The organism is Pseudonocardia humida (genome assembly GCF_023898865.1).
Taxonomy (GTDB): Bacteria; Actinomycetota; Actinomycetes; order Mycobacteriales; family Pseudonocardiaceae; genus Pseudonocardia; species Pseudonocardia humida.
In genome coordinates this window covers 1-56,483 of sequence record NZ_JAGSOV010000011.1, presented here as the reverse complement: position 1 = coordinate 56,483, position 56,483 = coordinate 1, and the positions used below count along the sequence as shown (strand labels likewise).

The 56,483-nt window shown below is 75.9% G+C and carries 54 protein-coding genes (1 of these 54 running past the window's edge); 18 read left to right on the top strand and 36 right to left on the bottom strand.

Annotated features, from left to right (window positions below; all coding sequences use genetic code 11):
* On the top strand, positions 1-322 hold the 3' portion of the coding sequence (locus tag KDL28_RS05380) for a toxin-antitoxin system HicB family antitoxin (RefSeq protein WP_252436087.1). The gene continues 236 nt to the left of window position 1, outside the view; the window shows 322 of its 558 coding nt (coding positions 237-558); the start codon falls outside the window, past its left edge; the stop codon is at positions 320-322.
* Positions 319-1,395: a DUF4097 family beta strand repeat-containing protein gene (locus tag KDL28_RS05375; RefSeq protein ID WP_252436086.1), complete on the top strand. Its 1,077-nt coding sequence runs from the start codon at positions 319-321 to the stop codon at positions 1,393-1,395. The genes KDL28_RS05380 and KDL28_RS05375 overlap by 4 nt, the downstream gene beginning before the upstream one ends.
* 175 nt (positions 1,396-1,570) lie before the next feature.
* Here the strand turns inward: KDL28_RS05375 and KDL28_RS05370 are convergent, their stop codons facing one another.
* The 3 genes from KDL28_RS05370 to KDL28_RS05360 all read right to left on the bottom strand — a co-directional run bounded on the left by KDL28_RS05370 (position 1,571) and on the right by KDL28_RS05360 (position 4,344).
* Positions 1,571-2,791 carry a winged helix-turn-helix domain-containing protein gene (locus KDL28_RS05370; RefSeq protein ID WP_252436277.1) on the bottom strand — a complete coding sequence of 407 codons (1,221 nt, stop codon included), beginning with the start codon at positions 2,789-2,791 and terminating at the stop codon, positions 1,571-1,573.
* A gap of 32 nt (positions 2,792-2,823) precedes the next feature.
* Positions 2,824-3,780, bottom strand: coding sequence for an EamA family transporter (locus KDL28_RS05365; protein ID WP_252436085.1), 957 nt, complete (start codon positions 3,778-3,780; stop codon positions 2,824-2,826).
* Positions 3,781-3,843: 63 nt separating this feature from the next.
* The gene (locus KDL28_RS05360; protein ID WP_252436084.1) at positions 3,844-4,344 is read right to left on the bottom strand and encodes a VOC family protein; all 501 of its coding nucleotides are present in this window, start codon (positions 4,342-4,344) and stop codon (positions 3,844-3,846) included.
* Between the two features lie 92 nt (positions 4,345-4,436).
* Between KDL28_RS05360 and KDL28_RS05355 the strand changes: the two genes are divergently transcribed.
* Entirely contained in the window at positions 4,437-5,018 is a 582-nt protein-coding gene (locus KDL28_RS05355; RefSeq protein WP_252436083.1) for a GNAT family N-acetyltransferase, read from the top strand.
* Between the two features lie 3 nt (positions 5,019-5,021).
* Here the strand turns inward: KDL28_RS05355 and dapB are convergent, their stop codons facing one another.
* The 9 genes from dapB to truB all read right to left on the bottom strand — a co-directional run bounded on the left by dapB (position 5,022) and on the right by truB (position 14,010).
* Positions 5,022-5,762 carry a 4-hydroxy-tetrahydrodipicolinate reductase gene (gene dapB, locus KDL28_RS05350; RefSeq protein ID WP_308215926.1) on the bottom strand — a complete coding sequence of 247 codons (741 nt, stop codon included), beginning with the start codon at positions 5,760-5,762 and terminating at the stop codon, positions 5,022-5,024.
* Positions 5,763-6,247: 485 nt separating this feature from the next.
* Positions 6,248-6,721, bottom strand: a complete 474-nt coding sequence (locus tag KDL28_RS05345) for a DUF456 domain-containing protein (protein WP_252436081.1) — start codon at positions 6,719-6,721, stop codon at positions 6,248-6,250.
* Complete coding sequence (locus KDL28_RS05340; protein WP_252436080.1) at positions 6,718-8,046, bottom strand: M16 family metallopeptidase; 1,329 nt, start codon at positions 8,044-8,046, stop codon at positions 6,718-6,720. Before KDL28_RS05340 ends, KDL28_RS05345 begins: the two co-directional genes overlap by 4 nt.
* Entirely contained in the window at positions 8,043-10,307 is a 2,265-nt protein-coding gene (locus KDL28_RS05335) for a polyribonucleotide nucleotidyltransferase (protein ID WP_252436079.1), read from the bottom strand. The genes KDL28_RS05340 and KDL28_RS05335 overlap by 4 nt, the downstream gene beginning before the upstream one ends.
* Positions 10,308-10,598: 291 nt before the next feature.
* Entirely contained in the window at positions 10,599-10,868 is a 270-nt protein-coding gene (gene rpsO / locus KDL28_RS05330) for a 30S ribosomal protein S15 (RefSeq protein WP_252436078.1), read from the bottom strand.
* Between the two features lie 138 nt (positions 10,869-11,006).
* Positions 11,007-11,393 (bottom strand): 2'-5' RNA ligase family protein, encoded by a 387-nt coding sequence (locus KDL28_RS05325; RefSeq protein ID WP_252436077.1) that lies wholly within the window; start codon positions 11,391-11,393, stop codon positions 11,007-11,009.
* A complete protein-coding gene (locus tag KDL28_RS05320) occupies positions 11,393-12,031 on the bottom strand; it encodes a helix-turn-helix domain-containing protein (RefSeq protein ID WP_252436076.1) in 639 nt (212 codons plus the stop codon). Before KDL28_RS05320 ends, KDL28_RS05325 begins: the two co-directional genes overlap by 1 nt.
* Positions 12,032-12,092: 61 nt before the next feature.
* The gene (locus tag KDL28_RS05315) at positions 12,093-13,058 is read right to left on the bottom strand and encodes a bifunctional riboflavin kinase/FAD synthetase (protein WP_252436075.1); all 966 of its coding nucleotides are present in this window, start codon (positions 13,056-13,058) and stop codon (positions 12,093-12,095) included.
* Positions 13,059-13,122: 64 nt separating this feature from the next.
* On the bottom strand, positions 13,123-14,010 hold the full coding sequence (gene truB, locus KDL28_RS05310) for a tRNA pseudouridine(55) synthase TruB (protein ID WP_252436074.1): 888 nt from the start codon (positions 14,008-14,010) through the stop codon (positions 13,123-13,125).
* A gap of 166 nt (positions 14,011-14,176) precedes the next feature.
* Between truB and KDL28_RS05305 the strand changes: the two genes are divergently transcribed.
* Positions 14,177-14,746: an RNA polymerase sigma factor gene (locus KDL28_RS05305; RefSeq protein WP_252436073.1), complete on the top strand. Its 570-nt coding sequence runs from the start codon at positions 14,177-14,179 to the stop codon at positions 14,744-14,746.
* Positions 14,747-14,764: 18 nt separating this feature from the next.
* On the opposite strand, the gene KDL28_RS41350 is transcribed toward KDL28_RS05305, so the two are convergent.
* Positions 14,765-17,680: a helix-turn-helix transcriptional regulator gene (locus KDL28_RS41350; protein ID WP_252436072.1), complete on the bottom strand. Its 2,916-nt coding sequence runs from the start codon at positions 17,678-17,680 to the stop codon at positions 14,765-14,767.
* A gap of 171 nt (positions 17,681-17,851) precedes the next feature.
* On the opposite strand from KDL28_RS41350, the gene KDL28_RS05295 reads away from it, so the two are divergent.
* Positions 17,852-18,535 (top strand): DUF5995 family protein, encoded by a 684-nt coding sequence (locus KDL28_RS05295; RefSeq protein ID WP_252436071.1) that lies wholly within the window; start codon positions 17,852-17,854, stop codon positions 18,533-18,535.
* 9 nt (positions 18,536-18,544) lie between these two features.
* On the opposite strand, the gene KDL28_RS05290 is transcribed toward KDL28_RS05295, so the two are convergent.
* The 9 genes from KDL28_RS05290 to rimP all read right to left on the bottom strand — a co-directional run bounded on the left by KDL28_RS05290 (position 18,545) and on the right by rimP (position 27,790).
* Positions 18,545-19,882 (bottom strand): MATE family efflux transporter, encoded by a 1,338-nt coding sequence (locus tag KDL28_RS05290; RefSeq protein ID WP_252436070.1) that lies wholly within the window; start codon positions 19,880-19,882, stop codon positions 18,545-18,547.
* Complete coding sequence (locus tag KDL28_RS05285; protein WP_252436069.1) at positions 19,879-20,523, bottom strand: class I SAM-dependent methyltransferase; 645 nt, start codon at positions 20,521-20,523, stop codon at positions 19,879-19,881. The genes KDL28_RS05290 and KDL28_RS05285 overlap by 4 nt, the downstream gene beginning before the upstream one ends.
* 76 nt (positions 20,524-20,599) lie before the next feature.
* Positions 20,600-21,601: a DHH family phosphoesterase gene (locus KDL28_RS05280; protein ID WP_252436068.1), complete on the bottom strand. Its 1,002-nt coding sequence runs from the start codon at positions 21,599-21,601 to the stop codon at positions 20,600-20,602.
* A 56-nt stretch (positions 21,602-21,657) separates the two neighbouring features.
* On the bottom strand, positions 21,658-22,107 hold the full coding sequence (rbfA, locus tag KDL28_RS05275) for a 30S ribosome-binding factor RbfA (RefSeq protein WP_252436067.1): 450 nt from the start codon (positions 22,105-22,107) through the stop codon (positions 21,658-21,660).
* Between the two features lie 68 nt (positions 22,108-22,175).
* On the bottom strand, positions 22,176-22,472 hold the full coding sequence (locus tag KDL28_RS05270) for a DUF503 domain-containing protein (RefSeq protein WP_252436066.1): 297 nt from the start codon (positions 22,470-22,472) through the stop codon (positions 22,176-22,178).
* Positions 22,473-22,536: 64 nt separating this feature from the next.
* Positions 22,537-25,677 carry a translation initiation factor IF-2 gene (gene infB, locus KDL28_RS05265; RefSeq protein WP_252436065.1) on the bottom strand — a complete coding sequence of 1,047 codons (3,141 nt, stop codon included), beginning with the start codon at positions 25,675-25,677 and terminating at the stop codon, positions 22,537-22,539.
* Between the two features lie 93 nt (positions 25,678-25,770).
* Positions 25,771-26,004, bottom strand: a complete 234-nt coding sequence (locus tag KDL28_RS05260) for a YlxR family protein (protein ID WP_372496891.1) — start codon at positions 26,002-26,004, stop codon at positions 25,771-25,773.
* Positions 26,005-26,207: 203 nt separating this feature from the next.
* On the bottom strand, positions 26,208-27,227 hold the full coding sequence (gene nusA, locus KDL28_RS05255) for a transcription termination factor NusA (protein WP_252436063.1): 1,020 nt from the start codon (positions 27,225-27,227) through the stop codon (positions 26,208-26,210).
* The gene (gene rimP / locus KDL28_RS05250; RefSeq protein ID WP_252436062.1) at positions 27,224-27,790 is read right to left on the bottom strand and encodes a ribosome maturation factor RimP; all 567 of its coding nucleotides are present in this window, start codon (positions 27,788-27,790) and stop codon (positions 27,224-27,226) included. Before rimP ends, nusA begins: the two co-directional genes overlap by 4 nt.
* Before the next feature lie 312 nt (positions 27,791-28,102).
* Here rimP and KDL28_RS05245 point away from each other — a divergent pair, with 312 nt between their 5' ends.
* Both KDL28_RS05245 and KDL28_RS05240 read left to right on the top strand, forming a co-directional pair.
* Positions 28,103-28,573 carry a hypothetical protein gene (locus KDL28_RS05245; RefSeq protein WP_252436061.1) on the top strand — a complete coding sequence of 157 codons (471 nt, stop codon included), beginning with the start codon at positions 28,103-28,105 and terminating at the stop codon, positions 28,571-28,573.
* Positions 28,570-29,028, top strand: a complete 459-nt coding sequence (locus KDL28_RS05240) for a ferritin-like domain-containing protein (protein WP_252436060.1) — start codon at positions 28,570-28,572, stop codon at positions 29,026-29,028. The genes KDL28_RS05245 and KDL28_RS05240 overlap by 4 nt, the downstream gene beginning before the upstream one ends.
* Before the next feature lie 74 nt (positions 29,029-29,102).
* On the opposite strand, the gene KDL28_RS05235 is transcribed toward KDL28_RS05240, so the two are convergent.
* Positions 29,103-30,146, bottom strand: a complete 1,044-nt coding sequence (locus tag KDL28_RS05235) for an aminotransferase class V-fold PLP-dependent enzyme (protein WP_252436059.1) — start codon at positions 30,144-30,146, stop codon at positions 29,103-29,105.
* 34 nt (positions 30,147-30,180) lie between these two features.
* On the opposite strand from KDL28_RS05235, the gene KDL28_RS05230 reads away from it, so the two are divergent.
* Positions 30,181-30,591: a secondary thiamine-phosphate synthase enzyme YjbQ gene (locus KDL28_RS05230; protein ID WP_252436058.1), complete on the top strand. Its 411-nt coding sequence runs from the start codon at positions 30,181-30,183 to the stop codon at positions 30,589-30,591.
* Positions 30,592-30,604: 13 nt separating this feature from the next.
* Here the strand turns inward: KDL28_RS05230 and KDL28_RS05225 are convergent, their stop codons facing one another.
* Positions 30,605-31,429, bottom strand: coding sequence for a protein kinase domain-containing protein (locus KDL28_RS05225; RefSeq protein WP_252436057.1), 825 nt, complete (start codon positions 31,427-31,429; stop codon positions 30,605-30,607).
* A gap of 131 nt (positions 31,430-31,560) precedes the next feature.
* Here KDL28_RS05225 and KDL28_RS05220 point away from each other — a divergent pair, with 131 nt between their 5' ends.
* Positions 31,561-33,684, top strand: coding sequence for a cation:proton antiporter (locus KDL28_RS05220; protein ID WP_252436056.1), 2,124 nt, complete (start codon positions 31,561-31,563; stop codon positions 33,682-33,684).
* A 19-nt stretch (positions 33,685-33,703) separates the two neighbouring features.
* Here KDL28_RS05220 and KDL28_RS41345 read toward each other — a convergent pair whose 3' ends face one another.
* From KDL28_RS41345 to KDL28_RS05180, 8 genes are all read right to left on the bottom strand, one after another.
* Positions 33,704-35,545, bottom strand: a complete 1,842-nt coding sequence (locus KDL28_RS41345) for an FHA domain-containing protein (RefSeq protein ID WP_252436055.1) — start codon at positions 35,543-35,545, stop codon at positions 33,704-33,706.
* The gene (locus KDL28_RS05210) at positions 35,546-35,986 is read right to left on the bottom strand and encodes a hypothetical protein (RefSeq protein WP_252436054.1); all 441 of its coding nucleotides are present in this window, start codon (positions 35,984-35,986) and stop codon (positions 35,546-35,548) included.
* A gap of 2 nt (positions 35,987-35,988) precedes the next feature.
* Positions 35,989-37,566 (bottom strand): FAD/NAD(P)-binding protein, encoded by a 1,578-nt coding sequence (locus KDL28_RS05205; RefSeq protein ID WP_252436053.1) that lies wholly within the window; start codon positions 37,564-37,566, stop codon positions 35,989-35,991.
* 59 nt (positions 37,567-37,625) lie between these two features.
* Positions 37,626-39,374, bottom strand: a complete 1,749-nt coding sequence (locus KDL28_RS05200; RefSeq protein WP_252436052.1) for a proline--tRNA ligase — start codon at positions 39,372-39,374, stop codon at positions 37,626-37,628.
* Positions 39,375-39,416: 42 nt separating this feature from the next.
* Positions 39,417-39,923 (bottom strand): cytidine/deoxycytidylate deaminase family protein, encoded by a 507-nt coding sequence (locus tag KDL28_RS05195; RefSeq protein WP_252436051.1) that lies wholly within the window; start codon positions 39,921-39,923, stop codon positions 39,417-39,419.
* Positions 39,920-40,594 (bottom strand): RibD family protein, encoded by a 675-nt coding sequence (locus KDL28_RS05190; RefSeq protein WP_252436050.1) that lies wholly within the window; start codon positions 40,592-40,594, stop codon positions 39,920-39,922. The genes KDL28_RS05195 and KDL28_RS05190 overlap by 4 nt, the downstream gene beginning before the upstream one ends.
* 69 nt (positions 40,595-40,663) lie before the next feature.
* Positions 40,664-42,085: an FAD-dependent monooxygenase gene (locus KDL28_RS05185; RefSeq protein WP_252436049.1), complete on the bottom strand. Its 1,422-nt coding sequence runs from the start codon at positions 42,083-42,085 to the stop codon at positions 40,664-40,666.
* Positions 42,086-42,143: 58 nt separating this feature from the next.
* A complete protein-coding gene (locus KDL28_RS05180) occupies positions 42,144-42,884 on the bottom strand; it encodes a CDP-alcohol phosphatidyltransferase family protein (protein ID WP_252436048.1) in 741 nt (246 codons plus the stop codon).
* Positions 42,885-42,990: 106 nt separating this feature from the next.
* On the opposite strand from KDL28_RS05180, the gene KDL28_RS05175 reads away from it, so the two are divergent.
* From KDL28_RS05175 to KDL28_RS05155, 5 genes are read left to right on the top strand one after another with little or no spacing between them, the layout of a single operon-like run.
* A complete protein-coding gene (locus tag KDL28_RS05175) occupies positions 42,991-43,965 on the top strand; it encodes a zinc-dependent alcohol dehydrogenase (RefSeq protein ID WP_252436047.1) in 975 nt (324 codons plus the stop codon).
* A 49-nt stretch (positions 43,966-44,014) separates the two neighbouring features.
* Complete coding sequence (locus KDL28_RS05170; RefSeq protein ID WP_252436046.1) at positions 44,015-44,413, top strand: 6-pyruvoyl trahydropterin synthase family protein; 399 nt, start codon at positions 44,015-44,017, stop codon at positions 44,411-44,413.
* Entirely contained in the window at positions 44,410-45,495 is a 1,086-nt protein-coding gene (locus tag KDL28_RS05165) for a glycosyltransferase family 4 protein (protein ID WP_252436045.1), read from the top strand. Before KDL28_RS05170 ends, KDL28_RS05165 begins: the two co-directional genes overlap by 4 nt.
* A complete protein-coding gene (locus KDL28_RS05160; protein ID WP_252436044.1) occupies positions 45,492-46,370 on the top strand; it encodes a class I SAM-dependent methyltransferase in 879 nt (292 codons plus the stop codon). The genes KDL28_RS05165 and KDL28_RS05160 overlap by 4 nt, the downstream gene beginning before the upstream one ends.
* A complete protein-coding gene (locus tag KDL28_RS05155) occupies positions 46,367-47,482 on the top strand; it encodes a lysylphosphatidylglycerol synthase transmembrane domain-containing protein (protein ID WP_252436043.1) in 1,116 nt (371 codons plus the stop codon). Before KDL28_RS05160 ends, KDL28_RS05155 begins: the two co-directional genes overlap by 4 nt.
* A gap of 331 nt (positions 47,483-47,813) precedes the next feature.
* On the opposite strand, the gene ribA is transcribed toward KDL28_RS05155, so the two are convergent.
* Positions 47,814-48,551, bottom strand: a complete 738-nt coding sequence (gene ribA / locus KDL28_RS05150) for a GTP cyclohydrolase II (RefSeq protein WP_252436042.1) — start codon at positions 48,549-48,551, stop codon at positions 47,814-47,816.
* Between the two features lie 42 nt (positions 48,552-48,593).
* On the opposite strand from ribA, the gene KDL28_RS05145 reads away from it, so the two are divergent.
* Entirely contained in the window at positions 48,594-49,097 is a 504-nt protein-coding gene (locus tag KDL28_RS05145; protein WP_252436041.1) for a DUF2231 domain-containing protein, read from the top strand.
* On the opposite strand, the gene metX is transcribed toward KDL28_RS05145, so the two are convergent.
* Together metX and KDL28_RS05135 are read right to left on the bottom strand one after the other, a co-directional pair.
* Positions 49,098-50,264: a homoserine O-acetyltransferase MetX gene (metX, locus tag KDL28_RS05140; protein ID WP_252436040.1), complete on the bottom strand. Its 1,167-nt coding sequence runs from the start codon at positions 50,262-50,264 to the stop codon at positions 49,098-49,100.
* A gap of 19 nt (positions 50,265-50,283) precedes the next feature.
* On the bottom strand, positions 50,284-51,579 hold the full coding sequence (locus KDL28_RS05135) for a bifunctional o-acetylhomoserine/o-acetylserine sulfhydrylase (RefSeq protein WP_252436039.1): 1,296 nt from the start codon (positions 51,577-51,579) through the stop codon (positions 50,284-50,286).
* Between the two features lie 217 nt (positions 51,580-51,796).
* Here KDL28_RS05135 and yaaA point away from each other — a divergent pair, with 217 nt between their 5' ends.
* Positions 51,797-52,549, top strand: coding sequence for a peroxide stress protein YaaA (gene yaaA / locus KDL28_RS05130; protein ID WP_252436038.1), 753 nt, complete (start codon positions 51,797-51,799; stop codon positions 52,547-52,549).
* 295 nt (positions 52,550-52,844) lie between these two features.
* On the opposite strand, the gene KDL28_RS05125 is transcribed toward yaaA, so the two are convergent.
* Positions 52,845-53,282, bottom strand: coding sequence for a hypothetical protein (locus tag KDL28_RS05125; RefSeq protein ID WP_252436037.1), 438 nt, complete (start codon positions 53,280-53,282; stop codon positions 52,845-52,847).
* Between the two features lie 385 nt (positions 53,283-53,667).
* Between KDL28_RS05125 and KDL28_RS05120 the strand changes: the two genes are divergently transcribed.
* Together KDL28_RS05120 and KDL28_RS05115 are read left to right on the top strand one after the other, a co-directional pair.
* Entirely contained in the window at positions 53,668-54,633 is a 966-nt protein-coding gene (locus tag KDL28_RS05120; RefSeq protein ID WP_252436036.1) for a serine protein kinase RIO, read from the top strand.
* Positions 54,634-55,017: 384 nt separating this feature from the next.
* Positions 55,018-56,397 (top strand): DEAD/DEAH box helicase, encoded by a 1,380-nt coding sequence (locus tag KDL28_RS05115; RefSeq protein ID WP_252436276.1) that lies wholly within the window; start codon positions 55,018-55,020, stop codon positions 56,395-56,397.
* The last annotated feature ends 86 nt before the right edge of the window (positions 56,398-56,483 follow it).

Here is a 56,483-nt window from a genome sequence, read left to right as displayed (position 1 = left end):
CGACCGCGGCGCCGAGCCGCCCGCGGACGAGGAGCCCCCGTTCCGCGGGGGCGGGTTCCCCGGCTTCGGGCCGACCGCCGACGCCGGGGACATCAGCCGCATCACGCTGCGGCTGGTCGAGCAGATCAAGAGCCAGGCCGAGCAGGCCGCCGCGTCGCGCGGGCAGTCACTGAACTCGTGGGTCGCCCAGGCCGTCCAGGACGCGCTGTCCGGGCACGACCCGCGCCGGCGCGGCCGCAACCGCGATCGCGACCGCAACCGCCAGGACCAGTGGCCCGACGACCGCGACGGCCGCCGCCTGCGCGGCTGGGTGGAGGGATGAGCCCGATGGCGGACTTCGAGAAGCGCGACCCGATCGACCCGATCGACCCGATCGACCCCGTGGACCGGATCGACCCCGTCGACCCTGTCGACCCGGTGGACCCGGTGGACCCGGTGGACCCGGTGGACCCGCCCGACTCCGCCGCCTGGGCCTCCGGGCCCGCGGACGACGAGTCCGGCCCCACGCCGGTGCGCCAGCAGTCCTGGACCGTCGACGGGCCGGCCGAGCTGGAGCTGTCGATCGACGTCGGGCGCATCACCGTGCACCTCGACGAGCAGGAGACCGGCGAGGTGCGGGTCGAGGTGCGCCACGACCCCGCCGCCGGCAACAGCTGGACCCAGGGGCTGAGCGGCATCCTCGGCTGGCTGGGCACCCAGACCGGGCGCGGCGGGTTCGGCGACCTGGCCACCGACGCCGTGCGGGCCACCGAGATCAGCTGGTCGGAGACCGGCCGCCGGCTGGTGGTCAAGTCGCCGACCGACATCCCGCTGCGGGTCGTGCCGCTCGCCGTCACAGTGTTCGCGCCGCCGCGCTCGCGGCTCTCCGCGCGCACCGGCGCAGGCGACGTCCGGGTCACCGGTGAGGCCGGTTGGGCCGCCGTGCGCAGCGGCAGCGGCGACGCCACCGTGCAGTCCGTGCAGGGCGACGCCGACGTGAGCACCGGCAGCGGCGCCATCGACGTCGGCCCGATCAGCGGGCGGGCGCGGGTGCGCAGCGGCTCGGGGGCCGTGCGGCTCGGCGGCATCGGCGGCCACACCGAGGTCAAGTCGGGCAGTGGGGAGATCGGCGTCGGCGACGTCGCCGCCGACCTGCGCGTGCGCACCGGCTCCGGCGACATCTCCATCGCCGACGCCCGCGCCGGGCGCATCGAGCTGACCAGCGGCTCGGGCCGGCTGCAGGTGGGCGTGCACCCGGGGGTCGCCGCCGAGCTCGACCTGACCTCCGGCTCCGGGCACGTCCGCAGCGACCTGCAGGTCGGCGACACCGCCCCGGCCGCGTCCACCGCGCTGAAGGTGCGCGGGCGCACCGGCAGCGGCAACGTCCTGGTGACCCGCGCCGCGGTCACCGTCTAGACCGACCGGCCGACGGGTCGGGGGACCCGTCGACCGCCGGGCCGGCTGCCCGTGGGGGCGAGGCGGCCGGTCCGGTGGTCAACCGCACGCCACCGCACCGGCGGATTCGGGGGGATCCGCCATTCCCCGGCCCGGCCGCCACTCCCGTGGGCGGCCGGGCCGGCGGCATGCGCGCTCAGGCGTGGGCGGCGACGGCGGCGGCCAGGGCGGCGGCGAGGTCGCCGCGGTCCCCGACGACGACGTCGCCCAGCCCGAGCCAGTGCGCCATCGTGACCAGCTCGGCCGCCAGCTCCGCCGCGACGCGGGGCACGTCGGCGCCCGGCTCGGCGAAGGCACCGGGCACCCGCAGGACTCCCGCGGCGCGGTCGGACTTGAGGTCGACGCGGGCCACCAGGTCGCCGTCGAGCAGGAACGGGAAGACGTAGTACCCGTAGCGGCGCTTGGGCTCGGGCACGTAGATCTCGATGCGGTAGTGGAAGCCGAACAGCCGCTCCGTGCGGTCGCGCTCCCAGATCAGCGGGTCGAACGGGCACAGCAGCGCCCGGCCGGTGATCCGGCGGGGGACCTTCGCGTCGACCGCGCGGTAGGCCGGGTGGCGCCAGCCGCGGACGGTGACCGGCAGCAGGGCGCCCGCGTCGACCAGCGCGGCGACCGCGGCCTGGCTGCGGACCGGGTTGAGCCGGTAGTAGTCGCGCAGGTCGGGCTCGGTGGCCACGCCCAGCGCGGACGCCGAGCGCAGCACCAGCGCGCGGGCGGCCTCGTCGTCGTCGACCGGGGGCTGGGCGAGCACCTCCGGCGGCAGCACCCGCTCGGGCAGGTCGTAGAGGCGCTGGAAGTGCCGTCGGGCGCCGGTGGTGAGCTGACCGAGGCCGAACAGGTACTCGCAGATGCGCTTGACCTCCGAGCGCTCCCACCAGGTGGCGCCGGGCGGACGCGGCTTGGAGACCCCGCCCAGGGCCTTCTCCAGCTCGCCTGCGCCGATCGGGCCGAGCTCCTTGACCGCGGCCAGCACGTCGTCGACCAGTGCGGGCTGCCGGTCGGCCAGCACGCCGTAGTGGCGCCACCAGCCGCGGCTGCGGGCCGCGGTCTGCAGGAGGGGCCAGTCGGCCGGGGGCAGCAGGCTGGCCTCGTGCGCCCAGTACTCGACGAGCAGCCGGGGGCGGCGCGACGAGTGGGTCCACGCGGCGTCGTCGACGAGGTCGCGGTCGTAGGGGCCGAGCCGGCTGAACAGCGGCATGTAGTGGGCGCGGACGGCCACGTTGACCGAGTCGAGCTGGAGCAGCCGGATGCGCTCGAGGGTGCGCAGCAGGTGGCGCCGGGTGATCGGGCCCCCCGGCGCGGGCGCGGCGAAGCCCTGGGCCGCCAGTGCGGCGCGCCGGGCCACCGCCGGGCTCATGGTCTCGGTGCTCACGGACGGCCTCGCAGCGCTCACGGGGGTGATGGTGCCAGTGGCCCCCGACGTTTCCGGGCCGGCCGCTCGGCCAGCACGACCAGGACCACGGCCACCAGCACCACCGCGCCGCCGAGCAGCTGCACCGGGGAGAACCGCTCCCCCACCACCGAGACCCCGAGCAGCACCGCGATCACCGGGTTGACGTAGGCGTAGGTGGCCACCGTGGACACCGGCAGCGAGGCCAGCGCGTAGGCGTAGGCGCTGAACGAGCCCAGCGAGACCACCACGGCCATGTAGACCCACGCCCACCAGGTCCGCGCCGAGAGGTCCGCCAGGTCGACGCCGTCGCCCGCGACGAGCGCCGCGCCGGACAGCACCAGGCCGCCGGTCAGCATCTGCACGGCGGCCAGCGCGAACGGGTTGGCCGGCACCGGCAGCCGGGTGGTGGCGAACGTGCCGCCCGCCCACCCGACCGCGGCCAGCACCACCAGCCACGGCCCCCACCACGCCGTCCCGACGGTGCCGCCCGATCCCGCCGACGGTCCGGCGAGCAGCAGCACCCCCAGGCCGGCCACCCCGACGACGACGCCGCCGACGGTGGCCGGGCGGGGGCGGTCGCCGGTGAGGGCGCGCAGCACGACGATGTGCAGCGGCACCGAGGCGATCAGCAGCGCCGCCATCCCGGACGCCACGTGCTGCTGGCCCAGCACCACCAGCCCGTTGCCCCAGGCCGGCAGCAGCACGCCGGACAGCGCGGTGGTGCCCAGCTGCGCCCACGACATCGCGAACGCCCGCCTGCCGGCGACCAGCAGCACGAGCAGCGCCAGCAGGCCGCCGCCGACCAGGAACCGGGTCGCGCTGCCCAGCAGCGGCGGGACCTCGGTGATGATGAGCCGGTTGGCCAGGTACGTCGACCCCCACATCAGGTAGACCACGCCCAGCGCGAACCACGCCACCACCCCGCCCGTCCGGGCGTCCGCCTCCACGCGCACGCCCAGGACGTTGCCATGGCGAACGACCGCTGTCGCCGTCAGTTCGGTGGGCGTCGCCCGACCTCAGTCGCGCGCGGCGACGCTGCTGCGCACCACCGCCTCGAAGTCGGCGTCGCGGCGCTCCGCCGGCCGCCGCGCCGTGTAGGTGATCCGTAGGCCGTCGGGGTCGGTCACGGTGACGTCGGTGGTGTTCCACGGCGTGTCGACCGGGCCCTCCACCGGCGCGCCGAACGCCGTCGCCCGCTCGGCCAGCCCGGCCAGGGCGTCGTGCTCGGCGGCCAGCGACAGCCCGAGGCCGACCGCGGCGCTGACCGGACCGCGCGCCGGCACCAGCAGCAGGTCCTGGTAGCGCCAGCGGCGCAGGTGCACCAGGAACGGCGGGCCGCTCGGGGGCAGCACGGCCAGCTCGACCATGTCCAGGGCCCCGGTGTAGAAGGCGCGGCTGCGCGCGAGGTCGGAGACCTCCAGGCGGAGGAACATCGGCATGGGGTAGATCGACGTGTCCACGACCGGGTCGATCGTGGGCACGCCTGCGTCCGGGTCGTGCACGGGCGTCTCGCTCATGGGGCCACCCTGGCGGTTGACCCGACGTCAACCGCAACCCCGATCCCGCGCCCGGCCGCGTCGGGCGCCCGGCGATGGGGAATCCTTCGGTCATGGCAATCGCCGCGGTCCGACCGGCCGCTGCCGCAGACGTCGACGAGATCGTCCGGATCCAGGCGACCACCTGGGAGACCGCCTACGCCGAACTCGTCCCGCCCGCCGCGCTCGCCCAGCTGCGCTCCCCCGAGGCCCGGCGGGCCTGGGCCGGGGCGATCGGCGCCGGCGGCGGCAGCCACGTCCTGGTGGCCACCGAGGGCGAGTGGACCGTCGGGTTCTGCGCCGCCGCACCGGCCCAGCCGCCCGCCCGGGACGCCGCCGTCGAGCCCCCGGACACCACTGAGGCCCCCGGCATCGGGGTCGAGCACTGGGCCGAGATCGGGGCGCTGCTCGTCGAGCCCCGGTGGGGGCGGCGCGGGCACGGCGGGCGGCTGCTCGCCACCGCCGCGCACGCCCTGCACAACGCGGGCGCGCTCTACGGGCTGGCCTGGGTGCCGGAGGCCGACGCGGCGTCGCGCTCGTTCTACCAGCGGGTCGGCTGGGAACCCGACGGCACCGTGCGGGTGCTCGACACCGGCGAGGGGACCCTGCGCGAGGTCCGCCTGGTCGGCTCCCTCGACCTCAAGCTCGAACCCTGAGGCTCACCCCAGGCCGAGCAGGGGCTCCAGGCCGACGGTGAGGCCGGGACGCTCCTGGACGCCGCGCACGGCCAGCAGCACCCCCGGCATGAACGACGCCCGGTCGAACGAGTCGTGCCGGATGGTCAGCGCCTCCCCCGGCCCGCCCAGCAGCACCTCCTGGTGCGCCACCAGGCCGGGCAGGCGCACGGAGTGCACGTGGACGCCCTCGACGTCCGCGCCGCGGGCGCCGGCCAGCTCCGACGTGGTGGCGTCGGGCACCGGGCCCAGACCGGCCTCGGCGCGCGCGGCGGCGATCATCGACGCCGTGCGGGTGGCCGTGCCCGAGGGGGCGTCGACCTTGCCCGCGTGGTGCAGCTCGATCACCTCGACCGACTCGAAGAACCGGGCCGCCTGCCGGGCGAACTGCATCATCAGCACCGCGCCGACCCCGAAGTTCGGGACCACGAGCACGTGGCCCGGGGTGTCGGCGAGCCAGCCGCGCACCTCCTCGAGGCGCTCGTCGGAGAACCCGCTGGTGCCGACCACGGCGGCGATGCCGTGGTCGAGGGCGTAGCGCAGGTTGGCCATGACCGCGCCGGGGTGGGTGAAGTCGACGACGACCCCGGCCCCGCCGGCCACCAGGTCGGCCAGCGAGTCGCCCTCGTCGATCCGCGCCACCAGCTCCAGGTCGTCGGCCTCCTCGACGACCCGGCACACCTGCGAACCCATCCGCCCCTGCGCGCCCCCCACGCCCCCCCCCACCCCGGCGCCCCCCGGCCGTGGTTCAGGAAAGCCACGATGCCGCCCTCTGCGGGCGGCATCGTGGCTTTCCTGAACCGGGCCGCGGCGCAGGGCGGCGACGGCGACGACCGCGGGTTCCGCGACGTGCTGGAGCCGCCCGGCCCTGGTCGTCGGCTGCGGGATCGCGATCTTCACCACCAACCTGTTCATCACGCTGACCCCTGCTCAGCCTCATCCAGGCGATCGGCGTCGGCCCCTCGATGTGGCTCTACGCGGCGTTCGACGTCGCGGCCTGGATCTTCAGTGTGGCTGAGGATGCCCGACCTCACCGGGCGCAGCCTGGAGGAGATCGAGGGCAAGCTCGCCGACGGGAGGTTCCGCCCCGCCGACTTCGCCCGCGACTGAGCCGCTCGGATGTCAGGAAAGCCACCATCAGGACGCAGGACGTCCTGATGGTGGCTTTCCTGACACGGGGCGGGGCGGGGCGGGGCGGGGCGGGGCGGAGCTCAGGCGAAGAAGATCAGGGCGACGATCCAGACGCCGGCGGCCAGCAGGCCGGTGGCCAGCTCCAGCAGGATGCTGAAGGCCACCGCGCCGAGGGCCTTGCGGGTGGAGGGCCAGGCCTTCGCGCTGTCGCCGAGGCGGGCCAGCTCGGACAGGTACACCCCGAGCGGGAAGCCGAGGAACAGCCCGACCACCGGGATCACGAAGAACCCGACGATCCCCAGCGCGGCGCCGACGACGACCGACCGGGTCGGGACGCCGGACTCCTTCATGCGCCGCCCGGGCAGCAGGTACTTGGCCACGCTGCCGATCACGATGACCGCCGCCGCGATCCCGAGCACGGTCCAGCCGAGCTGGTCGCCGCGGGGTACCGCCCACACCGCGATCCCGGCGAGCACCAGGATGAGGCCGGGCAGCACCGGGAGCAGGATCCCGACGATGCCGACGGCGACCAGCAGGCCGGCGAGCAGGGTCATGGGTCCCGGACCGTACCCGGCAGGTCTTCCTCGTCGTCGTAGGGGCCGACGACGGCCACCGTGAGCGGGGCCGAGAGCAGCTCGCGCGCCACCTCGTGGACCTCGTCGACGGTGACCGCGGAGATCCGGTCGAGGCTCTCGGCGATCGTGCGCTGGCGGCCGTGGTCGAGCTCCGAGCGGCCCAGGCGGTTCATCCGCGATGGGGTGTCCTCCAGGCCCAGCACCAGCCCGCCGCGCAGGTTGCCCTGCGCGCGGGTGATCTCGGCGGGGGTCAGCCCGCCGCCCGCGACCTCGGCCAGCACCGAACGGACCACCTTGGTGACCTCGTCGAGGCGCTCGGGGGCGCAGCCGGCGTACACGCTGAGCACGCCGGCGTCGGCGTAGCCGACGTGCTGCGAGTACACCGAGTAGGCCAGCCCGCGGCGCTCGCGGATCTCCTGGAACAGCCGGGAGCTCGGGCCCCCGCCGAGCGCGGTGTTGAGCACCGACAGCGCGGTGCGGCGCGGGTCGTGGCGGCCCACGCCGGGCACGCCGAGCATCAGGTGGGCCTGCTCGGTGTCCTCGGGGCGCAGCACCAGGCCCGGCGCGGGGGCCAGGACGACGTCGCCGCCGCCCCGGCGCGGGGTCGACGGGGAGGCCGAGCCCGCCCGGGCCGCCGCGGCGGCCAGTGCGGTGCCGACCAGCTCGACGACCTCGGCGTGCACGAGGTTGCCCGCCGCGGCCACCACCATGCGCGGGGTCGTGTACTCGCCGCGCCAGAAGTCGTGCAGGACCTCCCGGCGCATCCCGCGGATCGACTCCTCCGAGCCGATCACCGGGCGGCCCAGCGGGTGCTCGCCGAAGAGCGCCTCGTCGAACAGCTCGCCGAGCAGGTCCTCGGGGTCGTCGTCGCGCATGGCGATCTCCTCGAGGACCACCCCGCGCTCCAGCTCGACGTCGGCCGGCGTCAGCAGTGCGTCGGTCACGACGTCGGCCAGCACCTGCACGGCCAGCGGCAGGTCGGTGTCGAGGACCTGCGCGTAGTAGCAGGTGTGCTCCTTGGCCGTGAACGCGTTGAGGTCGCCGCCGACGGCGTCGAAGTCCTCGGCGATCGACGACGCCGTGCGCGTGGACGTGCCCTTGAACAGGAGGTGCTCGAGGTAGTGCGCGGCCCCGGCCTGGGTCGGGGTCTCGTCGCGCGAGCCGACCCCGATCCAGATGCCCAGCGACACCGAGCGCACGCCCGGCACCGCCTCGGTGAGCACCCGCAGCCCGCCCGGCAGTTCGGAGCGGGAGACGCCACCGGGGGCGGGAACCCCCACCCCCGGCGTCACGACGTCGGTCAACTCGCGGGGACCTCGCTCGGCGCGGCGGCCGGCGACTCGGTCGACTCGTCGACCGGGGTGCCGTCGCCGGCGGCGGCCGCTGCGGCCTCCTCCTGCACCGGGACCAGGCTGATCTTGCCCCGGTTGTCGATGTCGGTGACCTCGACGCGGAGCTTGTCGCCGACCTTGACGACGTCCTCGACCTTGCCGATGCGCTTGCCGTTGCCCAGCTTGGAGATGTGCACCAGGCCGTCCTTGCCCGGCACCAGCGAGACGAACGCGCCGAACGCGGCGGTCTTGACCACCGTGCCCAGGAAGCGCTCCCCCACCTTCGGCAGCTGCGGGTTGGCGATGGCGTTGATCATGCCGATCGCGGCCTCGGCCGAGTCGCCGTCGGAGGCGCCGACGTAGATCGTGCCGTCGTCCTCGATGGAGATGTCGGCACCGGTCTGCTCGGTGATCGAGTTGATCATCTTGCCCTTCGGGCCGATGACCTCGCCGATCTTGTCCACCGGGACCTTGATGGCCACGACGCGCGGGGCGAAGCGGCTCATCTCGTCGGGCCGGTCGATGGCCTCGCCGATGACCTCGAGGATCGTCAGCCGGGCGTCCTTGGCCTGGGCCAGCGCGGCGGCAAGCACGCTGGACGGGATGCCGTCGAGCTTGGTGTCCAGCTGCAGCGCGGTGACGAACTCGGGCGTGCCGGCGACCTTGAAGTCCATGTCGCCGAACGCGTCCTCGGCACCGAGGATGTCGGTCAGCGCGACGTAGGTGGTCTCGCCGTCGACCTCGTCGGTGACCAGGCCCATGGCGATGCCCGCGACCGGTGCCTTCAGCGGCACACCGGCGTTGAGCAGCGACATCGTCGACGCGCAGACCGAGCCCATCGAGGTGGAGCCGTTCGAGCCCAGCGCCTCGGAGACCTGGCGGATCGCGTACGGGAACTCCTCGCGCGTAGGCAGCACGGGCAGCAGCGCCCGCTCGGCCAGCGCGCCGTGCCCGATCTCGCGCCGCTTCGGCGAGCCGACGCGGCCCGTCTCACCGGTGGAGTAGGGCGGGAAGTTGTAGTGGTGCAGGTAGCGCTTGTGCGACTCCGGGCCGAGCGAGTCGATCTGCTGCTCCATGCGCAGCATGTTCAGCGTGGTGACACCCATGATCTGGGTCTCGCCGCGCTCGAACAGCGCCGAGCCGTGCGCCCGCGGGACGACCTCGACCTCGGCCGACAGCGGCCGGATGTCGGTGATGCCGCGGCCGTCGATGCGGACCTTGTCGCGCAGGATCCGCTGGCGGACCAGCTTCTTGTTCAGCGAGCGGAACGCCGCGCCGATCTCCTTCTCGCGGCCCTCGAACTGCGGGCCGACCTTGTCCAGCACGGCGGCCTTGACCTCGTCGAGGCGGGACTCGCGCTCCTGCTTGCCGCCGATGGTCAGCGCCTGGGCCAGGTCGTCCGACGCGGTCTCGGCGACGGCCTCGAACACGTCGGCCTGGTAGGCCGGGTAGGTCCTGAACTCGCCGGTGGGCTTGGCGGCCTGGTCGGCGAGCTGCTGCTGGGCCACGCACAGGCTGCGGATGAACGGCTTGGCCGCCTCCAGGCCCTGCGCGACGATCTCCTCGGTCGGCGCCTGCGCGCCGCCCGCGACCAGCTCGTTGGTCTCGGTGGTGGCCTCGGCCTCCACCATCATGATCGCCACGTCGTCCCCGACGACCCGGCCAGCGACGACCATGTCGAACACGGCGCGCTGCAGGTCCTCGTGCTGGGGGAAGGCGATCCACTGGCCGTCGATCAGGGCGACGCGCACGCCGCCGATCGGGCCGCTGAACGGCAGGCCGGCCAGCTGGGTGGACGCCGACGCGGCGTTGATCGCCAGCGCGTCGTAGGGGTCCTGCGGGTCGAGCGACATGACGGTGACGACGATCTGGATCTCGTTGCGCAGGCCGTCGACGAAGGACGGGCGCAGCGGGCGGTCGATCAGCCGGCAGGTCAGGATGGCGTCGGTGCCCGGGCGGCCCTCGCGGCGGAAGAACGAGCCGGGGATCTTGCCGATCGCGTACATCCGCTCCTCGACGTCCACCGTGAGGGGGAAGAAGTCGAAGTGCTCCTTGGGGTGCTTGGACGCCGTGGTGGCGGACAGCAGCATGGTGTCGTCGTCGAGGTAGGCGACGACGGATCCGGCGGCCTGGCGCGCGAGGCGCCCGGTCTCGAACCGGACGGTACGGGTCCCGAAGCTGCCGTTGTCGATGACGGCAGTGGTCTCGTACACGTTGTCGGTGGGTTCGGTCATGAAGGTGGACATCTCCTCGTCAGAGCGGGAGACCCCACGCCACACCGGGAGGATCCTCGGCCGAGCCGGTCTTCGATCGAAGCCCCCGGGGCGCTGCGTGTCGCGTGCCCGGGAGCCACTACCGAGGACCGGCGGATCGTCTGCCGGAGGCGTGGCGTCGTCGCTGCGGGTAGTGCTCGTCTTGTCGTGCAGTCTCGTCGTGCTTGTCGTGCTCGTCGTGCTGGTCTTGTCGCGTGCAGTAAATCGGACCGCGGCCCGGCCCGCCAGCAGGCGGACCGGGCCACGGGTGGTTCAGCGGCGGATGCCGAGGCGCTCGATCAGGGAGCGGTAGCGCGCCACATCCACCTGGCGCAGGTACTTCAGCAGCCGGCGGCGGCGGCCGACCAGCAGCAGCAGACCGCGCCGGGAGTGGTGGTCGTGCTTGTGCATCTTGAGGTGCTCGGTGAGGTCGCTGATGCGCTTGGTGAGCAGGGCGACCTGGGCCTCGGGGGACCCGGTGTCGGTCTCGTGCACCCCGTAGGACGTCAGGATGGTCTTCTTCTGTGCGGCGTCGAGTGCCACGTGGTCCTCTTTCGTTGCTGTGCCGTGAGGCCGGGCTCCGCACGAGGGGAGCCGGAGACGGTGCGCGGCCGCCACGGACTGCAGCCGGACCCGCGTCCAACGGTACCAGCAACGATCGAACGCCCCACGGGGCGGCGGCTACCCGCCCTGCAGCGGCACCCGGTGGACCACCCGGTAGCGCGACCCGCCGCGCGCCGGTTCGCTGCTGACCAGCAGCAGGTCCGCGGGCCGCCACCACGGTCCGCCGTGCCCGGCCCACGGGGTGGGCGGGTCGGCCACGGCCGCCGGACCCGGCCGGGCCCGGCGGCGCAGCAGCGTCACGTGCGGCACGAACCGCTCCCCCTGCCCGCCGACCACCTCCACCAACCCGCGCAGCTCCGCGGCGGGCTCGGCCTGCACGCCGGCCCACCGCACCCCGTCGAACGCACCCGCGCCCGCGGTGCGCAGCCGCGGAGCGGGCAGCCCGAGCGCGGCCCGGTCGAGCCGGCGGGCGAGCACCCCGGGGTCGGCCTCGCCGTAGAACATCAGCGTGATGTGCCAGGTGGCGGGGTCGACGACACGCCACCCCGGCGGCGGCTCCCCGGTCCCGGCCGACCCGCGGCCCGCGGCCGCGCGGCCGCCTGGCGCAGCACCTCGGCCAGCTCGGGGAACGCGGTGCCCAGCGCGGCCGCCGCGGCCGCGAGCCGGGCCGGTTCCGCGACGGTGCGCAGCGCGTCCGCGGCCGACGGGGTCCGGGGGGCCACCCGGCGCAGCGGACGCCCCGGGCCAGGGCTCGGCGCGCCTCCCGACCAGTGCCAGCGGGCCGCCGCGACCTCGGCCAGCAGCGCCTCGACCGCGCGGGCGCCGGGCCGCTCGGGCAGGGCGCGGCAGCGCTGGTCGAGCAGGAGCAGCCGGGCCAGCACGGCCGGGTCGCCGATCTTCACCCGGCGGGCGCTGGCCAGCTGGCTGAGCATCGCCGGGCTGAGCCCGAGCGCCTTGGCCAGCCGCGCCTGCGAGACCCGCAGGGCCGCGGTCAGCGCGCGGACCCGGTCTCCCAGGGGGGCGCCGTAGAGCTCGCGCTGCCGCTCGCGGTTCGCCGCGATCCGCCCCGCCGTCCCGCCGGTCACCCCACCGGCCACCCCACCGGCCACCCCACCGATCGCCCCGCCGATCACCGCTGTCATACCGGGCATGCTCGCAGGAGCGGGGGCCGCTTCGTGGCCGAACGGGCAAACCCGTGCCGGGTCAGCCGCCGAGCAGCTCGCGGGTGCGGGCCACGTCCTTGTGCATCTGGGTGACCAGCGCGTCGACGTCGTCGAAGCGCTCCTGCCCGCGCAGCCGGTGGGTGAAGTCCACGGCGACCTCGAAGCCGTAGAAGTCCTCGTCGACGTCGAGGACGTAGGCCTCGACGGTGCGCTCGCGCCCGGAGAACGTCGGGTTGGTGCCCACCGAGATCGCCGCGGGCAGCCGCCGCTCCGGCGCCCCGCCCGCGCCCGGCGCGCCGACGCCGGTCGGGGAGATCGCGAACCGGCCCGCGTAGACGCCGTCGGCGGGCAGCGCCGTGAACGGCGGGGCGGAGACGTTGGCCGTGGGGAAGCCGAGCTCGCGGCCGCGGCGGTCGCCGTGCACGACCACCCCCTCGACGCGGTGCGGGCGACCCAGCGCGGTCGTGGCCGCCTCGACGTCGCCGGCGTCGATGCAGGAGCGGATGTAGGTCGAGGAGAACGTGACGCCGTCGTCGGTGATCAGGTCGAGGCCCTCGACGCCGAAGCCGAACCGCTCCCCCAGCCGGGTCAGCATGGCCACGTCGCCCTGGGCGCGGTGGCCGAAGGTGAAGTTGCGCCCGACCACCACGTCGGCCGCGTGCAGCCGCTCGACGAGCACCTCGTGGGCGAACTCGGCGGGCGGGGTGCGGGAGAGCTCCACGCTGAACGGCAGCACGCAGAACGCCTCCACGCCCAGCTCGGCCACGAGGTCGGCGCGCCGGCCGAGCGCGGTCAGCCGGGCGGGGTGGCTGCCGGGGCGGACCACCTCGGCGGGGTGCGGGTCGAACGTCACGACGACCACGGGCAGGTCGCGCTCCCGGCCCCGGCGCACCGCGTGCCCGATCAGCTGCTGGTGCCCGCGGTGCACCCCGTCGAAGACCCCGACGGTGACGACGCTGCGCCCCCATCCGTTCGGAACGGCCTCCAGGCCACGCCAGCGCTGCACACCGCGGAGCCTACGGAAACCCGTGCGGCGCGCTGCGGGACGGCACCGCGCGCCGGTCGCGTGGTCACGCCGGTGCGAGCACCACGACCGGGCGCGCCAGCCCCTCGCGCTCGCTGACCAGCGCGATCACCGCGCCGTCCGGTCCGAAGACGCCGTAGGTGCCGGGCAGGTCGGCCGGGGGCAGCGGGCGGCCGTGGGACAGGTCGGTGGCCAGCGCGGCGTCGACGTCGCGGCGCGCGAACGCGACCGAGACGGCCTCGTCCAGCGGCAGCGAGAGCCCGGGATCGGCCTCCAGCTGCTCCAGCGTGCGGGCGTGTTCCAGGGTGAACGGGCCGACCCGGGTGCGCCGCAGGGCGGTGAGGTGGCCCCCGACGCCGAGCCCGGCGCCCAGGTCGCGGGCCAGCGCGCGCACGTAGGTGCCGGAGGTGCACTCCACCCGCACGTCCAGGTCGACGTGGCCGTCGCCGTCGCGGCGGGCCAGCAGTGTGAAGTCCGACACGGTGACCGGGCGGGCCGCCAGCACCACCTGCTCCCCGGCCCGGACCATCGCGTAGGCCCGCTTGCCGTCGACCTTGATGGCGCTGACCGAGCTGGGCACCTGCTCGATGGCCCCGGTCAGCGCGGCCATGCCGGCCAGCACGGCGTCCTCGCCCACCCCCGACGCGTCGGCCGTGGAGACGACCTCGCCCTCGGCGTCGTCGGTGGTCGTGACGGCGCCCAGCCGGATGGTGGCGGTGTAGGCCTTGGTGTCCAGCGCCAGGTGCCCCAGCAGCTTGGTGCCCCGGCCGACCCCGCACACCAGCACGCCGGTCGCCATCGGGTCGAGCGTGCCGGCGTGGCCGACCTTGCGGGTGCGCAGGATCCGCCGCAGCCGGGCCACCACGTCGTGGGAGGTGAGGCCGTCCGGCTTGGCCACCACGACGAGGCCGGACGCGGTCGTCGTCGCCGTCATCGGGCGATTGTCCCCGCCGGGCGGCGGCCAGGGCGCACCGGCTCCGCAGAAGTAGGGCGTCCTCGGGCGGCCACGTAGGGCGTTGCCCTGACGACGCAACGCAGTCGGGCCGTGAAGGTGGACGGGGCCGCGGCCCCCGACCCGGCCCGTCGACCGAGGAGCGCCCATGACCCGTCCGCCGGTCCCCGCCACCCCCGCCGTCGCCGACCTGCTGGCCCTGGCCGGCCAGGGGGACGACCGCGCGTGGGCCGAGATCCTGCGCCGGTACGGCGACCTGGTCCGCGGGGTGACCCGCTCGTTCCGCCTGCAGGACGCCGACGCCCGCGACGCCGAGCAGCGCACCTGGCTGCGGCTGCTGGAGAACCTCGCCGCGGTGCGCGACCCGGACCGGCTCGGCGGCTGGCTGGCCACCACCGCCTCCCGGGAGTGCCTGCGCATCCTGCGCGAGGGCCGGGGCACAGTGGTCAGCGGCATGGACGCAGTGCCCGCCCCGGTCGACGACGTCGAGCAGCGGGTGGTCGACGCCGACACCGCCGCCCGCCTGTGGGACATCATCGGCGGGCTGCCGCCGCGGGGGCGCACGGTGATGCGGGCGCTGTTCGGCGGGGAGGCGCGCCCCTACGCCGAGGTGTCGCGGATCACCGGCATCCCGGTGGGCAGCCTGGGGCCGACCCGGGCCCGGGTGCTGGACCAGGTCCGCGCCCGGTTCGAGGCCGAACCGGCCCCCGTGGGCTGAGCGGTGCCGGGCCCGGCCTCAGCGGCGGCGGCGCTCGGGGCGGCAGCGCAGCAGCACCGCGCTGGCCTGCACCCGGCTGTGCACGCCGATCTTCGCGTAGATCCGGCTGACGTGGACGCCCACGGTCTTCTCGCTGATGAACAGCCGCCCGGCGATCTCCCGGTTGGTCCGCCCGCCGGCCAGCTCGACCAGGACCTCCAGCTCGCGGGCGGTCAGGGCGTCCAGCTCGTCGTCCTCGTCGGCGCGGGCCCCGACCGCCGCGGCGGGGACCGGGTCGGCGCCGGCGAGCCGCACGCGCGCCCGCTCGGCCAGCTCGCGGACCTCGGTGAGCAGCGGCACTGCGCCCAGCCCTTCGGCCGTCCGGGCGGCCTCGCGCAGCGCGGTGACCCCGGCCGCCGAGTTGGCCCGCCGGGCCAGCAGCCCCTCGGCCCGGCGCAGGTGCCCGTAGGCGGTCGGGTAGGGCCTGCCCAGGTCGGCCCAGGCCCGCACGACCCGCTCCCAGGCCTGCGGGTCGGACCGGTCGGCGGCGCGGCCCTCCTCGGCGAGCCTGCCCAGCGCACCGGCCCGCGCCGACGGTGTCGGTTCCGCCGCCCGGCGGGCCGGCTCGTCGCCGTGGCGGCGCGATCGGGCGGTCAGCCCGTCGTCGGGACGCCGGACGCCCAGGCGGGTCAGCTCGGCCCGGGCCCGCGCGCCCCGCTCCAGCACCGCGGCGAGCGGTTCCGGCTGGTCGGGGCCCTGCTCCAGGACGTCGAGCGCGGCGGCCACGTGGTCGAGCGCGAGGTCCGGGCGCAGCCGCCACAGGGCCAGGTCGGCGGCCGCGGTCAGCAGCGCGACGCGGTGGTGGGGGCCCGGGGTGCCGGCCGCGAGCGGCCGCGCCGCCGCGAGGTCGTCCTCGGCGTCGGCGAAGCGGCCGCGGGCGGTGCTCAGCCGGGCCCGCGCCAGCCGCACCTCCAGCTCGGCGACGCCCGTCGGCGCCGTCCGCCAGGCCCGCTCCAGGACCGCCGCGGCCTCGTCCCAGCGGCCCAGGCCGAACAGCCCGGCGGCGGCCACGGCCAGCAGGCCGGCGCCCGCGCCGCGGGCCATGCCCAGCGCGGCGGCCCGGTCGGCGCCGGCGACGGCGGCCTCCGCGCCGCGGGCGGGCTCGTCGAGCGGGCCGCACAGCAGCTCGGCCAGGCCGCGGTGGGTCCGGGCGATGGCGGCCGGGTCGCCCGACCGCTCGGCCGTCGCCACCGCCTCGCGCAGCAGGACCTCACCCGCGGCCGGGTCGCGCCTGCTCGCGCCCAGCACCGCCAGGCACCGGGCCCGCGCCGCCGGGGCGGCCGACCCGACCACGCCCAGCAGCCGCCCCGCGGTCTCCTGGGCCCCCGAGACCTCCCCCGCGGCCCACAGCAGCTCGGCCCGCGCGCCCAGCACCTCGGCCCCGGCGTCCCGCGCCGCACCGGCCCGGTCGAGCAGCGGACCGGCCTCCCGGCCGCGGCCCGCCGCCAGCAGGTACTCGGCCAGCCGCGCGGCCCGCTCCGCCCGGGCCCGCTCGCCGGATCCGGCGACGGCGGACAGCGCCACGACCGCCGCGGCGGGATCGCCTGCCAGGTGGGCGCACTCGGCCGCGCGCTCCAGGCAGCCCGTCCGGTCGACGGTCACCTCCCCGCGGGAGCGACCGGCCAGCCCGGCGGCGCGCAGCCAGTGCCGGTGCGCCGCGGCGAGGTCGTGCGCGGCCTCGGCCGACCGCGCCGCGGCGACGGCGGCGGCCAGCGCCGGCCCGTCCTCGCCCGCGGCGTGCCAGTGGTGCGCGAGCCGGATGTCGACACCGGGCAGCTCGCGCGCCCACCCCGCGGACAACGCCGCGGCGTAGCGGCGGTGCAGGTCGATCCGCTCACCGGGCAGCAGCTCGCGCCGGACCACCTCGGTGAGCAGCCCGTTGGGCAGCCGGTAGGAGTCGCGGTGGGCCTCCCCCGCGTCCTCGGCGACGACGATCCCGGCATCGGCGGCCTCGCGCAGCGCGCCGAGCAGCTCGCCGCCGCCGCCCAGCACGGCCTCCAGCAGCCGGTGCGGCAACGGGCCGTCGGCCACCGCGACGGCCCGGACCGCGCGCAGCGCGTCGCCGGACAGCAGGGCCAGCCGCGACAGCACCAGCTCGCGCAGGCCCACGGGCAGCGCCAGCGGGTCGCCGTCCAGGGCGGCGAGCAGGGTCTGCTCGGCGATGAGCGCGTTGCCCGCCGAGCGCTGCCACACCAGCTCGACCAGCTCCGGCCGCCCGGGCGCGGCCGACTCCACCAGCTCCGCCACCGCCGCGCGGGCCAGCGGGGCGACGTCGACGGTGCGGACCCGCTGGTGGCGGGCCAGCTCACCGATCAGCACGCGGGCGGAGGCGGTGTCCGGGCGGCGGCCCGTGCGGTGCGTGGCGACCAGCAGCACCCGCCCGGGGGGCGGGTCGGCGACCAGGTACGCGAGCAGGTCGCGCGTGGACCGGTCGACCCACTGCAGGTCCTCCACCACCAGGACCACCACCGAGGTCTCGGCCAGCCGCAGCACGGCCCGGTGCAGCAGGTCCATCACCTCGGCCCGCGAGGGCGCGGCCCCGGTCGGCGCGGCCGCGAGCAGCTCGTCGAGCCGGTCGGCCCACGGCTCGGGCGGCTCGGTGGCGTCCCGGGAGCTCCGCAGCGCGCGCAGCCCGGAGAGCACCGGGCGGAACGGTGGGCTCCCGGCGACCCCGGAGGCGGCGCCGGCCAGGACGACGGCCCCGCCCGCCCGCGCCTGCGCGACCAGCTCGGCGACCAGCCGGGACTTGCCGACACCCGCCTCCCCGGTGACGAAGACCGCCGCCATCCGCCCGGCGGCCGCCTCGGCCAGCGCGGCGCCCAGCCGGGCGCGCTCCCTGTCGCGCCCCACGAGGATCCGCCCGACCGCGGGGGGAGGGATCGAGCGCCCGCTCACGTGGGCGACGTTAATCGGCCGAACCGACCAGCGGCAGGCGGCATCCGGGTGCTGTCCGTGATCGAAGGATCCCCGATCGTGGCCGTCCCTCCGGGCAGCCCGCGCGGATGTATCACGTCCATGTCGGGGTGCTCGTCATCCTGGACGGCTCCGTTTCACCGAAGGAGGACGATGCCGCCGACCGGAGAGGCCGGGCCGATCGACGAGGTGCTGCGCAGGCTCGCCGAGGTCCACGACCACGCGCTCGCCACCGCGACGGCGGGGACCACCGACGGGATCGTCGTGTGCACCGGCCTGTACCGCGACATCACCGCCCGGGTCGCCGACCTCCTGGGTGAGGGCCGGTTCGCCGCACCCGCGTTCCTGGCGCGGTTGGAGACCGAGCTCGCCGACCGGTTCGCCACCGCGCTGGGCGGCCGTACCGCCGACGCCCGGGAGGTGCCCGCGGCGTGGCGGCTGCTGCTCGACAACCGGGCCGACCCGTCGACGCCTGCGGCGGCCTTCGCCGTCGCCGGGGTGAACGCCCACCTCAACCTCGACCTCGCCGCCGCGCTCGTCAGCACCTGGGAGCACGTCCCACCCGACGACGGCGGCCCCGCCTCCGCCCAGTACCTCGACTACTGCCTGCTCGTCGACACCGTCGAGACCGCGGTCGACCCGCTGCGCGAGGAGCTCGGCGCAGGCGAGGCCGGGCACCTGACCGACCTCGCCGTCCGCTTCACCCGCGACCTCGCCTGGGACGAGGCCCGCGAGGTGTGGACCGACGGCGCCGACGAGGCCCGCAGGCTGCGCTCGGCGGAGAAGCTCGACGCGATCGCCACCTGGCTCGGGCGGCGGCTGCTCGGGCTGCCCTGACCCGCCCGGTCAGGGCCGCTGCACGCCGACCACCGCCCACCGCCCGGTCCGCAGCCGGGCCAGCACCGCCGCCAGCCGCACCAGCATGAACCCGGCCAGCCCCGACCAGATCCCGGCCAGCCCCCAGCCGAAGACCAGCGACGCCCAGATCAGCGGCAGGAAGCCCAGCACGGCCGCGAGCAGGGTGGTGGTGCGCAGGTAGGCGGCGTCCCCGGCGCCCAGCAGCACCCCGTCGATCGCGAACACGACCCCGGCGATCGGCTGCAGCGCGGCGAAGAACCACCACGGCACGACGATCGCGGCGAGCACCACCGGGTCCGGCGTGAACACCGGGGGCAGCACCCCCACCAGCGCCGCGAACACCGCGCCGAACCCGATCCCGAGCACCAGCCCGTACCGGGTGACCTGGGCGGCCAGCGCCTTGGCCCGCGCGGCGCTCCCGCCGCCCAGCGCCGCGCCGACCAGCGACTGCGCCGCGATCGCCACCGCGTCCAGCACCAGTGCCATGAAGTTCCACAGCTGCAGCACGACCTGGTGCGCCGCGGCGGCCCCGGCCCCGAAGCGGGTGGCCACCGCGGCCGCGGACAGGAAGCACGCCTGGAAGGCCAGGCTGCGGGTCAGCAGGTCGCGGCCCAGCGCGAGCTGCTGGACCAGCACCGCGGGTCGGGGGCGGATCGAGTCGGCCCCGGCGCGGGTCAGCGCGCCGAGGAACAGCGCGGCCGCCAGGCTCTGCCCGATGACGTTCGCCGTCGCCGAGCCGACCAGGCCCATGCCCTCCCAGCCGCCGATGCCGTGCACCAGCACCGGGCAGGCCAGCGCGGACAGGCCGTTGCCCGCCAGCACGAACACCAGCGGGGACCGGGTGTCCTGCACGCCGCGCATCCAGCCGTTGCCGGCCAGCGTGACCAGCACCAGCGGAGCCCCGATGAGCGCGACCCGCAGCCAGGACTCCGCCGGTCCGGCGATCTCCGGCTGGTCGCCCAGGGCGCGGGTGACCGGGCCGGCCACGAGCTGGCCCACGCCCAGCACCACCAACCCGACCGCCAGCGCGAGCCAGGTCGCCTGCACGCCCTCGCCCACCGCGTCGGCCCGCCTGCCCGCGCCGTGCAGCCGCGCGGCGCGGGCCGTGGTGCCGTAGGACAGGAAGTTCAGCTGGCTGGTGACCTGGACGAACACCACCCCCGCCACGGCCAGCGCGGCCAGCGCCAGTGCCCCGAGCCTGCCGACGACGGCCGTGTCGACCAGCAGGTAGAGCGGTTCGGCCGCCAGCACCGGCAGCGCGGGCGCGGCCAGCCGCAGCACCGCGCGCGCCGGGACCCGGTCGGGGTCCGGCGCGCGGCCGGTCACGGCAGCAGGGGCCGGCGGCAGACGTAGACGAACGCCGGCGGCAGGTTGCGCCACACCGTGGCGCTGACCACGACCTCGTCGAAGGTGTGGCGCAGCGAGGCGCGGAAGCGGCGGGCCGCGGCCAGCGTCATGCCGTGCAGGTAGGCGAACGTGGTGAACGCCCCGGTCGGGCCCACGGCCGCGCTGATGCCGCCCAGCAGCTCGGCCTGGGTGGCGTCGTCGAACAGCGCCCAGGGCAGCCCGCAGATCACCGCGTCGACCCGGGCCACGCCGCGCTCGGCCAGCAGCGCGCTCAGGTGCGCGGCGTTGCCCTGCACGACCTCCAGCTCCGGGCGGGTCCGGTTCAGGTAGGCGACCATGTCCGGGTCGAGCTCCACGGCCAGGTGCCGCCCGCCTGCGGGCAGCCGCCGCGAGATCACCGCGCTGACCGCCCCGGTGCCCGGACCGAGCTCGACGACCACCGGCTCGCCCTGCGAGGGCACGATCGAGGCGAGCACCGCGCCCAGGCGCTCCGAGCTGGGCGCCACCGCGCCCATCGTCGCCGGGCGGCGCAGGGCCGCGGAGAGGAACGCGCGACGGGCCGCGACGGGCCCCGGGGTGGGACGGGCCGCGGTACCGCCGGGCGCGGGTTCGGACGTCATGGGTCTCCTCGACTCGACTGCGATCACCGTATCGAGGTGCCCCGCACCGGGCGCCGCCGGTCGAACGCGCGCCCGCTCAGCCCACGAGCCGGGGCCGGTCCGCCGACAGGGCCCCGCGCAGCACGCCGAGCAGCACCTCCGGCGGGCCGTCCGCGGTGAACCCGGCCGCCACGGGATGCCCCCCACCCCCCATCGCGACCGCGGCCGCGGCCACGTCCACCCGGCCGTTCGAGCGCAGGGACACCACCCAGCGCTGCGGCCCGACCTGCTTGAAGACCGCGGCCACCTCCGCCTCGCCCGCCGTGCGCACCACGTCGATCACGCTGTCGACCTCCGCGGGGCGGAAGCGCGAGCTGATCTCGAACGGGACGCGCGCGTGCACCAGGCCCAGCCCGCCCGCCGCGGCGGCCTCCAGCCGCGCCCCGGCGATGATCTCGCCCAGCGCGGCCAGCCAGCTGAACGGGTGGGTGTCCATCAGCGGCCCGACCACGTCGGGCGGGTGCACCCCGGCCGCGATCAGGTCCGCGGCCAGCAGGTGCGCCGAGCGGCCCGCGGTGCGGAAGCCGCGGGTGTCGGTGACCAGGCCCGCGTACAGGCAGCGGGCGATGTCGGCGTCGAGCCCGACACCCATCTCCACCAGCACCTCGTGCACCAGCACGACGGTCGCCTCGGCCTGCGGGTCGAGGACCTGGACGGTGCCGAAGCCCGGGTTGGACGCGTGGTGGTCGATCATGACCGAGGCGCCCGCGGTGACGAGCCGGTCGGCCAGGTGGCCGAGCCGACCCGGGTCGGCGGCGTCGCAGGACACCAGCACTTCCGGCGCAGGCCACACCTCGTCGGACGGCACGACCAGACCCAGCGCGTCCAGCGGGCGCAGCGTCTCGGGGAACTCGTCCGGCGTGGCGAACGAGACCTGCACGGCGGCGCCGCGCCGGTGCAGCGCGATCGCCAGGGCCAGCGCGCTGCCGAGCGCGTCGGCGTCCGGGTTGAGGTGGGCCAGCAGCGTGACCTCGCGGGCGGTGGTGAGCAGCGCCGCCGCGTCGCTCACCGCGGACGCGTCGGGCCGCTGCGGGATCATTCCGCTCTGCTCATTCCGGCCACCTCCGGCCAGGGCCCCGCCGTGTCATCGCCGGATCACTCCGGGTCGGCGGGTTCGCGGGGGACCCGGTACGGGTCGGCCTCACCGGCCGGGCTGGCCGTCGCGGCCAAGCGGGCCACCTCGGCGTCCGACTCCCGGGTGCGGGCGAGCAGCTCCTCCATCCGGCGGGCCTCGTCGGGCACCTGGTCGAGCACGAACGCCAGCGACGGGGTGTGCCGGATGCCGGTGCCGGCCCCGACCTTCGTGCGGAGCACGCCCGTCGCGCTGGCCAGCGCCGCGGCCACACCCGCCGTGTCGGGGTCGGCCTCGACCGTCTCGCCGAGCACCGTGTAGTACACCGTCGCTTCGCGCAGATCCCCGGTGACCCGGGTGTCGGTGATCGTCACCATCTTCAGCCGCGGGTCCTTGACCTCGTGCTCCAAGGCGTCCGCCACGATCTGCGAGATGCGCTTGGACAACCGCCGCGCCCGCGCGTGGTCCACCATGTGCAGTCGCCTCCTCCGTCGAGCCCGATGCATGGGAGTCGCCGTTGTGGCGGCTCTTCACACACGGCTCAGTCGTCCTCCGGGCCCAGCAACCGCCGACGCGCCGAGAGCAGCTCGAACTCGGGGCGGGCGGCGACCATCCGCTCGCACCGGTCGAGGAGCTCGACGACGTGGGCGTGATCGGGAGCGACGCAGCTCACCCCGACCAGCGCCCGGCGGTGCAGGTCGAGGTGGCCGGCTTCGGCCGCGGACACCGCGAACCTGCGGCGCAGCTCGGCGACCACCGGCCGGACCACCGACCTCTTCTCCTTCAACGAGTGGACGTCCCCGAGCAGGACGTCCAGCTCCAGCACACCGACGAACATGCGCGTCACACCGCGGCCCGACGCCGGAGGGGCCGGCCGGGTCGGCCGGCCCCTCCGTGCTGCGTCAGCTCCGCGGCTTCTCCCGCATCTCGAAGGTCTCGATGACGTCGCCGTCCCTGATGTCGTTGTAGTTCCCGAGCGTGATACCGCACTCGAAACCTTCGCGGACCTCCACGACGTCGTCCTTCTCCCGGCGCAGCGAGGCGATCGACAGGTTGTCGGCGACCACCACGCTGTCGCGGATCAGGCGCGCCTTGGCGTTGCGGCGGATGAGCCCGCCCATCACCAGGCAACCGGCGATCGACCCGAAGCGCGAGGACCGGAACACCTGGCGGACCTCGGCGCGGCCGAGCTCCACCTCCTCGAACTCCGGCTTGAGCATGCCGCGCAGGGCCTGCTCGATCTCCTCGATGGCCTGGTAGATCACCGTGTAGTAGCGGATCTCCACGCCCTCGCGGGTGGCCAGCTCGGTCGCCTTGCCCTCGGCCCGGACGTTGAAGCCCAGGACGATGACGTTGTCGGCGATGGCGAGGTTGATGTCGCCCTCGGTGATCCCACCGACGCCGCGGTGGATGACCCGCAGCTCGACGTCGTCGCCGACCTCGATCTTCATGAGCGCGTCCTCGAGGGCCTCGACGGTACCCGAGTTGTCACCCTTGATGATCAGGTTGAGCTGGTTGGTCTCCTTCAGCGCGGCGTCCAGGTCCTCCAGGCTGACCCGCTTGCGCCGGCTCGCCAGCTCGGCGTTGCGCTCGCGAGCGCGGCGCCGGTCGGCGATCTGGCGGGCGACCCGGTCCTCGTCGACGACCAGGAAGGTGTCGCCCGCGCCCGGCACCGAGGTGAACCCGATGACCTGCACCGGACGCGACGGGTAGGCCTCGGTGACGTCGCCACCGTGCTCGTCGAACATCCGCCGGACGCGCCCGGAGGCGTCGCCCGCGACGATCGAGTCGCCGACCCGCAGCGTGCCGCGCTGCACCAGCACCGTGGCCACCGGACCGCGACCGCGGTCGAGGTGGGCCTCGATCGCCACGCCCTGGGCCTCCATGTCCGGGTTGGCCCGGAGGTCGAGGCTGGCGTCGGCGGTCAGCAGGATCGCCTCGAGCAGCTGGTCGATGTTCGTGCCCTGCTTCGCGGAGATGTCCACGAACATCGTGTCGCCGCCGTACTCCTCGGCGACCAGGTTGTACTCGGTCAGCTGCTGGCGGATCTTGTCGGGGTTGGCCCCCTCCTTGTCGATCTTGTTCACCGCGACCACGACCGGCACGTCGGCGGCCTGGGCGTGGTTGATCGCCTCCACCGTCTGCGGCATGACGCCGTCGTCGGCGGCGACCACGATCACCGCGATGTCCGTGGACTTCGCGCCGCGGGCACGCATGGCGGTGAACGCCTCGTGACCCGGGGTGTCGATGAAGGTGATCGGGCGCTCGTAGCCCTCCAGCTCGGTGACGACCTGGTAGGCGCCGATGTGCTGGGTGATGCCGCCCGCCTCGCCCTCCATGACGTTGGCCTTGCGGATCGTGTCCAGCAGGCGCGTCTTGCCGTGGTCGACGTGACCCATGACGGTGACCACCGGCGGCCGGATGACCAGGTCCTCCTCGCCGCCGGCGTCCTCGCCGTAGGAGATGGAGAAGCTGTCGAGCAGCTCGCGGTCCTCCTCCTCCGGGCTGACCACCTGCACGGCGTAGTTCATCTCGCTGCCGAGCAGCTCGAGGATCTCGTCGGACACCGACTGCGTGGCCGTGACCATCTCGCCGAGGTGGAACAGCACCTGGACCAGCGACGCCGGGTTGGCGTTGATCTTGTCGGCGAAGTCGCTCAGCGAGGCGCCGCGCGGGAGCTTGATCGTCTCGCCGTGGCCCTTCGGCAGCCGCACGCCACCGACGGACGGGGCCTGCATGGAGTCGAACTCCTGGCGCTTCTGGCGCTTCGACTTGCGGCCCTTGCGGGCCGGACCGCCGGGACGGCCGAACGCGCCCGCGGCACCGCCGCGACCACGACCGCCGCCACCACCGGGACGACCGCCGCCACCGCGGAAGCCACCACCGGCCGGGGCGCCTCCGCCACCGCCGCCGGGGCCACCGCCACCGGGGCGGAAGCCACCGCCGCCACCACCGGGACGACCGCCGGGACCACCCGGACGACCACCCGGACCACCGGGACGACCGCCACCGGGGCCACCACGGCCACCGGGACCGCCACCGGGCCGCCCACCCGCCGGACGCGCCGGCATCATGCCGGGGTTCGGCCGCGGGGGCATGTTGCCCGGCGACGGCGGACGCGGACCGCCGCTACCCGGCGCACCGGGACGCGGAGCGGAGGGACGCGGACCACCGGGACGGGGACCGCCCTGCCCGGGACCGCTCTGGCCCTGGCCGCCCTGACCCGGACCCTGCTGGGCGGGGGGCGGACCGGGGCGCGGCGCGGCCGGACGGGGCGGGGCGCCGGAACCGACGCCGAAGGGGTTGTTGCCGACCCGCGGGGTGCGGGGGCCCGGACGCGGGCCACTGGGCCGCGGCGGGACCGTGGCGCCACCGGTCGAGCCCGCGTCGGCCGCGGCCGGACGGGACTGACCGGGCTGGGCCGGACGCGGACCGGGGCGCTGGGTCGCCGGCTGGGCCGGGGACTGCGCGGCCGGGGACTGCGCCGGCGGAGCCTGCGCGGCCGGGGCCTGCGCCGCGGGGGCCTGGGCCGCGGGGGCCTGGGCGGCCGGCGCCTGCGCCGGCTGCTGGGGCTGCTGCTGGGGCGCCGGACGGCTCGGGCCGGGGACCGGACCGGGACGCGGACCCGGGCGCGGGCCCGGTCCGGCGGTACGCGGACGGTCGGTCGACGGGGTCGCCGACGGGCCGGCGGCCGCGGGGGCCGACGGCTGCGGGGTCTGCGACGGCTGCGGACCCTGGGGGCCCTGCGGCGGACGCGGGCGACCCGGGACCGGGCCGCCGTTCTGGCCGCCGGGGCGCGAGGGCATCGCGCTCGGACGGGGCGCGGGGCCACCGCCGGGACGCGGACGGCCGCCACCGGGGCGGGGCCGACCGGAGTCGCCCCCACCGGAGACGGACTCCCGGAGCTTGCGGGCCACCGGAGCCTCGACCGTCGACGACGGGGACTTCACGTACTCGCCCAGATCCGCCAGCTTGCTGAGGACCTGCTTACTGCTGATGCCGAGCTCCTTGGCGAGCTCGTGCACGCGGGCCTTGCCTGCCACTGCACTCCCTGAATCTCGGAGGCCGGGCGGCTGACCCGCTCGACCTCGAACCTAGAGTCGAAGCACGTTCATGGTGCGATCTTCACGACTGGCTCATGACGGGTCGACCTTGCTTCCTTCTATGCCGGACCCGGGTGTTTCCCGAGCCCCGTTGACGGTGTCGATGTGCACTCGCACGCGGGCGGTGTCCAGCGGTCCCCCGGCGCGGAACGCCCGCGGGAACGCCGAGCGCCGCTCGGCACGGTCCAAGCACTCCGGGACCGGGTGCAGCCAGGCACCGCGCCCGGGGAGCCGCCGCCGCGGGTCCGGGACGACCGCCCCGTCCACCACGGCGACTCTCAACAGACCGCCGGCCTCGGCGCGGGTACGACACCCGATGCACGTCCGAACCGGTCCCGTCGCGGATCGGTGATCCACCACGGGGGACGGACGAGCAGGGGCCCGACTCGAACCGAGGGCCGCTTCGCAGTGTAGCGCAGCGTCCCCCCGGGCTCGCGCCGCGCGGGTCCCGGAACCGCTCGGTGCTCCGTTCAGCCGACCGACTCCGACTCCGGGGCGTCCACGGCGCCGCGCGGGTCGGCGTCGCTGCGGATGTCGATCCGCCACCCGGTCAACCGGGCCGCGAGCCGGGCGTTCTGCCCCTCCTTGCCGATGGCGAGGGAGAGCTGGAAGTCGGGCACGACGACGCGGGCCGTGCGGGTGCGCTCGTCGAGGACCGTGACCGAGACCACCTTCGACGGGGAGAGGGCGTTGCCGACGAACGTGGCCGGGTCGTCGGACCAGTCCACGATGTCGATCTTCTCGCCGGCCAGCTCGCTCATCACCCCGCGCACCCGCGCCCCGACCGGCCCGATGCAGGCGCCCTTGGGGTTGACCCCCGGCACCGTCGACCGGACGGCGATCTTGGACCGGTGCCCGGCCTCCCGGGCCACCGCGACGATCTCCACCGAGCCGTCGACGATCTCGGGGACCTCGAGGGCGAACAGCTTGCGCACCAGGTTGGGGTGCGTGCGGCTCAACGTGATCTGCGTACCGCGCATGCCGCGCGTCACACCCACCACGTAGCAGCGGATCCGCTCGCCGTGCCGGTAGCTCTCCCCCGGCACCTGCTCGGCCTGCGGCAGCACGCCCTCGGTGCCCCCGCCCAGTGCCACGATCACCACACCGCGCGCGTTGGCGCGGGCGTCGCGCTGGATCACGCCCGCGACGATCTCGCCCTCCTTGGCGGCGAACTCCCCGTAGGTGCGCTCGTGCTCGGCGTCGCGCAGGCGCTGCACGATGACCTGGCGGGCGGTGGTGGCGGCGATCCGCCCGAAGCCCTCCGGGGTGTCGTCCCACTCGGTGTCGACCGCGCCGTCGGCGGTGAGCTCCTGGGCCATCACCCGCACCGCGCCCGTCTTGCGGTCGATGTCGATCCGGGCGTGCGACTGGTGGCCGTCGGTGTGCCGGTAGGCGGTCAGCAGCGCCGTCTCGATGGCCTCGATGACCGTGTCGAAGGGGATGTCCTTCTCGCGCTCGATGGTCCGCAGCGCGGCGATGTCGACGTTCATGCCGTCTCCTCCTCGGATCGCTGCCGCTGCCGGTCGCCGTCCTCGCCACCGTCACCGGTCAGCATCCGGACCTCGGCCGCGGGGGCCGGCTTGAACTCGACCTGGACACCGGCGTGCGCCACGTCGTCGTAACGCAGCTCGCGCAGCTTGCCGTCGACCAGCAGGGTGACCGCGTGGTCCCCGGCCGCGCCGACCCGGCCGGTCAGCTGGGTGCCGTCGTGCAGGCGCACGGCGACCTGGCGCAGGTGCGCGCGGCGCCAGTGCCGGGCCCCGGTGAGCGGGCGGTCGACCCCGGGCGAGGTGACCTCCAGCGTGTAGGACCCGCCGACCAGGTGCTCGTTGCCGTCGAGCTCGGCGGAGACCGTCCGCGACAGCACGGCGATGTCGTCGAGGTCGACCCCGGTGTCGGAGTCGACCACGACCCGGATGGTGTGCCGGCGCCCCGCGGCCCGCACGTCGAGCTGGTCGAGCTCGAAGCCGGCGGCGGCGACGAGCGGCTCGAGCACGTCGCGCAGCTGTCCCGGTGGCTGCGCGACAGCCTGTTCCGGGCGGGGGGAGGACATCGCGGGGCTCCTTGTTCTGGCCGGTCTGCGGCGTACGGGTGAGCGGGCGCGGACCGACGCATCGGGCGCGGCAGGTCCACCAGCCTATCGCGGCCCGCCACCCCGGCCCGCCGCGGAGCACCCTCCCGATCGACGTCCCCGACCGGCCGCCGACCGAGCGCCCCGACCGCCCCTGCGCGCCGGGCGCCCCGCCCGGCTCACGGCCCCCGGCGACCGCCTGCCGACGGGCGCCCGGCGCCCGGCTGGCACCATTGGCCCCCGTCCGCGCCGACCGCTCCGGCGCCGCGCGGGTGGACGTCGTGAGGAGAGTTCGTGAGCGCAACACCCCCGGTCGGGGTCCCCCGCCGCCGGGTGCTGGTCGCCGCGCTGCTCGCGGTGCCCGCGGCGGGCGGCTGCTCGTTCGGCTCCGACGCCGACGACGCGCCCGACCCGCTGATCGCGCTGGCCGACGCCGCCCGCGCGGACGCCGGGCTGGCCCGGGCGGCGATCGCGGCCGACGGCGCGCTGGCCGAGGCGCTGCAGCCGCTGGTGGACGCGCGGGCCGCGCACGCGGCCGCGCTGGAGGCCGAGATCACCCGCCTCGACCCCGACCGCGCCGCCACCCCACCGGCCCCGCCGCCCGCCCCCGCGCTGGGCCGCGACCCGATGGCCCGCGTCCGCGAGGCCTGCGAGGCGTCCGGCGCCGCGGCCGCCGCGGCCGCGGTCGCGCTGCCCGCCGAGCGGATCGGCCTGGTCGCCGCCGTGGCCGCCTGCTGCTCGACGTACGCGGTGGTGCTCGGATGAGCGGCGCGGAGGCCCGGCAGGCCGCGATCGACGGCCTGCAGGCCGCGCTGGCCACCGAGCACGCGGCGCTGTGGTGCTACTCCCTGGCCGCGGCCTTCCTCACCGGCCCCGCCGCCGACCAGGCCGACCAGGACGCCCGCGATCACCTCCGCCTGCGCAGCGCCGTGGAGCGCACCCTGTCCCGGCTCGGCGCCCGGGCCGTGTCCGCCCAGCCGGCCTACGCCACGCCGGAGCCCGTCGTCGACGCCGACTCGGCCGCCGGGCTGCTGCGGGTCGCCGAGACCGACGCCCTCGCGGCGTGGCGGTCGCTGCTGGAGCGCAGCGCGGACCCCGCGGTGCGCCGACCCGCGCTCAACGCGCTCGTCGAAGGGACGCTGCGGTGCGCGCGGTGGCGGGTGGTGACGGGGACGCCGCCGGCGATCCCGGTCTTCCCGGGCCGGGACGACCCGACCTGAGGTTCGTTCGCCCCGGTTCGCACCCGTGACATGTGCCTGGTGGGGCTGCGGAGGGCCCGGGAGGCCCATGAGGTTCATGTCGCGGGTTGGCTCGCCGCCAGCGCCCGCAGCGCCATCTCCACGTCGGCCTCGGTGTTGTAGAGCGCGAAGGCCAACCGCGCCGCCCCGGCCCGTGCGCTCACCACCACCCCGGCGGACGTGAGCCGCTCCACCGCACCCTCCCGGCGCACCGAGACGATCGCCGATCCGCCCGGGCCCATCCCCAGCTCCGCGCGGAAGGCGTCGGCCAGGCCGACGCAGTGCGCCTGCACGGCGGCGCGGTCGAGGCCGGCCAGCCACGGCAGCGCCACCGCGGCCCCGACGTGGGACAGCCACGCCGGGGAGATGCCGAGGCCGCGCGGGCCTTCGGCCAGGCGCAGGGGCAGCCCGTAGGTGCTCTCCCACTGATCGGCGCCCGCCGACCAGCCCGCCTGGTGCGCGACCGGCTCCAGCCTGCTCCCCGCCGGCAGCGCCATCCACGCGGCACCGCGCGGGCTGAGCAGCCACTTGTAGCCCGCGACCAGGACCGCGTCGGCCCAGGTCAGGTCGGCGTCGAACCAGCCGAGGGACTGGGTGGCGTCCAGCACCACCGCGCACCCGGCCTCCCGGGCCGCGCGCAGGGCCGCCAGGTCGACCACCCGCCCGTCGGCGGACTGCACGACGCTCACCGCCACCAGGTCGAACTCGGGGGCGCGCTCGCCGATCCGCTCCAGCGGCACCTCCTCGACCGTGACGCCGCGGCGGTGCTGAGCGGCGAACGGCCACGTCACGCTGGTGAACTCGCCTTCGGCGACGAGCACGCGGGCCCGCTCGGGCAGGCTCGCGGCGATCAGGCCGAGCTGCCCGGACACCGCGGCGCCCAGCGCCACCCGGTCGGGGGCGACGCCGACGAGCGCGGCGAAGCCGGCCCGGGCCCGCTCGACGGGGGCGTCGTAGTCGGGTGGACGGGCCGCCCCGCCCCGCCAGGCGTCGACCGCCGCGGCGACCGCGTCGGCGACCGCGGAGGGCGGGACACCGATGCTGGCGGTGTTGAGGTAGCCGTCGGGGACGTCGAACTTCTCTGCGTGGACCGCGCGCACCACCCGACCCTAACCGCGGGGGACACTGGTCCCCGTGGACAGCACGTTGATCGAGATCCGGACCGGATCCGGGGAGACCGTCGTCGACCTGACCGACGAGATCGCCGCCTTCCTGCGCTCGACGGGCGCGCGGGACGGGCTGCTGAACGTCTGGGTGCCGCACGCCACCGCCGGGCTCGCGGTGATCGAGACCGGCGCCGGCAGCGACACCGACCTGCTCGCCGCCCTGCGCGAGGTGCTGCCCGCCGACGACCGGTGGTCGCACCGCCACGGCAGCCCCGGCCACGGCCGCGACCACGTGCTGCCGGCGTTCATCGCGCCGTCGGTGTCGGTGCCGGTGCTCGACGGCCGCCCGGCGCTGGGCACCTGGCAGTCGGTGTGCCTGGTCGACACCAACGGCGACAACCCCGTGCGCTCGCTGCGGCTGTCGTTCCTGGCCGGCTGAACCGGGGTCGGGCTCAGCGCGGCAGCTGGGCGATCCGGTCGGCCACCTGCTCGGCGGTGGTCAGCCGGGCCTCGCCTGCGGCCAGGCAGTCGCGCACGAGGGCGGCGTCGGGCTCGTCGAGGCCGGGGTCGATCTCGGCCGGCTTGGCCAGCACCCGGCGGATCGCCAGCAGCGGCTGGGTGTCGGGCAGCTCGCCGTAGAGGCCGGCGCCCGACAGCGCCCGGTGCGCGGTGGCGCCCAGCGACCACACCTCGGTGCGCCGCGACGGCACCGCGCCGGCCAGGATGTCCGGGTCGGTGAACTCGACCGAGCTGGGCCTGCCCATCCCGGTCATCGTGTTGCCCGGGGTGAGGAACCGGGTCAGGCCGAGGTCGGACAGCCGGCCCCCGACGGTGCCGTCGGCCTGCTCGGCGAGCCAGATGTTGGTCGGGTTGATGTCGCCGTGCGCCATCCCGGCCTCGTGCAGCGCGTGCGCCGCGCGGGCCGCGTGCTCCAGCGCGGCGAGCGCCTCCTCGCGGGCCAGCGGGCGGGCCGGGGCGGCCAGCGTGCCCAGCGGGAAGTGCTCGGTGGCGTAGACGAACGTGTCCTCCAGGACCGCGTCGTACACGCGGACGAGGTACTCCGAGCGCACCGCCGCGAAGGCGCGCAGCTCGCGCACCCCGCGGTCGTAGGCCTGCTCGGCGACCCGGTCGCCGAACACCTTGAGCGTCACGAACTCCTCGTCGAGCCCGAGCCGGGCCGGGGGGCGGGCGACGAAGTAGTGCCCGTGGTTGCCCTCCCCCAGCGGTCGCACGACCTCGTAGTCGGCGATCATGCGTGGCGCGACAGTGGCGTCCACCGAGCCTCCTGTGTGTCCGCCCGAACCGTCCGACGGGCGCTCGACGATGTCCCCCCGTGCCCGCACCGGTCGACCCGGCTCGGAGCACCGCTGGTAAACATACGCCCGCCCGACCGGGGGGAGACGGCTCAGTGGATACCGCGCACATCGCGGCCTTCGTCCTGCTGGACGTGGCGATCGTGGTCATCGCCGCGCGCCTGATGGGGCGGCTGTTCCTGCGGCTGGGGCAGCCGGCGGTGATCGGCGAGATCGTCGCCGGCATCGCGCTGGGCCCCACGCTGCTCGGACTGCTGCCCGGCGACCTCGACGCCCTGCTGTTCCCGACCGAGGTGCGCCCGCACCTGTCGGTGATCGCCCAGCTGGGGCTGGCGCTGTTCATGTTCATCGTCGGCCTGGAGGTCGACCTCGGCCTCATCCGCGGCCGCGGGCGAGCGGCCGGCACCGTGGCGACCGGGGCGATGGTGCTGCCGCTGGTGCTCGGGGCCGCGGTGGCGCTGGTGCTCTACCCGCACCACGACACCAACGCCGACGGCGAGCCGATCCCGCAGCTGGCGTTCGTGCTGTTCCTCGGCGTCGCGATGTCGATCACAGCGCTGCCGGTGCTGGCGCGGATCCTCACCGAGCGGCGCATGCACCGCATCCCCACCGGCGTGCTCGCGCTGGCGTGCGCCGTCATCGACGACGTGCTCGGCTGGACGCTGCTGGCCGTCGTGGTCGCCGTGGCCGCGGGCGGCAGCCCGGCGGGCGTCGGCTGGATCATGGGCATGACCGCGCTGTTCGTGCTGGTCATGTTCGTCGTCGTGCGCCCGCTGCTGGCCCGCATGGTCGCCTGGCACCGGCAGGCCGGGCGGCTCACCCCGGACATGCTGGCCGTCGTGCTGGCCGGGCTGCTGCTCTCGGCCTGGGTGACCGACCTCATCGGCGTGCACGCCATCTTCGGCGCGTTCCTGTTCGGCGCGATCATGCCGCGCCGCGACGCCGGCCTGCTCACCCGGGACATCCTGGAGCGCCTCGAGCAGGTCAGCCTGTCGCTGCTGCTGCCGGTGTTCTTCGTGGTCGCCGGGCTGCAGGTGGACGTGGGCGGGATCGGCCCGGACGGGGTGTGGCAGCTCGGGCTCATCCTGCTCGCCGCGATCGGCGGCAAGGTCCTCGGCACGGCAGGCGCGGCCCGGTGGCAGCGCCTGCCGCGCCGCCAGCAGTGGGCGCTGGGGCTGCTGATGAACACCCGCGGCCTGACCGAGATCGTCATCCTGCAGGTGGGCCTGCAGCTCGGGGTGCTCACCCCGACGATGTTCACGCTCATGGTGCTGATGGCCCTGATCACCACGGCGATGACCGGGCCGCTGGTGCGCAGGCTCTACCCCGACCGCGTGCTCGACCGGGAGCTGGCCGCGCTGGAGGCCGCCGAGCAGGCCGCCCTGGGCGGGCCGGAGTCCTACACCGTGCTGGTGGCCGTCCCGGAGGACCCGGCGGCCGCGCGCCGCACCGCGCAGCTCGCCCGCGAGCTCACCGGCCGCGAGGAGCCCGCCCGGGTCGTGCTGTGCCGGCTGCTGGCGCCCGCCGCGCCGCTGGAGGTGGCCGGCGGGATGGGCGCGGAGCTGGCCGTGCTGGCCCAGGTCGGCGACGAGCTGCGGGCGCTGGCGGCGGAGCTGTCCGACGCGGGCACCACGGCCTCGGTGGTCGTGCGGTTCGCCGCCGACCCCGCCGCCGACCTCGCCGCGCTGGCCGCCCGGCTGGACGCCGACGTCGTGCTGCTCGTCGAGGAGCCGACCGCCGCGACCGACGACGACGAGGCCCGCGGCGCCGAATCCGCGGGCTCCGGCAACGCCTCGCGGCTGCAGGCGCTCGACGCGGTGCCGGAGGTGACCGTCGTCGTCGCCGACGCCGGGGCCGAACCGGCGGGCACCCGGGTCGGCGTGGTCGTCGACGGCGGGGCGGGCGGGCGCGCGGCGGTGCGCGTGGGCGCCCAGCTGGCCCTGCACACCGGGGCCGACCTGGCGGTGGCCCCGGTCGACCGGCGGCGGGCCCGGCGCAGCGGGGCGGCCGTCGCCGCGCTGGCCCGCCGCGGCATCCCCGCCGAGGGCGTCGACGACCCGGCCGGGGCCGGGCTGCTGGTGCTGCCCGTCGACCTGGCCGCCCCCGACGCCACCGGCGCGAGCGCCGTGCTGCGGGTGCGCGCCGCCGCCGCGGACGCCGACGACGACGTGGAGCAGGTCGTCGAGCGGATCGAGGTCGGGGCGCCGAGCCAGGCCTGAGGCCCGGCCGGGCCCGGCGTCAGCGCACCCCGGACGGCGACTCGAACACGAAGGTCCGCGCCCCCAGCCGCACCTTCGTGCCCGGCACCATCCGCCGGGTCTGGTGCGGGGGCAGCGGGGTCCAGCCCGTCTCCCCCGGCTCGGACACGTAGGTGCCGTTGCGCGAGCCCGAGTCGACCAGCATGACGTCCCAGCCGTTGAGCCGGACCTCGGCGTGCACGCGCGACACCGAGCCGGAGCGGTCCTCGATGATGATCGCGCGCAGCACGCCGGAGCGGACCCGCTGGTCGGCCTCGGGCATGCGGCCCACCAGGTACTCGGCGTCCACGGTGTAGGTGGAGCCGTCGTCGAAGACCAGCAGGCCCAGCGGCGGGCGGGTGCCGACGACGAGCACGCCGGTGCGCTCGTTCATCCGGATGCCGCAGAGCACGCAGAAGTGCGAGCGCGGGTCGTTGAGGTGGCCGCGGGCGCACAGGTGGCCCTGGGCCTTGGGCTGCTCGAAGACCGTGGTCGCGTTCTCCTGGGCCGCGGGCGAACCGACCGGGGCGCCCGCGTCCAGCGGCGCCCGCGGCGGCTCGACCGGGGCGACGCCGAGGATGCGCTCGGCGCGCCGGGGGACGGGCGCGGGCGCCGGGCGGGAGGGCGGCACGGCGCCGGCCAACCCGGTGGCCTCGCCGGGCGCGGCGGCCGCGTCGGGGCCGCCGACCGGCACCAGCGGCTGGGGCGGGGTGCGCGGCGCGGCCGGCCGGTCGGGCGCGGGTCGTCCGAGCGGCGGCGCGACCGTCGTCGGGGCCTCGGCGACGTCGTCCGCGGCCTGCTCGGCCGCGGGGGCGCCCGCCGGGACCGGGTCGCCGGGGCCCTCGCCGGGCCCGCGGTCGTCGACGTCCGGGTCGGGCTCCTCGGGGCCGGAGGGCTCCGGGGCGGGCGGGCGCTTGTCGAACCGGGGGCGCTCCCGGGGGGCCGCGGGGCCGTCGTCGTCGGCGTGCGCCCCGTTGAGCGGCTCCGGCTCGTACGCGGGCTCGGGGAGGGGCTCGGGCGGCTCGTCCCACGCGGGCGCCTCGTGGTCGCGGTGCTGCTCGGGGGCGGCCGGGGCGTGGTCGGCCGCGGTGTACTCGGGTGCGGGGTACTCGGTGGGGTACTCGGTGGCGGGGTGGTCGGTCGCGGCGTACTCCGCGGGCGCGGGCTCGACCGGCGGGGGCGCGAACGGCTCCTCGTAGACGACCACCGGCTCGGCGGGCGGCCGGTGCCGCGGCGACGGCGGAGCACCGCCGTCCAGCGGGGGCCAGAGATCACCGGGGACCTCGTCGACCGGCTCCGCGACCCGCTCGTCCGCCGACGGCGGCGCGTCGATCGCCCCGACCGCGACGGCCACCCCGTCCGGGACGAGCACGACACCGCTGCCCGGCACCACGCCGAGCCGCAGGTCGTGCACCCCGCCGACCATGTCCGGGGGCAGTGCCACGCCGGCCAGGGTCAGGGCCACCGGACCCTCCGGCACCGGCAGCAGCCGGTCGGTCCAGGCGGCCGACTGGGTGCCCGACAGCGCCAGGTCCTGCTCGGGCACGACCAGCTCGACCGGGCCGGACAGGAACGTGGCCCACTGGTCGCCCGCCACGGCGAGCGTGCCGAAGCGCAGGTCGGCACCGTCGCCCGTGCTCAGCCACATGGCCAGCCTGCGGGCCAGCGTGCGCCCGGCCGCCGGCCCGGGTTCGGCGGCGACCTCCTCGCACAGGTCGAGCAACCGGGCCAGGGCCGCGGGGTCGCCGCTCTGCGCGACGCAGACGATCCCCGGCCAGCGGGCGACCACCGCGTCGGCGGGCCCCGCCGCGACGACCGCGGCCCTCCCCGAGTCGAAGTCCACTTAGACGAGCCTCCCACCGCGGAAGCGCCAGTGGATGAACGGCACCCGCATCGGGCCGACGGCCAGCAGCCAGACCACCAGCCACGTGGTCAGGAACAGCAGCGCGAACGCCCCGAACGGCACCGAGGGGCCGTCGAGGCCGGGCACCGCGTCCAGCGAGAGCAGCAGCCAGACCAGCGCGCCCTCGTTGACGACGGTGATCAGCGACAGTCCGGTCGGCCAGTCCTTCTCCCAGCGGAACTGCATGATCAGGTGGTAGAGGAACTCCCACGCGACGCCCAGCACGAGGGTCGTCAGCAGGATGGTGAAGGTCATCGCGTAGGCCTCGCCCAGCGGGCCCGGCAGCGGCAACAGCGGGGTCAGCAGCAGCGTCCACAGCCCGCCGACCACGACGAGCATGGCGATGCGGGTCTGGATCCGCCCGTTCAGCGTGGGGAGCACGGTCAGATCCTCTTCCCGCGGGCCCACTTCCACCACTGGGACGTGGAGCGCAGCGGCCCCAGCCCCGAGCAGAAGCCGAGCGTCTGGAGGTCGTCGGCGATCTCCTGGGCGGCGATCTGCAGCCCCAGGAAGGTGTCCACGCCGGGGAAGTAGCCGCCGTTGGCCGCGCTGCCCGACAGGTACATGCGCCCGGGCTCGCTCCGGGTGCCGCGCAGCTCGAAGCTGCGCTCCACGTCCATGCGGCCCAGCGGGTTGCGCCCGGCGCCGCCGTGGTCGAGCAGGTCGGCCAGCACGCGGTGCTCGCGGACGTCGGCCTCCAGGCCGGTGCAGTCGATCACCGCGATGACCTGGACCTGGCGCGGTCCCTGGTCGGTCTTCAGCTCGACGTGCACGGTGCCGTTCTGGCCCGGGCGCAGGTTGGCGATCTCGCCCTGGAAGGCCTGGTACCAGCCCTGCTGGCGGCCGCGGCGCAGCTGCGCCTGCCAGTGCCGCCGCTTCGGGGTGTTGGTGCCGCCGAACTGCTTGTAGAGGTCGGCGCGGTCCTGGCCCTCCAGCTTGCGCACCCGGGCCTTGAGCTGCCCGCCCCACACCGACTTCGGGTAGTTGAAGCCCTGGTAGGCCCAGCCGTCGCCGCCGCGGCGGCGCATCCAGATGTGCGGGCCGTGCGAGCCGGTGACGAAGGTGCGGAAGCTGTGCAGGATCTGGGTCTGCAGGCCCAGCCGGTCGCGGTCGTCGATCAGCCGCTGCAGCACCCGGGAGGCCACGATCCCGCCGCCGCGCACCAGCACGGTGCCCGGCGCGGCCTGCAGCCGCTGGTAGATCTGCTCGTGCGGTTCGTAGGCGTTGACCACCGAGCCGTAGTCGCGGGTCTTCTCCCGGTACTCCTGCAGGTCGGGCAGGAACTTCAGGCCCGGGTAGCCGACGGCGATGTGCACGTAGCGGCTGCGGTAGGCGATCCGCCGGGTGGGCGCGGCGCCCTCCGGCGGGGTCAGGATCGTGAAGTAGCCCCCGCCGATGCGCCTGCGCACCATCCGGACCTGACCCTTGACCACGGTCTCCGGGTAGCCGATCCGGTGGTACTCGCGCTCCATCGAGTCGAAGGCGTGGCCGGCCTTCGGCGTCCAGTAGTCGTTGAGGAACGGCTCGGTCAGCAGGTGCCACAGCGGCTTGAGCGACTTGGTGGCCCACGCCTCGCGGATGCCGTAGCTGGGGAAGCCCCAGATGTTGTCCGGGCAGGACGCCGAGTCGCTGCGCAGCCGCTCCCCGCGCGGGATCTGCGAGACCCGGGTCAGGTACTCGTAGCTCTCCCACGGGGTGTTCAGCTGGGTGAGCACCTTGATCGCCGACGTCGGCACCCCGCAGATGCGCAGGTAGTCGACGGTCACGAACGATCCGATCCCGCCACCCACGCTGACGAACGGCACGTCGTGCACCGGGATCCCGGCCCGCACGAGCATGTCGTCGGACCACCAGTCGGTGTCCAGCAGCTCCTGCGTCAGGTCGCCCGGCTGCCCTCCCGGCGTCGCAGCCCGCTCGGCCACCGGGCCCCGCCCCGGTAGCTCGATTGTGTCGTCGCGCATGATCGGTCCTCCCCCCGGCTCACAGCGCGCTCATCCGACCATGCCCGGTCGGGTGACCGCTACCGACCCCCCACCACGGTGACGAGCTCCCCCACGACGGACTCCACGGCGACCTCGGTCCGCTCCCCCGAACGGCGGTCCTTGACCTCGACGACGCCGCCGGCGAGCCCCCGCCCGACGACCACGATCGTGGGCACCCCGATCAGCTCGGCGTCGGCGAACTTGACCCCCGGCGAGGCCTTGCGGTCGTCGAGCAGCACGCGCAGCCCGGCCGCCGACAGCTCCGCCGCGATGCGCTCGCCGCCCGCGACGATCTCCTCGGACTTGCCCGCGATCACCAGGTGCACGTCGGCCGGGGCCACCGCCCGCGGCCACACCAGGCCCGACGCGTCGTGGTTCTGCTCGGCGATCACCGCGACCAGCCGCGACACCCCGATGCCGTAGGAGCCCATGGTGATCCGCACGGGCTTGCCGTCCGGGCCGAGGGCGTCGAGGCCCATGGCGTCGGCGTACTTGCGGCCGAGCTGGAACACGTGCCCGATCTCGATGCCGCGGGCGGCCTGCAGCGGGCCGCTGCCGTCCGGGGCGGGGTCGCCCTCGCGCACGTCGGCGGCCTCGATGGTGCCGTCGGGGGTGAAGTCGCGCCCGGCGACCAGGTCGACGACGTGGTGGTCGGGCTTGTCGGCGCCGGTGACCCAGGCCGTGCCGGTGACGATCCGCGGGTCGACCAGGTAGCGCACGCCGTTGGCGGCCAGCGCAGCCGGGCCGATGTAGCCCTTGACCAGGAACGGGTGGCGGGTGAAGTCGGCCTCGTCGAGCAGCGCGACCTCGGCCGGGTCGAGCGCGGCCTCCAGCCGCTTCATGTCGACCTCGCGGTCGCCGGGGACCCCGATCCCCAGCAGCGTCCACTCGTCCGAGCCCGGCCGGCGGGTCTTGACCAGCACGTTCTTCAGCGTGTCCGCGGCGGTGAAGGTGCGCCCGTCGAGGTTGGCGTTGAGGAACTCGACCAGCGTGGCGATGGTCGGGGTGTTCGGGGTGTGGTGCGCCTGCGCGTCGGGCAGGCCCTCCAGGGGGCGCTCCGGCGGCGCCGTGGTGGTGACCGCCTCGACGTTGGCCGCGTAGCCGCCCGGGCTGCGCACGAACGTGTCCTCGCCGGTCTCGGCGACGGCCAGGAACTCCTCCGACGCCGACCCGCCCATGGCGCCCGACGTGGCCGCGACGATCACGTACCGCAGCGACAGCCGGTCGAAGACCTTGACGTAGGCGTCGCGGTGGCGGCGGTAGGACTCGGCCAGGCCCTCGTCGCTGAGGTCGAAGGAGTAGGAGTCCTTCATCACGAACTCGCGCCCGCGCAGGATGCCGGCGCGGGGCCGCGCCTCGTCGCGGTACTTGGTCTGGATCTGGTAGAGCGCCAGCGGGTAGTCCTTGTAGGAGCTGTACTCGCCCTTGACGGCGAGGGTGAACAGCTCCTCGTGGGTCGGGCCGAGCAGGTAGTCGTTGTCGCGGCGGTCCTTGAGCCGGAAGATGTTGGGCCCGTACTCGGTCCAGCGGCCGGTGGCCTCGTAGGGCTCGCGGGGCAGCAGCGCCGGGAAGTGGATCTCCTGGGCGCCGATGGCGTCCATCTCCTCGCGCACGACCCGCTCGATCGCGCGCAGCACCCGCAGGCCCAGCGGCAGCCACGAGTAGATGCCCGGGGCGACGCGGCGGACGTAGCCGGCGCGGACCAGCAGCCGGTGGCTGGGTACCTCCGCGTCGGCCGGGTCCTCGCGGAGGGTGCGCAGGAACAGCGACGACATCCGGGTCAACACCCGGCGAAGGGTAGCGACGCGCCCCGGCACCGGTCGCGTCGGTTACCCGGGACGGCCCTCGTCGCGGATGCTCTCGGTCACCCGGGCCAGCAGGTGCCGGTTGACCTCGCGCACCTGCCCGGCCAGTTCGGGCAGCTCCACGACCTCGACGCCGCCGGCGCGCAGCAGCTCGGCGCCCCGACCGTCGACGAAGATGGACGGCTCCCGCCAGGCGAACACCACCCGCCCGACGTGCGCGGCGAGGATGAGGTCGGTGCAGGTCCGCGGCCGGGAGGCGCGGGCGCTGCACGGCTCCAGCGAGCTGTAGACCGTCGTGCCCGGCGGCGCCCGCCACCCCTGCCCCAGCGCGGCCAGGGCGATCTCCTCGGCGTGGTCGTGCGGGTCGTGGGGACGGGAGTAGCCCTCGGCCAGCACCTCCCCGGCGGCGTCGACGACCAGCGCGCCGACCGAGAACGCCGTGCGCGACGGGGGCGAGCGGCGCGACAGCGTGATCGTGGCCTGCAGCCACTCGCGGTCGGTCCGCGGCCCCGGCGGGCCCGCGGCGCTCACCGGGCGTCTCCGAGCAGGTAGCGGGCCAGCACGACGTCGTCGACGCGGCGCACCTCGGCCAGCCGCATCCGGTGCTCGGGTCCGTGCGGGAACACACCGGCACCGACGAAGCGGGGGGCCCCGGCATTCCCGACGAAGATCGGCGCCACGGCCAGCTGCAGCTCGTCGACCAGATCGGCGGTGAGGAACAGGGTGTGCATCGCGGTGCCGCCCTCCACGAGCAGCGTGCGCACGCCCCGCTCGTGCAGGTCGGCGAGCACCAGCGCGGGATCCAGCGGGTCGCCCGCGGGCACGACCGTCGCCGCCGCCCGCACGCCGTGCGGCGCCTCGACCCCCGCCGGGAGGTAGACGAGCTTGGGCTGCTCGCCGGTGGTGAAGAAGCGGGCCGACGGGTCGAGCCGCCCGCCGGAGCTGATCGTCGCCTTCAGCGGCTGGGGCGCCCGGCCCCCGGCCACCCGCTCCGCGATCCGCTCGGCCGAGCGGACCAGCAGGCGGGGGTCGTCCCGGCGGATCGTGCTCGCGCCGACCAGGATCGCGTCGGCGGCCGCGCGCTCGCCGTCGACGCGGTCGAGGTCCTGCGGGCCGGACAGGATCAACCGCTGCGGGGAGGTGTCGTCGATGCAGCCGTCGACCGACGTCGCGACGGAAAGGACGACACGGGGGCGGGCCACACCCCCATCCTTCCCCCCGCGGGCGCCGGTAGGCAGCCCACCGGCCCGGCGCGCCCGGTGGGCGGCCCCTCAGGACCTGATCCAGGTGGCCAGGGCGCGGGTGGCCCCGGGATCCGCGGCAGCGCCGGCCCAGGCGAGGTACCCGTCGGGCCGGACCAGCACGGCGGGCACCGGTGACGCCCCGGCCGGAGCCGCCACCTCGACGTCGTCCGGCAGGCCGGGTGGCACGGCCCCGTCGGTGACCAGGACGAACCGGCCGGTCCGCAGCGCCTCGTAGAGGCGCGTGGGCCGCCCCGGTCCGGGTCGCAACCGGCAGTCCGCAGCGCGGGCACCGACCGATCGGTGCGCGTGCGGCGGGCGCGGGTAGCGCACACCGATCCCGGAGATCATCGCGTTCGCGGAGCGCCGGATCGGGGCCAGCCGCATCGCGGTCGTCGACAGGTCGCGGAGGCCGCGCAGCACCGGCGAGCGGACCAGCGCCATCCGCAGGACCGCGCCACTCGATCGCAGGACCTGGCGGCCGACCGGGTGGCGCTCGTCGTGGTAGCTGTCGAGCACGCCCGGGGCGGCCCGGCCACGGACCGCGGCGGCGAGCTTCCACCCCAGGTTCGCGGCGTCCTGGATGCCGGTGTTGAGGCCCTGTCCCAGCACCGGGGAGTGCACGTGGGCTGCGTCGCCGGCCAGGAAGACCGCCCCGTGCCGGTATCGCGGCACCTGCCGCTCCGCGCTGTGGAACCGCGAGGTCCACCGCGACGCGTGCATGCCGTAGTCGGTGCCCAGCGCCGCACGCGTGAGCGTCCGGACCTCCTCCATGTCGACCGGCTCGTCGTCGCTCCTGCGCTCTCCCCTGCGCCACGCCACCACCCGGTGCCATCCGTCGCCCAGCGGGGACAGGAACGCGAAGCCCTCCTCGACGGCGTTCATCACCGGCGAGTGCGGTGCCTCCCCGGACAGGCGGACGTCGGCGAGCATCACCGAGTCGATGACGGTCCGCCCGGGGAACGACGCCCCCACCGAGCGCCGCACGACGCTCCCCACGCCGTCGGCGCCCACCACGTACTGCGATCGCACGGTCGGCCCGCCTTCGATCGCGGTCTCGACGACATCACCCTCCGCTCGGACTGTCGAGACCGGCGCGCCGTACCGGATGTCGGCGCCGCACGCGCTCGCCCGCTCGGCGAGCGCCCTCTCCGTCTCGGCCTGCGGGAGCAGCAGCATGTAGGGGAAGCGGCTGGCGAGGTCGTCCAGGACGATGGTCGACCTGCCGGGCAGTCGCAGCTCCCCGGTGCGGGCGCCGCGCTCGACGAGCGCGTCGGCCATGCCCCGGGCGTCGAGGACCTCCAACGTGCGGGCGTGCAGGACGAACGCGCGCGCCAGCTCCGACGGGCCCGGGCGCGCCTCCAGGACCGAAACCGCCACCCCACGGGCGGCCAGGTCTCCGGCGACCAGCAGACCCGTCGGTCCGGCACCGACGACGACGACCTCGGCCATCCCTCGATCCTGCCCCGGCCGCCGGCCGTGCGGAACCGGTCGGGCGGAGGTGGCGGGTCTAGTCGGGGCGGCGGCGCAGCAGGTAGACCGCGTCGCGGCCGAAGGACCAGACGAGGGTGGTCAGCGCCACGGCCACCGCGGCGGCGGCCAGCGGGCGGGGCACGAAGGGGGCGACCGCGGCGATCATCACCACGCCCTGGGTCGCCGCGACCACCTTGCGGGCCCGGCTGAACGGCAGCTCGCCCTTGAGCTGGGGCCAGATCGCCATGGCCGCGATGAACAGGTACCGGGCCAGCCCGATGGCCAGCACCCACAGCCCCAGCGACCGGCTGGCCAGCACGCTGAGCACCAGCACGAGCAGCGAGTCGAGCTCCATGTCGAAGCGCGCGCCGAGCTCGGAGACCGAGTCGGTGCGCCGGGCCACGTACCCGTCGGCCAGGTCGAGGGCGAGCGCGACCGAGGCGATCACCAGCATCACGACCGCGCGGACGGGGCGGTCGGGCAGCCCGGCCATCTCGTCGGCGATCTGGTCGGCGACCAGCGCGGTGACCCCGCCGACCAGCGTCGCCCTGGCCAGCGTGACCCGGTTGGCCGAGCCCGCCGCCGCGGCGCGGCGGGCCGGCGCGCCGATGGCCAGCAGGAAGCCCACGACCGCGGCGAAGACGCAGCAGGCCAGCCACCCCGCGCTGCCCACGCCGACGGTGAGCGTGAGCGTGAGCAGGACCACGACCTGCCCGGCCAGCGCGACCAGCAGCTCGGTGTCGAACGCCCGGGTGTCCCGGCGTGGGCGCGTGGCCACAGCGATCTCCCTGTCGTAGCGTGCCGGTCGAGGGAGCAGGCCGACCGTGTCGGGTGACGTCCCGCGATTGTGACAGGAGGTGGGGGTGGCGCACGACCGCGCACCTGTGCCTACGCGCGCGTTCTGGGTGGCCTCGCCGGGGGTCGGCGAGATCCGGACCGCGACGACCGCCCGACCCGGGCCGGACGAGGTGCTGGTCAGGACGCTGTACTCGGCGGTGAGCCGGGGGACCGAGGCGACCGTCTTCCGCGGCGGCGTCCCGCCGAGCCAGCACGCCGGCATGCGCGCCCCGTTCCAGGACGGGGATTTCCCCGCACCGGTGAAGTACGGCTACCTCAACGTCGGGCGCGTCGAGGAGGGCCCGGCCGGCCTGCTCGGGCGCACCGTCTTCTGCCTCTACCCCCACCAGGACCGCTACGTGGTGCCCGCCGCGGCCGTCGTCGCGGTCCCGGACGCCGTACCGGCCGCGCGCGCCGTGCTCACCGGCACCGTCGAGACGGCGGTGAACGCCCTCTGGGACGCCGCCCCGCGGGTCGGCGACCGGATCGCCGTGGTGGGGGCCGGGATGGTCGGCTGCTGCATCGCCCGGCTGCTGGCCGGGCTGCCCGGCGCCCGCGTGCAGCTCGTCGACGTCGACGGGTCCCGGGCCGCGACGGCCGAGGCGCTCGGCGTGCGGTTCCGCACCCCCGACGACGCCGACGGCGACTGCGACCTGGTCCTGCACACCAGCGGCAGCTCCGCCGGGCTGACCCGCGCGCTGGAGCTGCTGGGTGACGAGGGCGAGGTCGTCGAACTCAGCTGGTACGGCGACCGTGTGGTCAACGTGCCCCTCGGTGAGTGGTTCCACCCCCGCAGGCTGACCATCCGCAGCAGCCAGGTGGGCACCGTCGCGCCCGCCCGCGCCCGCCGCCGCGGCTACGCCGACCGGGTCGCGCTGGCCGCCGGGCTGCTCGCCGACCCCGCCTTCGACGCGCTGATCACCGGCGAGAGCGCGTTCGAGGAGCTCCCCGAGGTGATGCCCCGGCTGGCCGCCGGGGAGCTCGGGGCGCTGTGCCACCGCATCGCCTACCCGGGCGCCTGAGCGCCGGCCCGCACCCCAGCCCGTCCCACCGATCCAGGAGGCAGCACCGGTGTTCCGCGTGACCGTCCGCGACCACATCATGATCGCCCACAGCTTCCGCGGCGAGGTCTTCGGGCCGGCCCAGCAGCTGCACGGCGCGACCTTCGTGGTCGACGCCACCTTCCACCGCCCCGACCTGGACGCCGACAACATCGTCGTCGACATCGGGCTGGCCACCGAGCATCTGAACGCCGCGCTGGCCGACCTGAACTACCGCAACCTCGACGACGTCGAGGAGTTCGCCGGGACCAACACCTCGACCGAGTTCCTGGCCAAGGTCATCGCCGACCGGCTCGCCGCGGCCGTCGCGGCAGGCTCGCTCGGCCCGGGCGCGAGCGGGCTGAGCGCCGTCGAGGTCACCCTGCACGAGTCCCACGTCGCGTCGGCGAGCTACCAGCGCGACCTGTGACGGCCGCCGGCCCCGACCTGCACGTCGTCCTGCCCGGCGACGTCGACGACCCGACCGCGCCCAGCGGCGGCAACACCTACGACCGCCGCGTGTGCGAGGAACTGCCCGCGCACGGGTGGCGGCTGCACCGCCACCTCGTCGACGGCGCCTGGCCGCGCCCCGACGACGCGGCCGCCGCGGGCCTGCGGTGGGTGCTGGACGGGCTGCCGGACGGGGCCGTCGTGCTGGTCGACGGCCTGGTCGGGTGCGGGGTCCCGGAGGTCGTGGTGCCGGCGGCGCGCCGGCTGCGGCTGGCCGTTCTGGTGCACCTGCCGCTCGCCGAGGAGACCGGGCTGGACCCCGGCGAGGCCGCCGAGCTGGAGCGCCGCGAGCGGGAGGTGCTCGACGCGGCGGCCGCGGTCGTGGTGACCGGCCCGTGGGCCGCGCGGCGGCTGGGCGGGCGCGCAGCGGTCCACGTGGTGGAGCCCGGGGTCGACCCGGCCCCGCTCTCCCCCGGCCGCGGCGACGGCTCGGGGCTGCTGTGCCTGGCCTCGGTGACCCGGCGCAAGGCGCAGGACGTGCTGGTCCGGGCGCTCGCCGAAGTGGCAGACCGGCCGTTCGACTGCGTGCTCGCCGGGCCCCGGCCCGATCCCGCCTTCGACGCCGAGCTGACCGGGCTGATCGACCGCGTCGGGTTGACCGGGCGGGTCCGGCTGGTCGGCCCGCTGACCGGCGCCGATCTGGAGGTGGCCTGGGCCGCGACCGACCTGGCCGTGCTGGTGTCCTGGGCGGAGACCTACGGCATGGTCGTCACCGAGGCGCTCGCCCGCGGCCTGCCGGTCGTGGTCAGCGACGCCGGGGCGCTGCCGGAGACCCTCGGGCGCGCCCCCGACGGCGGCCTGCCGGGCGCCGTCGTGCCCGCGGGCCGGGTCGCGCCGCTCGCCGAGGCGCTGGCCTGCTGGTTCGACCGGCCCGAGTTCCGTGTCGAAGTACGCGGATCGGCTGCGGCGCGGCGCTGCATACTGAGCGCGTGGGCGGACACGGCACGGCACCTGCACGCGGTGCTGGACGGGATGTGGCGCCGGCCGGTGGCCGCGCCGTGAAGCCCGTCGACTTCGTCCCCGGGTTCGACCCGGGCTGGCTGGCCGCGCGGGAGCCCGCCGACCACGCCGCCCGCGCCGCCGACCTGGCCGCCGAGCTGGCCGGCGCGCTCCGGGCGGCGGGCGGGGAGCTCGTCGTGCACGACCTCGGCTCGGGCACCGGCTCGCTGGCCCGCTGGTTGGCGCCCCGGCTGCCGGGCCCGCAGCGCTGGGTGCTGCACGACCGCGACCCGCGGCTGCTGCAGCTGGCCCGGCGGCGCACCGCCGAGCTGACCGACGCCGACGGCGGGGCCGTCCGCGTGGACACCGCCACCGGCGACCTCACCGCGCTCCGCGCGGCCGACCTGGCCGGCGCCTCGGCGGTCACCGCGTCGGCGCTGCTCGACCTGCTCACCGCGGCCGAGGTCGACGCGCTCGCCGCGGCCTGCGCCGGGGCCGGCTGCCCGGTGCTGTGGACGCTCTCGGTCACCGGCGACGTCCGCATCGACCCGCCCGACCCCCTCGACGACGCCGTCACCGCCGCCTTCAACGCCCACCAGCGCCGCCCCGGACCGGGTGGCGCCCTGCTCGGCCCGGACGCCGCGGACGCCACCGCGCGGGCCCTGCGCCGGCACGGCATGGTGGTGCGCGAGGCCGAGACGCCGTGGCGGCTCGACGCCGGCCACCCCGAGATGCTCGACGAGTGGCTGCGCGGGCGCGCCGCGGCGGCCGTCGAGCAGGAGCCGGGACTCGCCGCCGAGGCCCGGCGCTGGCTGGCCGACCGGCTCGCCGCGGTCGCCGACCGCGGGCTCACCGCACTGGTCTCGCACCGCGATCTGCTCGCCGTACCGGACAGGTTGGCACCCGCCGGCCCCCGCCCATCGGAGGTGGCGCCATGAAGCACTCGATCCCGACCCGGCCGACGCCCTGGCTGCGCCTGCTGGTCGGCGTGGGCATCATCGTCGGCCTCATCGCCGTGCTCGGGAAGGACGCGTTCGCCAAGGGCATCAGCGTGATCGGGCCCCTGTCGATCCTGGCCGCGCTGGGCATCGGCCTGCTCACCACCGTGCTGAGCGCGCTGCGCTGGCAGCTGGTGGCCCGCCGAGTCGGGCTGCGGCTGCGGGCGCGCGACGCGATCGCCGAGACCTACCGGGCGAGCTTCCTCAACGCCGTGCTGCCCAGCGGCGTGCTGGGCGACGTCGACCGCGCGGTGCGCCACGGCCGCGACTCCGGCGACATGGCCCGCGGCGCCCGCGCGGTGGTGCTGGAGCGCACGGCCGGCCAGATCGTGCTGATCGCGGTGGCCTGCATCGTGCTGCCCACCCAGCCCGCGCTGGTGGCCGCCGTGCTCAGCGGCCCCGGCTACCCGCCGGTGGCGGTGGCGATCGGCGCGGTCGCCGTACTGATCGCCACCACCGGCGTCGCGATCGTCATCGCCCGGCACCGCCCCGGCGCCAGCAAGTGGCGCCGGGTGCTCGGCGCCGCCATGGCCGACGCCCGCAAGGGCCTGCTCGCCCGCGACACCTGGCCCGCCCTGTTCGGGCTGTCCCTGGCCTCGCTGGCGGGCTTCCTGGTGCTGTTCCTGGTCGCGGCGTACTCCGCGGGCGCCACGGCCCCGCTGTGGCAGCTGGTGCCGCTGCTGCTGATGGCGCTGCTCGCGATGGCCCTGCCGGTGAACATCGGCGGCTGGGGCCCCCGCGAGGGCATCGCCGCGCTCGGCTTCTGGATGGCCGGGCTGGGCGCCCCGCTCGGGATCACGACCTCGGTCGCCTACGGCGTGCTGGCCCTGATCGCGAGCCTGCCCGGCGGCGTGGTCCTGCTGCTGCGGCGGGCCGCGCGGGCGCGCGCGGAGCGGGGGCTGGCGCTGGCCGAGCACCACGGCGGGCAGGCCGTGCCGGTGACCGCGCCGATCCCGGTCGTCGAGCCGGGACCGCGACCGGGGCCGCGGCCGGCTCCGCACGCCGCGGCGCCGGTGCCGCCCGCGGGGCGGCCGGAGTGGCTGCCGCGCTGAGGGGTCCCGCGCCACCGCTCCACGAAACGCACGGGCCGCGCGGGGCGCGCGGCGCTGGACCGGCGGTGCTGACCCGGGTGTGCGGGCGGACCGGCGCGGACCACTCCGTGGCGGACGCGCGCTGAGGGTGGGGAAGAGGGAGCCAGCCCGGCGACCCGGGTGGGGTCGCCGGACACGATCGCGGAGGCGCGAACCGCAGCATCGAGAGCTTCACGGGGGAGCGGATGCCGCTGCGGTGCGGTCGGGGAGTTCGCGGTCGCCCAGGGCGGGGACCGGCTCCGCGAGCGCCTCGCCGACCTCGGCCACGTCGCCGGGCTGGCTCGGGGGAGGGCTATCCGTGCTCGGATGCCGTGGGGCGCGGGGCGTCGAGCTGGGGCAGCAGGTGGCGCATGCGGTCGCGCTTGGTGCGCAGGTAGCCGAGGTTGACCGGGTCGGCGGGCACCGTGAGCGGCACCCTGTCCACCACCTCGACGCCGTGGCCGCGGAGGGCGGCGACCTTGTCGGGGTTGTTGGTCAGCAGGCGCACCGCCGAGACCCCGAGGTCGGCCAGGATCGCCGCGCCCGCGCCGTACTCGCGGGCGTCGGCGGGGTGGCCGAGCGAGAGGTTGGCGTCCAGGGTGTCCTGGCCGCGGTCCTGCAGGGCGTACGCCGCGATCTTGGCGGCGAGCCCGATCCCGCGGCCCTCGTGACCCCGCAGGTAGACCAGGACACCCCGACCCGTCTGGGTGATCATGTCGAGCGACCGGTCGAGCTGGGCGCCGCAGTCGCACCGGCGCGACGCGAAGGCCTCACCGGTCAGGCACTCCGAGTGCAGCCGGGCCAGCACCGGGTCCGGTTGGGCCGACCGGCGCTGACCATCGGTTGAGGGTTCATGGATAACGGTTGAGGACTCATTCAAATCTCCCAAGACGAGCGCGACGTGGTCGACGCCGAGCACGTCGTCGTGGTAGGCGACGGCACGGAAGTCACCGTGAGCTGTGGGGAGCGCGCTGACGGCGATCCGGGTGACCCGATTCTCGGAGTCGTCCCGATTACCGACCGTGCGAGCCGTTGGACTGATCGACACCATGCGTGTCTACCCGTTGGTCCGTTCCGTCGCCACAATGCTGCGGTGCTGATCACCGTCGGAGGCCTACCGGCCCATCCCCTGCTCGTGCACGCCGTGGTCGTGCTCATCCCGCTCGCGGCGCTGGGCGCCATCGCCGTCGCCGTGCGCGCGCCGTGGCGGCGCTCCGCCGGGCCCGTGGTCGCCCTGCTCGCGCTGGGCGGCGCCGTCTCCGCCGTCCTCGCCCTGGTCGCCGGCAACCAGCTGGCCGCCTACCTCCAGGCCCAGGGGCAGGACCCGGGCCCGATCAGCGCGCACAGCGCGCTCGGGCTGAACGCGATGATCGCTTCGTGGCCGCTGGCCGTGCTGGCGATCATCACCGCGGTCATGGCCCGCCGCGACCCGCGCCCGGGCCGCGGCGCCGCCACCGTGGCGACGGCCACGACGTCCACCGCCACCACCGTCGCCGCCTGGCTGACCGTCCTGGCCGGGATCGCCGCGTGCTACTTTACGGTGCTGGCCGGCGACTCCGGCTCGCGGATGGTCTGGGGCTTCATCACCCAGGGTTGATCAGGCCGGCTCGACCGGCCCACCCGGCTCGGCGAGCAGCTCGCCCAGCAGCGACCCCACCGCCACGGCCTCGATCAGGAACCCGTCGTGGCCGTAGGGCGACTCGATCAACCGCATCGGCCCCGAGCCGGGGATGCCCTCGGCCAGCTCGACCTGCTGCTCCACCGGGTACAGCCGGTCGGAGCTGATGCCGGCGACCAGCGTGCGGGCCCGCACCCGGGCCAGCCCGCCGGGCACGCCGCCGCGGCCGCGGCCGACGTCGTGGGAGTTCATCATCTCGGTCAGCCGCACGTACGAGCCGGCGTCGAAGCGGCGCACCAGCTTCGCGGCGTGGTGGTCGAGGTAGGACTCGACGGCGAACCGCCCGCCCGACCACGGGTCCTCCCCCGGCTGGGCCTGCCGCCCGAACCGGGTAGCCAGCTCGAACGGGCTGCGGTAGCTCAGGTGCGCCATCCGCCGGGCCACCCCGAGCCCGAGGTGCGGGCCCTGGCCGGGCGCGGCGTCGTAGTAGTCGCCGCCGCGCCACCCGGCGTCGGCGCGGATCGCCGCCAGCTGCGGGGCCACCCAGGCGATCTGGTCGGCCGCGGTGGCGGCCGGGCAGGCCAGCAGGAACAGCCGCGCCACCCGGTCGGGCTCGGTGGCCGCCCACTCCAGTGCGCGCATCCCGCCCATCGAGCCGCCCACCACGCACGCCCACCGGTGCACGCCGAGCTCGTCGGCCAGCGCCGCCTCGGCCGCCACCGAGTCGCGGATCGTGACGAACGGGAACCGGCTGCCCCACGCACGGCCGTCGGGCCCGGGCGCGGCCGGACCGGTGCTGCCCTGGCAGCCGCCGACCACGTTCGGGGCCACCACGAACCAGCGCGCCGGGTCGAGCACGCGCCCCGGCCCGACCAGCGTGTCCCACCAGCCCGCGGTGGCGTGCCCCTCGCCCGCCGGGCCGCTGACGTGGCTGTCACCGGTGAGGGCGTGCAGCACCAGCACCGCGTTCGAGGCGTCGGCGTTCAGCTCACCCCACGTCTCGTAGGCGATCCGGACCTCGGGCAGCTCACCGCCCGCTTCCAGGCGCAGCGGGCCGGGCAGCCGCCAGAAGCGGCGCCGGCCGGGGTCGTCCCCCTCCCGCCAGGCGCCGCTGGCGGGAGGGAGCTCGGTACCGACTGTGGTCACCTCGAGATCATGACCCGGGTCAGGCCCCCTTGGCCGCGCGGAACCCGGCGTCCAGGTCGGCCTTGAGGTCCTCGACACCCTCCAGCCCGACCGAGAGCCGCACGAGCCCGGGGGTGACCCCGCTGGCCACCTGCTCCAGCCCGGACAGCTGGCTGTGCGTGGTGCTCGCCGGGTGGATCACCAGGCTGCGCACGTCGCCGATGTTGGCCAGGTGGCTGTGCAGCTCCAGCGCGTCGACGAACTTCCGACCGGCCTCGACGCCCCCGGCGATCTCGAACGAGACGATCGCGCCGGAGCCGCGCGGCAGGTACCGCTGCCCCAGCTCGTACCACCGGCTCGACGGCAGTCCGGCGTAGTGCACCTTCTCCACCTCGTCGCGCTGCTCCAGCCACTCGGCCAGCGCCTGGGCGTTCTGCACGTGCCGCTCCATCCGCAGCGACAGCGTCTCGATGCCCTGGATGAGCAGGAAGCTGTTCTGCGGGGCGATCGCCGGGCCCAGGTCGCGCAGCAGCTGCACCCGGATCTTGATCAGGTACGCCAGCTTGCCCAGCGCGTCCCAGTAGTTCAGGCCGTGGTAGCTGGGGTCGGGGGTGGTCAGGCCCGGGTAGCGGTCGGCGTGCGCGCCCCAGTCGAAGTTGCCCGAGTCGACCACGACGCCGCCGATGGCGGTGCCGTGCCCGCCCAGGAACTTCGTCGCCGAGTGCACCACCAGGTCGGCGCCGTGCTCGAACGGGCGCAGCAGGTACGGGGTGGGCACGGTGTTGTCCACCATCAGCGGCACGCCGGCCTCGTGCGCGACCGCGGCCACGCCCTCGATGTCGAGCACGTTGTTCTTCGGGTTGCCCAGCGTCTCGCCGAAGAACAGCTTGGTGTTCGGGCGCACCGCGGCCCGCCAGGCGTCCAGGTCGTCGGGGTCCTCGACGAACGAGACCTCGATGCCCATCTTCGGGAACGTGTAGTGGAACAGGTTGTACGTGCCGCCGTACAGCGCGGCGCTGGACACCACGTGGTCGCCGTTCTCGGCGATGTTGAGGATGCCCAGGGTCTCCGCGGCCTGCCCGGAGGCGAACGCGACCGCCCCGATGCCGCCCTCCAGCGCGGCCACGCGCTGCTCCAGCACGTCCTGGGTGGGGTTCATGATCCGCGTGTAGATGTTGCCCAGCTCGGTGAGCCCGAACAGCGCGGCGGCGTGCTCGGTGTCGCGGAACGTGTAGGACGTGGTCTGGTAGATCGGGGTGGCGCGGGCCCCGGTGGTCGGGTCGGCGGTGGCGCCTGCGTGGACCTGCTTGGTCTCGAAGGACCAGGATTCGGACACAGTTGTCTCCTGTAACGGGTGGTGGGGCGGGTCAGCGGCCGGGGCGACAGGCCGCGCTCACGACCCTCATGTTGTCCACGTACCGGCGCTCCACCAGCGGGATCACGCGCGGGGCCAGGAGGCGGATCACGTCGGCGACCGTATCCCGCTGGCCCGCCCGGCACAACGGCACTCGCCCGCCAGGGCCCGGGCCGCAGGCGGCTCCTACCCTGGCCGGGTGCTGGTGCTGCTCCCGCCGTCGGAGACCAAGCGGGACGGCGGCGACGGCCCCCCGCTGCGGCTGGGGGCGCTCTCGCACCCCGCGCTCGACCCGGTGCGCGAGCGGTTGGTCGACGAGCTGGTCGAGCTGGCCGCCGACCCCGCCGCGTGCCGGGCGGCGCTCGGCCTGACCCCGGCCCAGCACGCCGAGGTCACCCGCAACGCCGCCCTGCGGACCTCCCCCACCGCACCGGCCCTGCACCGCTACTCCGGCGTGCTCTACGACGCGCTCGACGTCGGCACGCTGCGCGGCGCCGCTGCGGCCAGGGCCCGCTCCCGGCTCGCCGTCGGGTCGGCGCTGTTCGGGCTGGTCCGGGCGGACGACCCGATCCCGGCCTACCGGCTGTCGGCGGGCGCGAAGCTGCCCGGCGGGGGCACCCTGGCCGGCCGGTGGCGCCCGCTGCTGCAACCGGTGCTGGCCGCGATCGCGGCCGAGGAGCTGGTCGTGGACCTGCGCTCGGGCTCGTACGCGGCGCTGGCCCGGGTGCCCGGGGCGGTGGCGGTCGACGCGGTCGCCGAGCTGCCCGACGGCTCCCGCAAGGTGATCAGCCACTCCAACAAGGCGCACAAGGGCAGGCTGGCCCGGCTGCTGGCCGGCACCCGCGCCGAGCCGACCGACGCCGCGGCGGTCGCGGCCCTGGCCCGCCGGGCCGGGATGCGCGTCGAGCGCCCCACCCCCAGCACCCTCCACCTGATCATCCCCTCCCCCTGACCCCCCGCTCGCCGCCCCGCCCCGCCCGCCCCGAATGTCAGGAAAGCCACCATCAGGACATCTGGCGTCCTGATGGTGGCTTTCCTGACACGCAACGGGGGACGGAGAGGCGGCAGCGGGGGCGGGACGCAGAGGGCGGGGGCCGGGAGCGGGCGGGCTGGCAGGGTTGCGTACCCGTGTGTTGCGAGTGCGTGCCTGAACTCCGGCGGCGGGTGCACGACAGCCCGCGCCGCGCATCCGGATCCCCTGCGAGAGGCGACCGGATCCCGTTCGCGGGGGACGGGTCCGTCCCGGCTCAGGACTGCAGCTGGGCCAGGGCGCTGCGCATCCGATCCCGCAGCCAGGTGAAGTACCCGGCTCCCGCGAGGAAGCACAGCGCCGTCGCGAGAGCGAGCCACCGGGTCGAGCCGACCTGCCGTGATCGCTGCCGGAAGGACGGCAGCTCCCACAGCGGCGACCGGGCGAAGATCCCCGACCCGCCCCGGCGCCGCCACCACACCAACGCCACCATGACACCACTCAGAACCACCAGCAGCCCGACCATCAGGCCCATGACGAGCAACAGGCGTCCGTCCACCGCCGGCCCGCCGGCGACCGCGATCAGCACGATCGCGATGAGCACGCCGGCGAGCAGCGCCAGACGGGCGACGAGGAGCAGGGAGCGCCGCTCGCGCCACTGGGCCACCTGCTGCGTGGCCACCTCCGGATCCCGGTCGCCCCCGTGATCGTCCATGCCACGCCCCACGGTGCCGCGGCTCGGCTGCACAGCGCCACTACCCGGTGCTGACGCGCAACCATCGGGTTCAGCGTGTTTGCGGCAGTCCGGCGTACCGGTGAGCGTCGAGTGCCCGTGGGCGATCGGCCGGTGGCTCAGCCCACCGCCTGTCCTCATCCGCTGAAACGCGACTCAGCCGGGACGGGTAATTCGGTTGCGCGGGGTGCAGGGGGGCGGCAGGGTGGCGGCGCGCGCCGGAGGACCCGGCGGATCGAGGAGGTGCGACATGTCCATCGCTGTCCTGGACGTGCCCCGCGCCCGTCCGATCCCCGCCCCGCGCTGACGGCCGACCGACCACTCGCTCGGCCCGCTGCGGGGCGCCACTCCGGTAGGAGACCCCGCGTTGTCGCGTCACGACTTCACCCGTTTCGACAGCAGTACCGATACCGATTCCCCCCGCCGTCGCGGCCGTCGCCGCTTCGACGACGACGACCCCCGGCCCCGTCGGGGCGGCCGTCCCGACCCGGCCGTGCTCGGCGCGCTCGACGAGCGCGCCGGGTTCGACATCGACGGTCCGCCCGAGGGCGACCGCTGGTCCACGTGGGACGGCGCCGAGCACGGCCCGCTCCCACGCCCGGACTGGGTGCTGACCGAGCACGTCGCCGTCGACACCGAGCTCGGCGTGCTCAAGACCGGCAAGGAGGCCGACGTCCACCTGGTGGAGCGCGCGGTGCCCGGCACCGACCGGCGGGTGCTGATGGCGGCCAAGCGCTACCGCTCGGCCGAGCACCGCATGTTCCACCGCGATGCCGGCTACCTGGAGGGCCGGCGGGTGCGCCGGTCCCGGGAGACCCGGGCCATGGCCGGGCGCACGTCGTTCGGCCGCGAGCTGCTGTCCGGGCAGTGGGCGGGCGCGGAGTTCGCGGCGCTGGGCGCGCTGTGGTCGGCAGGCGTGTCCGTGCCCTACCCGGTGCAGCTGTCGGGCACCGAGCTGCTGCTGGAGTTCGTGGGCGACCGCGACGGCGACGCCGCCCCGCGGTTGGCCCAGCTGCGCCCGGAGCCCGACCAGCTCGCCGACCTGTGGCACCAGCTCGGCGAGGCGTTGCTCGGGCTGGCCCGCCTCGGGTTCGCCCACGGCGACCTGTCCGCCTACAACCTGCTGGTGCACGACGGGCGGCTGGTCCTGATCGACCTGCCGCAGGTCGTGGACGTGGTGGGCAACCCGCAGGGCCCGGGGTTCCTGGCCCGCGACGTGCACCGGGTCGCCGAGTGGTTCGCCGCGCGCGGGCTGCCCGACGAGGTCGGGAACCCGGCGGAGTTGCTCGACTCCCTGCACGTCGAGCTGGGGATACCGGTCGATTCCCGCTGACGGCCGCGGATCACCGGGGAAACGTCACAGCGGTGGCTGCACGGGTCGACCGGGCGTTCGGATAAGGTGGATCACGAGCGCCCGGCCGATCCGGCCCCTAGCAGGCGCACCCGCAGTACCCAGTTGGGCGCGCGTCTCGCGCCCGGGCTCGTCTTCGAGGTCCCAGCCGCCGTACCCGGCCGCTGCGCTCTCCGTGCGACGTGCCACGTCCCGGAGGTTCCCTTCCCCGTGTCATCCCCGACCACCCGTCGTGCCCGTCCCGCGGGCAACCCCCGGTCGCGCCGCCCCGACGGCCGCGGCCGCTCCGGTCGCCCGCAGACCGAGCAGCGCACCACCCCCGCACGCCCCGTGGAGGAGGCGCTGTGGACCGCGCCCGCCACCGGCATGCCCACCTTCGCCGAGCTCGGCCTGCCCACCCCGGTGGCCGACGCGCTGGCGGCCCGCGGCTTCACCGAGCCGTTCCCGATCCAGGCGGCCACCCTGCCCGACGCGCTGGCCGGTCGCGACCTGCTCGGTCGCGCCCAGACCGGGTCGGGCAAGACGCTGGCCTTCGGGCTGGCGCTGCTGTCGCGCATGGCCGGTTCGCGCTCGCGGCCCTCGCAGCCGCGCGGCCTGGTCCTGGTGCCCACCCGCGAGCTGGCCCAGCAGGTCGTCGACGCGCTCGACCCGTACGCCAAGGCGCTCGGCCTGACCTGCGCGGTCGTCGTCGGCGGCCTGTCGTTCAACCGGCAGGTCAGCGAGCTGCGCCACGGGGTCGACCTGCTGGTCGCCACTCCGGGCCGGCTCGCCGACCACCTCCAGCAGCGCACCTGCGACCTGTCCGAGGTCACCGTCACCGCGATCGACGAGGCCGACCGGATGGCCGACATGGGCTTCCTGCCCCAGGTCCGGGCGATCCTGGACCGCACCCCGGCCGACGGGCAGCGGCTGCTGTTCTCCGCCACCCTCGACGGCGAGGTCGCCACCCTGGTCCGGCGCTACCTGACCGACCCGGTGACCCGCTCCGTCGCATCGGCCACCAGCCAGGTGTCCACGATGGACCACCACCTGCTGCACGTCGGCGTGGCCGACAAGCCGCGCGTGGCCACCGAGATCGCCGCCCGCGACGGGCGCACGATCCTGTTCGTGCGCACCAAGCACGGCGTCGACCGGCTGGTGAAGCTGCTGCGCCGCAGCGGCATCGAGGCGGGCGCGCTGCACGGCGGCAAGGCGCAGAACAACCGCAACCGGGCGATCGAGGCGTTCAAGGACGGCCGCACCCCGGTGCTGGTGGCCACCGACGTCGCCGCCCGTGGCATCCACATCGACGACGTGAGCCTCGTCGTGCACGTCGACCCGCCCGCCGACCCCAAGGACTACCTGCACCGCGCCGGGCGCACGGCCCGCGCGGGCGAGTCCGGCTCCGTGGTGACGCTGGTCACCGCGGTCGAGCGGGCCGACGTGGACAAGCTGGCCCGCCAGGCCGGCATCCGCCCCACGCAGACCGCCGTCGCGCCCGGCGACCCGGCGCTGGCCAGCATCACCGGGGCCCGCGAGCCGTCCGGCGTGCCGGTCGTCGAGCCGGCCAAGCCGGCCCAGACGCCGCGCGGCCCGGGCCGCGGGCGCAGCCGGACCGGTCGCGGCCGGGCGGCGCAGCCCGCGCGCCAGGACGCGCCCCGCCAGGACGGGTCGCCGGAGAACCGGGCCGCCCGCCGGGTGGGCACCACCCGGGCCGCGTTCAGCGCGGCCCAGCCGAGCCGCCGCCCGCGCCGCCGCACCCCCTGACCGCTCGACGGACCCGGGGCGGGGGGGGGGGGCGGGGGGGGGGGGGGGGGGGGGGGGGGGGGGGGGGGGGGGGGGGGGGCGGGGGG

Excerpts from the sequence above, each read along its gene's own strand:
- KDL28_RS05375 (WP_252436086.1), top strand. The coding sequence starts at position 319 with ATGAGCCCGATGGCGGACTTCGAGAAGCGCGACCCGATCGACCCGATC.
- KDL28_RS05370 (WP_252436277.1), bottom strand. The coding sequence starts at position 2,791 with ATGAGCCCGGCGGTGGCCCGGCGCGCCGCACTGGCGGCCCAGGGCTTC.
- KDL28_RS05360 (WP_252436084.1), bottom strand. The coding sequence starts at position 4,344 with ATGAGCGAGACGCCCGTGCACGACCCGGACGCAGGCGTGCCCACGATC.
- KDL28_RS05355 (WP_252436083.1), top strand. The coding sequence starts at position 4,437 with ATGGCAATCGCCGCGGTCCGACCGGCCGCTGCCGCAGACGTCGACGAG.
- KDL28_RS05345 (WP_252436081.1), bottom strand. The coding sequence starts at position 6,721 with ATGACCCTGCTCGCCGGCCTGCTGGTCGCCGTCGGCATCGTCGGGATC.
- KDL28_RS05335 (WP_252436079.1), bottom strand. The coding sequence starts at position 10,307 with ATGACCGAACCCACCGACAACGTGTACGAGACCACTGCCGTCATCGAC.
- KDL28_RS05325 (WP_252436077.1), bottom strand. The coding sequence starts at position 11,393 with ATGTTCTACGGCGAGGCCGACCCCGGGGTGCTCGCCCGCCGGCTCGAC.
- KDL28_RS05320 (WP_252436076.1), bottom strand. The coding sequence starts at position 12,031 with ATGACAGCGGTGATCGGCGGGGCGATCGGTGGGGTGGCCGGTGGGGTG.
- truB (WP_252436074.1), bottom strand. The coding sequence starts at position 14,010 with ATGACGGCGACGACGACCGCGTCCGGCCTCGTCGTGGTGGCCAAGCCG.
- KDL28_RS05305 (WP_252436073.1), top strand. The coding sequence starts at position 14,177 with ATGACCCGTCCGCCGGTCCCCGCCACCCCCGCCGTCGCCGACCTGCTG.
- KDL28_RS05295 (WP_252436071.1), top strand. The coding sequence starts at position 17,852 with ATGCCGCCGACCGGAGAGGCCGGGCCGATCGACGAGGTGCTGCGCAGG.
- KDL28_RS05285 (WP_252436069.1), bottom strand. The coding sequence starts at position 20,523 with ATGACGTCCGAACCCGCGCCCGGCGGTACCGCGGCCCGTCCCACCCCG.
- KDL28_RS05280 (WP_252436068.1), bottom strand. The coding sequence starts at position 21,601 with ATGATCCCGCAGCGGCCCGACGCGTCCGCGGTGAGCGACGCGGCGGCG.
- rbfA (WP_252436067.1), bottom strand. The coding sequence starts at position 22,107 with ATGGTGGACCACGCGCGGGCGCGGCGGTTGTCCAAGCGCATCTCGCAG.
- KDL28_RS05270 (WP_252436066.1), bottom strand. The coding sequence starts at position 22,472 with ATGTTCGTCGGTGTGCTGGAGCTGGACGTCCTGCTCGGGGACGTCCAC.
- nusA (WP_252436063.1), bottom strand. The coding sequence starts at position 27,227 with ATGAACGTCGACATCGCCGCGCTGCGGACCATCGAGCGCGAGAAGGAC.
- rimP (WP_252436062.1), bottom strand. The coding sequence starts at position 27,790 with ATGTCCTCCCCCCGCCCGGAACAGGCTGTCGCGCAGCCACCGGGACAG.
- KDL28_RS05240 (WP_252436060.1), top strand. The coding sequence starts at position 28,570 with ATGAGCGGCGCGGAGGCCCGGCAGGCCGCGATCGACGGCCTGCAGGCC.
- KDL28_RS05205 (WP_252436053.1), bottom strand. The coding sequence starts at position 37,566 with ATGCGCGACGACACAATCGAGCTACCGGGGCGGGGCCCGGTGGCCGAG.
- KDL28_RS05185 (WP_252436049.1), bottom strand. The coding sequence starts at position 42,085 with ATGGCCGAGGTCGTCGTCGTCGGTGCCGGACCGACGGGTCTGCTGGTC.
- KDL28_RS05155 (WP_252436043.1), top strand. The coding sequence starts at position 46,367 with ATGAAGCACTCGATCCCGACCCGGCCGACGCCCTGGCTGCGCCTGCTG.
- ribA (WP_252436042.1), bottom strand. The coding sequence starts at position 48,551 with ATGGTGTCGATCAGTCCAACGGCTCGCACGGTCGGTAATCGGGACGAC.
- KDL28_RS05125 (WP_252436037.1), bottom strand. The coding sequence starts at position 53,282 with ATGGACGATCACGGGGGCGACCGGGATCCGGAGGTGGCCACGCAGCAG.
- KDL28_RS05115 (WP_252436276.1), top strand. The coding sequence starts at position 55,018 with ATGCCCACCTTCGCCGAGCTCGGCCTGCCCACCCCGGTGGCCGACGCG.